Origin of the sequence: Streptomyces sp. NPDC085944 (assembly GCF_040686295.1) — a bacterium.
Classification (GTDB): domain Bacteria; phylum Actinomycetota; class Actinomycetes; order Streptomycetales; family Streptomycetaceae; genus Streptomyces; species Streptomyces salinarius.
On the sequence record NZ_JBFBJX010000006.1, the window covers coordinates 349,741 to 405,565 of the forward strand.

General features: G+C 67.7%; 56 protein-coding genes, 1 tRNA gene and 7 pseudogenes (2 of these 64 running past the window's edge). 12 read left to right on the plus strand and 52 right to left on the minus strand.

Going from position 1 to position 55,825, the window contains the following annotated elements:
- The 3 genes and pseudogenes from AB0P07_RS14765 to AB0P07_RS14775 all read right to left on the minus strand — a co-directional run.
- Positions 1-208, minus strand: partial view of a D-2-hydroxyacid dehydrogenase family protein gene (locus AB0P07_RS14765; protein ID WP_365550010.1) — the beginning only. It extends 779 nt beyond the left edge of the window; the window shows 208 of its 987 coding nt (coding positions 1-208); it begins with the start codon at positions 206-208; its stop codon lies off the left edge, out of view.
- A 73-nt stretch (positions 209-281) separates the two neighbouring features.
- Positions 282-719, minus strand: a complete 438-nt coding sequence (locus AB0P07_RS14770; protein WP_365550013.1) for a GNAT family N-acetyltransferase — start codon at positions 717-719, stop codon at positions 282-284.
- A 40-nt stretch (positions 720-759) separates the two neighbouring features.
- Positions 760-1,092, minus strand: a pseudogene (locus AB0P07_RS14775) (LysR family transcriptional regulator); the annotation flags it as partial.
- Positions 1,093-1,100: 8 nt separating this feature from the next.
- Between AB0P07_RS14775 and AB0P07_RS14780 the strand changes: the two are divergent.
- Positions 1,101-1,331 (plus strand): annotated as a pseudogene (locus AB0P07_RS14780) (disulfide bond formation protein DsbA); the annotation flags it as partial.
- 154 nt (positions 1,332-1,485) lie between these two features.
- Here the strand turns inward: AB0P07_RS14780 and AB0P07_RS14785 are convergent.
- Positions 1,486-1,561, minus strand: a tRNA-Arg gene (locus tag AB0P07_RS14785).
- Positions 1,562-1,769: 208 nt separating this feature from the next.
- Here AB0P07_RS14785 and AB0P07_RS14790 point away from each other — a divergent pair.
- From AB0P07_RS14790 to AB0P07_RS14800, 3 genes and pseudogenes are all read left to right on the plus strand, one after another.
- A pseudogene (locus tag AB0P07_RS14790) lies at positions 1,770-2,033 on the plus strand (transporter); the annotation flags it as partial.
- A gap of 160 nt (positions 2,034-2,193) precedes the next feature.
- Positions 2,194-2,727: a hypothetical protein gene (locus tag AB0P07_RS14795; RefSeq protein ID WP_365550016.1), complete on the plus strand. Its 534-nt coding sequence runs from the start codon at positions 2,194-2,196 to the stop codon at positions 2,725-2,727.
- Between the two features lie 228 nt (positions 2,728-2,955).
- A complete protein-coding gene (locus AB0P07_RS14800; protein WP_365550018.1) occupies positions 2,956-3,486 on the plus strand; it encodes a hypothetical protein in 531 nt (176 codons plus the stop codon).
- A 57-nt stretch (positions 3,487-3,543) separates the two neighbouring features.
- Here AB0P07_RS14800 and AB0P07_RS14805 read toward each other — a convergent pair whose 3' ends face one another.
- Both AB0P07_RS14805 and AB0P07_RS14810 read right to left on the minus strand, forming a co-directional pair.
- Positions 3,544-5,952, minus strand: coding sequence for a site-specific integrase (locus AB0P07_RS14805; RefSeq protein ID WP_365550021.1), 2,409 nt, complete (start codon positions 5,950-5,952; stop codon positions 3,544-3,546).
- A 71-nt stretch (positions 5,953-6,023) separates the two neighbouring features.
- Positions 6,024-7,175 (minus strand): tyrosine-type recombinase/integrase, encoded by a 1,152-nt coding sequence (locus AB0P07_RS14810; protein WP_365550024.1) that lies wholly within the window; start codon positions 7,173-7,175, stop codon positions 6,024-6,026.
- 131 nt (positions 7,176-7,306) lie between these two features.
- Here AB0P07_RS14810 and AB0P07_RS14815 point away from each other — a divergent pair.
- Positions 7,307-7,951: pseudogene (locus tag AB0P07_RS14815) on the plus strand (DUF5655 domain-containing protein); the annotation flags it as partial.
- A 447-nt stretch (positions 7,952-8,398) separates the two neighbouring features.
- Here the strand turns inward: AB0P07_RS14815 and AB0P07_RS14820 are convergent.
- The 6 genes from AB0P07_RS14820 to AB0P07_RS14845 all read right to left on the minus strand — a co-directional run bounded on the left by AB0P07_RS14820 (position 8,399) and on the right by AB0P07_RS14845 (position 13,031).
- Positions 8,399-9,136, minus strand: a complete 738-nt coding sequence (locus AB0P07_RS14820; protein WP_365550026.1) for a methyltransferase domain-containing protein — start codon at positions 9,134-9,136, stop codon at positions 8,399-8,401.
- 61 nt (positions 9,137-9,197) lie between these two features.
- A complete protein-coding gene (locus AB0P07_RS14825; protein ID WP_365550029.1) occupies positions 9,198-10,592 on the minus strand; it encodes a hypothetical protein in 1,395 nt (464 codons plus the stop codon).
- Between the two features lie 2 nt (positions 10,593-10,594).
- Positions 10,595-11,359, minus strand: coding sequence for a hypothetical protein (locus AB0P07_RS14830; protein ID WP_365550032.1), 765 nt, complete (start codon positions 11,357-11,359; stop codon positions 10,595-10,597).
- A 39-nt stretch (positions 11,360-11,398) separates the two neighbouring features.
- A complete protein-coding gene (locus tag AB0P07_RS14835) occupies positions 11,399-11,983 on the minus strand; it encodes a hypothetical protein (RefSeq protein WP_365550035.1) in 585 nt (194 codons plus the stop codon).
- Positions 11,984-12,140: 157 nt separating this feature from the next.
- Positions 12,141-12,440 (minus strand): hypothetical protein, encoded by a 300-nt coding sequence (locus AB0P07_RS14840; RefSeq protein ID WP_365550038.1) that lies wholly within the window; start codon positions 12,438-12,440, stop codon positions 12,141-12,143.
- A gap of 81 nt (positions 12,441-12,521) precedes the next feature.
- Positions 12,522-13,031 (minus strand): nucleoside-diphosphate kinase, encoded by a 510-nt coding sequence (locus AB0P07_RS14845; RefSeq protein ID WP_365550041.1) that lies wholly within the window; start codon positions 13,029-13,031, stop codon positions 12,522-12,524.
- A 406-nt stretch (positions 13,032-13,437) separates the two neighbouring features.
- Between AB0P07_RS14845 and AB0P07_RS14850 the strand changes: the two genes are divergently transcribed.
- The 3 genes and pseudogenes from AB0P07_RS14850 to AB0P07_RS14860 all read left to right on the plus strand — a co-directional run.
- Entirely contained in the window at positions 13,438-14,097 is a 660-nt protein-coding gene (locus tag AB0P07_RS14850) for an NUDIX hydrolase (protein WP_365550044.1), read from the plus strand.
- Positions 14,094-14,507, plus strand: a complete 414-nt coding sequence (locus AB0P07_RS14855) for an NUDIX hydrolase (protein ID WP_365550046.1) — start codon at positions 14,094-14,096, stop codon at positions 14,505-14,507. Before AB0P07_RS14850 ends, AB0P07_RS14855 begins: the two co-directional genes overlap by 4 nt.
- A 96-nt stretch (positions 14,508-14,603) precedes the next feature.
- Positions 14,604-14,711: pseudogene (locus tag AB0P07_RS14860) on the plus strand (transporter); the annotation flags it as partial.
- A 216-nt stretch (positions 14,712-14,927) separates the two neighbouring features.
- Here AB0P07_RS14860 and AB0P07_RS14865 read toward each other — a convergent pair.
- The 6 genes and pseudogenes from AB0P07_RS14865 to AB0P07_RS14890 form a co-directional block, all read right to left on the minus strand.
- Positions 14,928-15,089: pseudogene (locus tag AB0P07_RS14865) on the minus strand (IS66 family transposase); the annotation flags it as partial.
- A 32-nt stretch (positions 15,090-15,121) separates the two neighbouring features.
- Positions 15,122-15,319 (minus strand): annotated as a pseudogene (locus AB0P07_RS14870) (DUF6444 domain-containing protein); the annotation flags it as partial.
- 131 nt (positions 15,320-15,450) lie between these two features.
- Complete coding sequence (locus AB0P07_RS14875; RefSeq protein ID WP_365550049.1) at positions 15,451-18,558, minus strand: type I restriction endonuclease subunit R; 3,108 nt, start codon at positions 18,556-18,558, stop codon at positions 15,451-15,453.
- Positions 18,555-19,790: a restriction endonuclease subunit S gene (locus AB0P07_RS14880; protein ID WP_365550052.1), complete on the minus strand. Its 1,236-nt coding sequence runs from the start codon at positions 19,788-19,790 to the stop codon at positions 18,555-18,557. The genes AB0P07_RS14875 and AB0P07_RS14880 overlap by 4 nt, the downstream gene beginning before the upstream one ends.
- A complete protein-coding gene (locus tag AB0P07_RS14885; protein WP_365550055.1) occupies positions 19,787-20,560 on the minus strand; it encodes a hypothetical protein in 774 nt (257 codons plus the stop codon). The genes AB0P07_RS14880 and AB0P07_RS14885 overlap by 4 nt, the downstream gene beginning before the upstream one ends.
- 22 nt (positions 20,561-20,582) lie before the next feature.
- Entirely contained in the window at positions 20,583-22,163 is a 1,581-nt protein-coding gene (locus tag AB0P07_RS14890) for a type I restriction-modification system subunit M (RefSeq protein ID WP_365550057.1), read from the minus strand.
- 351 nt (positions 22,164-22,514) lie between these two features.
- Here AB0P07_RS14890 and AB0P07_RS14895 point away from each other — a divergent pair, with 351 nt between their 5' ends.
- Entirely contained in the window at positions 22,515-23,558 is a 1,044-nt protein-coding gene (locus AB0P07_RS14895; protein WP_365550061.1) for a hypothetical protein, read from the plus strand.
- 116 nt (positions 23,559-23,674) lie between these two features.
- On the opposite strand, the gene AB0P07_RS14900 is transcribed toward AB0P07_RS14895, so the two are convergent.
- Positions 23,675-24,535: a nucleotidyltransferase domain-containing protein gene (locus tag AB0P07_RS14900; protein WP_365550063.1), complete on the minus strand. Its 861-nt coding sequence runs from the start codon at positions 24,533-24,535 to the stop codon at positions 23,675-23,677.
- 162 nt (positions 24,536-24,697) lie between these two features.
- Here AB0P07_RS14900 and AB0P07_RS14905 point away from each other — a divergent pair, with 162 nt between their 5' ends.
- Positions 24,698-26,038 (plus strand): IS701 family transposase, encoded by a 1,341-nt coding sequence (locus AB0P07_RS14905; protein WP_365550066.1) that lies wholly within the window; start codon positions 24,698-24,700, stop codon positions 26,036-26,038.
- A gap of 202 nt (positions 26,039-26,240) precedes the next feature.
- On the opposite strand, the gene AB0P07_RS14910 is transcribed toward AB0P07_RS14905, so the two are convergent.
- From AB0P07_RS14910 to AB0P07_RS14940, 7 genes are all read right to left on the minus strand, one after another.
- Complete coding sequence (locus AB0P07_RS14910) at positions 26,241-26,834, minus strand: DUF317 domain-containing protein (protein WP_365550334.1); 594 nt, start codon at positions 26,832-26,834, stop codon at positions 26,241-26,243.
- Between the two features lie 326 nt (positions 26,835-27,160).
- Positions 27,161-27,457, minus strand: coding sequence for a hypothetical protein (locus tag AB0P07_RS14915; RefSeq protein ID WP_365550068.1), 297 nt, complete (start codon positions 27,455-27,457; stop codon positions 27,161-27,163).
- 35 nt (positions 27,458-27,492) lie between these two features.
- Positions 27,493-27,693, minus strand: a complete 201-nt coding sequence (locus tag AB0P07_RS14920; RefSeq protein WP_365550071.1) for a hypothetical protein — start codon at positions 27,691-27,693, stop codon at positions 27,493-27,495.
- A gap of 50 nt (positions 27,694-27,743) precedes the next feature.
- Positions 27,744-28,070 carry a hypothetical protein gene (locus tag AB0P07_RS14925; RefSeq protein ID WP_365550073.1) on the minus strand — a complete coding sequence of 109 codons (327 nt, stop codon included), beginning with the start codon at positions 28,068-28,070 and terminating at the stop codon, positions 27,744-27,746.
- A gap of 248 nt (positions 28,071-28,318) precedes the next feature.
- Positions 28,319-29,119 carry a hypothetical protein gene (locus AB0P07_RS14930; RefSeq protein WP_365550076.1) on the minus strand — a complete coding sequence of 267 codons (801 nt, stop codon included), beginning with the start codon at positions 29,117-29,119 and terminating at the stop codon, positions 28,319-28,321.
- Positions 29,103-29,459 carry a hypothetical protein gene (locus AB0P07_RS14935; protein ID WP_365550079.1) on the minus strand — a complete coding sequence of 119 codons (357 nt, stop codon included), beginning with the start codon at positions 29,457-29,459 and terminating at the stop codon, positions 29,103-29,105. Before AB0P07_RS14935 ends, AB0P07_RS14930 begins: the two co-directional genes overlap by 17 nt.
- A complete protein-coding gene (locus AB0P07_RS14940; RefSeq protein WP_365550081.1) occupies positions 29,456-29,812 on the minus strand; it encodes a hypothetical protein in 357 nt (118 codons plus the stop codon). The genes AB0P07_RS14935 and AB0P07_RS14940 overlap by 4 nt, the downstream gene beginning before the upstream one ends.
- A gap of 537 nt (positions 29,813-30,349) precedes the next feature.
- Between AB0P07_RS14940 and AB0P07_RS14945 the strand changes: the two genes are divergently transcribed.
- Together AB0P07_RS14945 and AB0P07_RS14950 are read left to right on the plus strand one after the other, a co-directional pair.
- A complete protein-coding gene (locus AB0P07_RS14945) occupies positions 30,350-30,478 on the plus strand; it encodes a hypothetical protein (protein ID WP_365550083.1) in 129 nt (42 codons plus the stop codon).
- Positions 30,479-30,718: 240 nt separating this feature from the next.
- Positions 30,719-31,021: a hypothetical protein gene (locus AB0P07_RS14950; protein ID WP_365550086.1), complete on the plus strand. Its 303-nt coding sequence runs from the start codon at positions 30,719-30,721 to the stop codon at positions 31,019-31,021.
- 333 nt (positions 31,022-31,354) lie between these two features.
- Here AB0P07_RS14950 and AB0P07_RS14955 read toward each other — a convergent pair whose 3' ends face one another.
- From AB0P07_RS14955 to AB0P07_RS15080, 26 genes are all read right to left on the minus strand, one after another.
- Positions 31,355-31,771: a hypothetical protein gene (locus AB0P07_RS14955; protein ID WP_365550089.1), complete on the minus strand. Its 417-nt coding sequence runs from the start codon at positions 31,769-31,771 to the stop codon at positions 31,355-31,357.
- A complete protein-coding gene (locus AB0P07_RS14960; RefSeq protein ID WP_365550092.1) occupies positions 31,768-33,867 on the minus strand; it encodes an integrase in 2,100 nt (699 codons plus the stop codon). Before AB0P07_RS14960 ends, AB0P07_RS14955 begins: the two co-directional genes overlap by 4 nt.
- A complete protein-coding gene (locus AB0P07_RS14965) occupies positions 33,864-35,606 on the minus strand; it encodes a hypothetical protein (protein WP_365550094.1) in 1,743 nt (580 codons plus the stop codon). Before AB0P07_RS14965 ends, AB0P07_RS14960 begins: the two co-directional genes overlap by 4 nt.
- Positions 35,603-37,075 (minus strand): integrase, encoded by a 1,473-nt coding sequence (locus AB0P07_RS14970; RefSeq protein WP_365550097.1) that lies wholly within the window; start codon positions 37,073-37,075, stop codon positions 35,603-35,605. The genes AB0P07_RS14965 and AB0P07_RS14970 overlap by 4 nt, the downstream gene beginning before the upstream one ends.
- 87 nt (positions 37,076-37,162) lie before the next feature.
- Positions 37,163-37,939 (minus strand): hypothetical protein, encoded by a 777-nt coding sequence (locus AB0P07_RS14975; protein WP_365550100.1) that lies wholly within the window; start codon positions 37,937-37,939, stop codon positions 37,163-37,165.
- A gap of 54 nt (positions 37,940-37,993) precedes the next feature.
- Positions 37,994-39,106, minus strand: coding sequence for a DnaB-like helicase N-terminal domain-containing protein (locus tag AB0P07_RS14980; RefSeq protein ID WP_365550102.1), 1,113 nt, complete (start codon positions 39,104-39,106; stop codon positions 37,994-37,996).
- Positions 39,106-40,377, minus strand: coding sequence for a DNA cytosine methyltransferase (locus AB0P07_RS14985; RefSeq protein ID WP_365550105.1), 1,272 nt, complete (start codon positions 40,375-40,377; stop codon positions 39,106-39,108). Before AB0P07_RS14985 ends, AB0P07_RS14980 begins: the two co-directional genes overlap by 1 nt.
- Entirely contained in the window at positions 40,374-41,231 is an 858-nt protein-coding gene (locus AB0P07_RS14990) for a hypothetical protein (RefSeq protein WP_365550337.1), read from the minus strand. Before AB0P07_RS14990 ends, AB0P07_RS14985 begins: the two co-directional genes overlap by 4 nt.
- Positions 41,232-41,380: 149 nt before the next feature.
- The gene (locus AB0P07_RS14995) at positions 41,381-42,910 is read right to left on the minus strand and encodes a hypothetical protein (protein WP_365550107.1); all 1,530 of its coding nucleotides are present in this window, start codon (positions 42,908-42,910) and stop codon (positions 41,381-41,383) included.
- Positions 42,907-43,227, minus strand: coding sequence for a helix-turn-helix transcriptional regulator (locus tag AB0P07_RS15000; RefSeq protein WP_365550110.1), 321 nt, complete (start codon positions 43,225-43,227; stop codon positions 42,907-42,909). Before AB0P07_RS15000 ends, AB0P07_RS14995 begins: the two co-directional genes overlap by 4 nt.
- Entirely contained in the window at positions 43,224-44,300 is a 1,077-nt protein-coding gene (locus tag AB0P07_RS15005; RefSeq protein WP_365550113.1) for a tyrosine-type recombinase/integrase, read from the minus strand. The genes AB0P07_RS15000 and AB0P07_RS15005 overlap by 4 nt, the downstream gene beginning before the upstream one ends.
- A 333-nt stretch (positions 44,301-44,633) precedes the next feature.
- Complete coding sequence (locus AB0P07_RS15010) at positions 44,634-45,086, minus strand: hypothetical protein (RefSeq protein ID WP_365550116.1); 453 nt, start codon at positions 45,084-45,086, stop codon at positions 44,634-44,636.
- The gene (gene trpA / locus AB0P07_RS15015) at positions 45,079-45,825 is read right to left on the minus strand and encodes a tryptophan synthase subunit alpha (RefSeq protein WP_365550118.1); all 747 of its coding nucleotides are present in this window, start codon (positions 45,823-45,825) and stop codon (positions 45,079-45,081) included. Before trpA ends, AB0P07_RS15010 begins: the two co-directional genes overlap by 8 nt.
- 84 nt (positions 45,826-45,909) lie before the next feature.
- A complete protein-coding gene (locus AB0P07_RS15020; protein ID WP_365550120.1) occupies positions 45,910-46,446 on the minus strand; it encodes a hypothetical protein in 537 nt (178 codons plus the stop codon).
- A gap of 49 nt (positions 46,447-46,495) precedes the next feature.
- On the minus strand, positions 46,496-47,116 hold the full coding sequence (locus AB0P07_RS15025; protein WP_365550122.1) for a hypothetical protein: 621 nt from the start codon (positions 47,114-47,116) through the stop codon (positions 46,496-46,498).
- A 223-nt stretch (positions 47,117-47,339) separates the two neighbouring features.
- Positions 47,340-48,056 (minus strand): DUF317 domain-containing protein, encoded by a 717-nt coding sequence (locus tag AB0P07_RS15030; RefSeq protein ID WP_365550124.1) that lies wholly within the window; start codon positions 48,054-48,056, stop codon positions 47,340-47,342.
- Positions 48,053-48,865 carry a hypothetical protein gene (locus AB0P07_RS15035; protein WP_365550127.1) on the minus strand — a complete coding sequence of 271 codons (813 nt, stop codon included), beginning with the start codon at positions 48,863-48,865 and terminating at the stop codon, positions 48,053-48,055. Before AB0P07_RS15035 ends, AB0P07_RS15030 begins: the two co-directional genes overlap by 4 nt.
- 68 nt (positions 48,866-48,933) lie before the next feature.
- Positions 48,934-49,689: a hypothetical protein gene (locus tag AB0P07_RS15040; protein ID WP_365550129.1), complete on the minus strand. Its 756-nt coding sequence runs from the start codon at positions 49,687-49,689 to the stop codon at positions 48,934-48,936.
- The gene (locus tag AB0P07_RS15045) at positions 49,686-49,961 is read right to left on the minus strand and encodes a hypothetical protein (protein ID WP_365550132.1); all 276 of its coding nucleotides are present in this window, start codon (positions 49,959-49,961) and stop codon (positions 49,686-49,688) included. Before AB0P07_RS15045 ends, AB0P07_RS15040 begins: the two co-directional genes overlap by 4 nt.
- A gap of 71 nt (positions 49,962-50,032) precedes the next feature.
- Positions 50,033-51,820 (minus strand): TraM recognition domain-containing protein, encoded by a 1,788-nt coding sequence (locus tag AB0P07_RS15050; RefSeq protein ID WP_365550135.1) that lies wholly within the window; start codon positions 51,818-51,820, stop codon positions 50,033-50,035.
- Positions 51,821-51,869: 49 nt separating this feature from the next.
- Positions 51,870-52,622, minus strand: coding sequence for a DUF317 domain-containing protein (locus AB0P07_RS15055; protein WP_365550137.1), 753 nt, complete (start codon positions 52,620-52,622; stop codon positions 51,870-51,872).
- Between the two features lie 14 nt (positions 52,623-52,636).
- Positions 52,637-53,236, minus strand: a complete 600-nt coding sequence (locus AB0P07_RS15060; RefSeq protein ID WP_365550139.1) for a hypothetical protein — start codon at positions 53,234-53,236, stop codon at positions 52,637-52,639.
- A 67-nt stretch (positions 53,237-53,303) separates the two neighbouring features.
- The gene (locus AB0P07_RS15065; RefSeq protein WP_365550142.1) at positions 53,304-54,122 is read right to left on the minus strand and encodes a DUF317 domain-containing protein; all 819 of its coding nucleotides are present in this window, start codon (positions 54,120-54,122) and stop codon (positions 53,304-53,306) included.
- Positions 54,119-54,466: a hypothetical protein gene (locus tag AB0P07_RS15070; protein WP_365550144.1), complete on the minus strand. Its 348-nt coding sequence runs from the start codon at positions 54,464-54,466 to the stop codon at positions 54,119-54,121. The genes AB0P07_RS15065 and AB0P07_RS15070 overlap by 4 nt, the downstream gene beginning before the upstream one ends.
- Positions 54,467-54,510: 44 nt before the next feature.
- Positions 54,511-55,344, minus strand: a complete 834-nt coding sequence (locus AB0P07_RS15075; RefSeq protein WP_365550146.1) for a DUF317 domain-containing protein — start codon at positions 55,342-55,344, stop codon at positions 54,511-54,513.
- Positions 55,341-55,825: the 3' portion of a DUF317 domain-containing protein gene (locus tag AB0P07_RS15080; RefSeq protein WP_365550149.1), read on the minus strand. The gene runs 325 nt beyond the window's last position; 485 of the gene's 810 nt are visible here — the last part of the coding sequence; its start codon lies beyond the right edge, outside the window; its stop codon occupies positions 55,341-55,343. The genes AB0P07_RS15075 and AB0P07_RS15080 overlap by 4 nt, the downstream gene beginning before the upstream one ends.

The following is a 55,825-nucleotide window of genomic DNA, read 5'->3' on the forward strand; positions in this document are numbered from 1 at the left end:
GCCGGGCGATCAACGAGCCGGGAAACGGTACGCGTTCGCGAAGGGTGACCACGATGTCGGCGTCCGCCAGAGCCGCGGCGAGGGAGTCCTCGTCCGGGAAGTGGGTGTCGTACGGGACGACGTCCACCGAGTCGGCCACCGGCGACCAGTCGGCGACCTCGGTCGCCACCCGCTGGTAGTCGTCCAGTACGGCACAGCGCAGTCGCACGGTCGTCGGTCCCTCTCGCCGAAGGAGCAGTGGCGGGCGCCGAGTCTACCGACGTCCGTGGTCCCGGCGGCCGTCAGGGCTCCCGGCGCAGCAGACCGACGTCGACCGCGCGGTCCGGGTCGGCCCAGACCGCCATGGCGGTGTTCATCGGCAGGAAGCCGAGCCTGCGGTAGAAGGGTTCGGTGCCGGGACTGGCGTAGAGGAGGATCTTCTTGTGGTCCCGCGCCAGCTCCAGCAGCCTGCGGATGATGTCGGACCCGAGGCCCTGTCCCTGGTGGTCCGGGTGGACGGCGACATCGGCGATGTAGGCGCAGTCGGCGCCGTCGGCCAGCGCCCGCCCGGCGCCGACGAGCGTGTCACCGGCGCGGACGAAGCAGGTGAGGCGGCTGTTGCCGAACACCGTGGCAAGCCGCTCGGGGGGTTTGTCGCCCAGCGGTGCGATCCGGTAGAGGTGCGACAGCTCCTCCAGGTCCACGTCCTCGAGGCGGTGACTCCACGCGTAGTTCCCCAACGTCCTGCCGTCCCTTCCCGTTTCGTGCCTTCGGCTCTTATCGCCGGCGGAAGTCCCGCAGGGCGCCCGGGATGTCGACCGCCGCGACGGTGGGGATCAGCCCGACCGCGAGCCGGCCCCGCACCTCGCCGACGGCGGCGGCGACGTTGACGCTCGCGCGTTCGGCGGCCTCCAGGCACTGGCGCGCCGCGGTGAGGAACGCCTCGCCGGCCGGGGTGTTCCGTACCCGCCGGCTGGTGCGGTCGAACAGCCTCGCACCCAACTCGCGCTCCAGGCGGGCGATCTGATGGCTGAGCGCCGACTGGACGACCAGGCACTGTTCCGCGGCCCGGGTGAAGTTCCCCGTGTCGGCGACGGCGACGACGTAGCGCATACGACCAGTACGACCAGGCGCTGAGCAGAAGCCATCACGAGGGCATGGATCCGGTCGGCGAGGACGTGGGCACGCCCACGATCCACATCGACGGTGTGGCCTTCTTCGGCCCGGTGCTCCACTCGATCCCGCGGGGCGAGGAGGCCGCGCGGATCTTCGACGGCGCCCGCGCCCTGGCGTCCTACCCCGACTTCTTCGAGCTGAAGCGCACCCGTACGGGCTCGCTCCGCTTCGACTGAGACAGTCCGTCGGGCCGCCCCGCTCCGTTCGGCCGCCCGTCGGGTCGCGCACCGCCCCGACGGGCGGAAGGCGCAGCCGTCGACGCGGTCGACGGCTGCCCGGCGGACCCGGGCGCCGCTGTCGGAACGACGTGTGCCGCCGACTGCAGCACCGTGGCGCCCCCGGCAGGACTCGAACCTGCGGCCAAGCGCTTAGAAGGCACGTGCTCTATCCACTGAGCTACGGGGGCTGACCTGCATAAACGCAGCTTCCTTGCGCTGTCCCCCGGGGCCCAGGGGACACATGGGGGAATTGTAGATTCCCGGTAGCCGGGGGACGCATGCGTTCTCCGGTCGGGCCCTACGTAGGATCTCACATTACCTTCACGTCCCCACAGCCCGTCGCGGAAACAATCCCGCACCCCTCGGCGTTGGTGATCTCCGAGCCGAGGAGGGAAGGTGTCGGGCCTGAAGCTGTTTTGCACGGACACTACAAGAAGCGGCGTGACTGAGGTCATGCCGCGTCTTGCTGAGGTCGAGGCAGATGTACAGGGTCTCGTCGAGACCCACATGGAGACGCTGCTGGGCGTTCGGTTCCTGGCGAGCGAGCACAGCACCGGGCCGGTGCACGGGGGCCGGATCGATTCGCTCGGGCTGGACGAGAACGGCTCGCCGGTCATTGTCGAGTACAAGCGAGGCGTCGACGCCGGCGTCTTCTCTGAACTTGGTCCTTCTTACCGACCTTGCTGGGGGCACGGTGTTGGACCTCAGGTCCGCAGGCAGCTCATCTGCTGACTCGAAGCGGAACCCGGCATCGGGGAGCAGTCATCTTTGCCGAGTCACGGCAATGAGGTGGAGCGGCGCACGTGGCAGGCTCTGGGGTATGGAATGGAGTTTCAAGTTGCACGGGGGGATCGCGGCCGGGCTGAGTACCGTGCTGCTGTTGCTCGCCGCGCTCACGTGGCTGCCGGGGACCTTGCCGCTGGCGGGATTGAAATGGCCGATGGTGGCGATCGTGGTGCTTCTCTTCCCAATCTTTATAGCTGCCTTGGTGCGCATGTTCCTGAGTGGGGCAGACCGGCACTCGATGTGGCTCGCCTTTCGATGTCTACCTGGCAGGATACAGGGAGTCCTTGGGGCCCTGGTCATCTCGGGCGTCGTGCTGATGCTTTTCAGCACAGTTGGCGCGGGGAACTGGCAGGCCCCAGAGGTCAAGGACGGCCGGTACTTCGTTTTCGACACGACTCCCCACGCGCGCGGCACGATTGAGGTCTCGCACAGCCAGTACGAGGCCGTCCTCGAGAGCGATCAGCGGTCCATACTCGCGATCCCAGGCATACTCTTCGCTGGAGCCGCATATTTCGTCTTTGCGGCAGGGGAGTTGCGCCGGGCGGATGTTCGGTACAGATCTCCGTAGCCGGTGCAGGTCTGAAGATTCCAGGTTGTAGCTGATTGCTTGTCACTGGTGCCGGCATCGACAGTCACGCTTGGAGGCCCTCCATAGTGGCAACGGGGAATCGGCGCGGTTGGTCGCAGTGCTTGTGGGGGTGGCGATAATGCGTTGCTGCCGGTCCTCGGCCGCCGTTGGCGGCCTCGGCCCCCGCCGTCGCCAGCGGAAAGGATCGGCTGTAGGAGGGCGGTTGGGATGCAGACCAGAGTGCTTCGTCGGCCGGTGTACGTGTGGTTTCCTGTAGCCGCGGCGATTACGTCCTACGTTTGTGCGGTTTTGATCGCAGGTCCGTGGGACGAGGAGCCGGCGGCGGCGTTCGCGGTCGCCGGAGCTTCGATTTTCTTCTGGGCGCTTGGATGGGACTCGGCCATCCGAAGTACTGACAATCACGTGTCCTTCACGAACTTTCTCGTGACCGCAACCGTTGCCTGGACCGATATCGAGGAGGTGGATGTGCATGATGGCCTGACCATTGTCTTGAGAGACGGGCGCGAGATGGGCTCGGTCGCCTTCGGCAGTTCACTGCTGGGTTCCTTGACCGGCTACAGGACGCATCAACGGGCCTTTCATCTGCTTCGAGAAGCCCAACTCAAAGCGTCCGGGACGCAGGGTGGCATCAGTAAGGGGCAGGTCCGGCGGTACTGGTCCTTTGAATGGAGACGGCTCCTCTGCGCCCTCGCGGTTGCCTACGGCCCACTCGCGGTGGTCCTCGTCCTGTCGCGGTAAGCGGAAGTGCCGGGCCTGAACTTGCTGACGCGGCCATATATTGATGGAGCCCAAGGGTTACGTTCTCTCCTCCGGCCGGTGTCGGCGGGGAACGCTGGGAGCGGTGATCACGGGAACGCCGAGGTCGACGACGACGCGGGATGGGCGCCGGCCGAGTTGTATGAGCTTCTCCTCTGCTCCGGCAAGGCTCACCTGCAGCCCTTCCATCTCGCCGAGCCATCCTTCGCGTTCGGCCTCGGCGATGCGGGCGAGGAGGTTGTCGCGGATCTCGACGAGACGGTCACGCTGGGCGGGGTCGGGCCAGAGCACCGGGCAGCGAACACAGGCGTGTTCGTGGATGCAGGGGGTGCCGAACGCGCGGCCGCATGCTCCGATGGAGACTTTGCGCCGCTCGAAGTGGCCGAGGAACTCCTGCCATTCCTCGTCGGTGGGGACACGGTATTCCTCGCTCGGGCGAAGGGACCTGCGGCGGGCGAGGAAGGCCATGTGCGCCTGGATCGCCTCTTCGGGGTAGACGGCCTTGTAACCGAGAGTCACGTTGATGTCCTGGTGGCCAGCGATCACCTGGGCGATGTGCGGCGGCAACCCGTTGAGGATGGCATCGGTGATGAACAGCCGTCGGAAGTCGTGCGGTGTGTAGCGAAGCGAGGCACCCGTAACGTCGGTCAGGCCCGTGTCGGTGAGGGCCTCGTCGAGCATGGTACGAACGGTTTCATCGGTGAACGCGCAGTCCTCACCGCGGATGCGTCGTTGGAACAGCAGCGGGGCCGGCTCCTGCCACGCACATTCGCGGCGGTCGTAGGAGCGGACCAGAGGAACGGCGCCGGTGGCCTCCCGGGCTCGGCAGATGATCGCGCTCAGGACATCGGTGAGCTCGGGGCTGACCAGCAGCAGCCGCTCGGTATCCGTCTTGGACGGGACGATCTGCAGGAGGGGGACAAGTTCACCGGTGGTGGGCAGCCGGTATTGGACCAGGCTGTGGTGGCTGAGTTCCAGCAGTTCCTCGATGCGGATGCCGGTGGCCCGCAGGACCTCGACCACGGCCCAGGCCCAGAAGGCTCTCTCGTCCTCGAGTCCCAGATCGCGGCGTTTCCCGGTCGGAGGGTCCTCGGCCCAGATCCTGCCGGCCGTTCCATGCGGAACCACGGCACGTACGAGTTGCTGACCGGCAGCGGTAAACACCTCGCCGGGGCCGGCATGCCGAGCGGCTTCCAGTAGCGCGGCAGCGTCCTTGCGCCGCTGGTCGACTGTGCGGACGAGGATCGGCAAAACCGGCAGGCGCTCGCGGGTGCGGGCGTCCATCCTCGCCTTGCGCCGCCGTTGTACTTTGCGGTTCTCCAGCTCGTCAGCCCTTACCGGGCTCGGTACCACCCACGGGCCCCAGCGACCGGGATCTTCCAATGCCCACTGGGCGATGTCGAGGTAGAAGGCCCGCACCTGGGTGAGCGTGTCCCGGTGGTTGAGCCTCTCGACCTTCGTGCTCGTGCGTCGGCCGTCGGGTCCGGTAACGGTCTTGTCCTTGGTGCGCATCCTCTGCTTCCACTGCCCGAGGACGTCCGGGGCAAGGCAGAGACTGTCGGCGTCGGGATGATGGTGCTCGATGTCCTGCCAGAAGCGCTTGCCGAGGTGGTAGGAGAGAGACTTCAAACTGTTGTAGTCCAGAGCGGCCTGGCGTTCACGGAGATAGTCCACCAGCAGGTCACGGACAGGACGGCAGCGCAGTCCGTAGCGGTCGACCAGTTCCTCAGGGGTCCGCTGTCCTCGGTTGCGGACCTCGCGCAGATTGTGCGGGGCATCCTCTCCCAGGGCTCCGAGCTGATACAGCAGCCGGTAGAACACTTCCGTCCCCGCAGTCATCCGCTTGAGGACCGTGGCCTGGGCCTCGAAGAGCTCCAGGACGTCGCCGACGGTGATCCCGGTCAGCATGCCGCCCTTGGCCGCGAGGATGAGGGCGCTGCGGCAGAGAGCCGCGCTGACGGCACCCGCCCGTACGTCCTCGACGGACTCGCCCAGCTCCCGCAAACGCTCGAACCCGCGTGGGTCGCGACTGCGGGCCATGGAGCGGACCAGGACCCCTTGGCGGCTGGCCCCCGCGGCCAGCCAGTCCACCGACGGTCGCAGAAGATCAGCACTGATCACTGTCGTCAGCGCACGGCCCACCACCGGCATGCGCCAGGCTGCCTTGAGACCGCGCTCGTGCAGCCACTGCTTGATCACCAGCCGCCAGGCGGAGCCGGCTTGCTCGATGCCGCTGGCCAGCCACCGCTCCTGCCAGGTCTGTCCCGGCTGGTCTTCCAGCCAGTCCAGCACCATGACGATGCCGTGCTTGTGGTGCAGCTCGCTGCCGGCGTTCTCCAGCGTGAACGGCGGACGGGACAGCAGCCGGGCCACCTCAGAGCGGGAGCGCTCGGTGCCCGGCCAGATATCCGGAACGGCCCGGGCGGGGAAGCGCTGCTGGGCTGCCATGGAACGGGTGAGTTGAGGCTCCAATCCAGCGGCCGGTGCGCGGGAGCCAGCACGCGCCAACGAAGTGGCGGTCACCGGGCACCGGCTCCGAACAGCACATTGAGACTTTCCGGCCGGTAGTTGGCTGCCGGAGGCGGGGCGACGCGGCTGGCTGCCTGACGCGTCTGCTCGGCGTGGTGGGCCAGCAGGCGCCGGATCACCGTCTCCTTGCGAGGCGTGAGGTAAAGCTGCGTCGTGGTCAACTGAGCGTGGCCAAGGACGAATTGGACATCTGTGAGAGGGAGACTGAGGTCCTCGGCCATCCGATAGCCGGCAGTGTGCCGCAGCGCGTGCAGCGTCGCGGAAGTTCCTGCCTTGGCGTTCGCCCGTTCGAACATGCGGTGAACTGCGTGGTAGGTCAACGGCCTCGACGGCGAGCGCAGGGTCCACCACAGGGGGAGACGCCGCCCGCGCGGGATCGCATCGTCCATCTCCAGCTGGTAGAGCCGCAGCCAGACGAACGCATCGGTCGAGGCAGGAAGTTCCTGGACCTCGCCGGTGCCCTTGCGGACCACAGAGATCAGCTGGCGTCCCGGATCAACGCCGGCCTGCCATGTGCTGAGCAGTTCGCTGGCCCGTGCACCGGTGGAGACGTAGAAGGCAACCAGGGCCCGGTCCCGGTGTGACGGAAGCCCGGCGAAGATCTCGTTGAACTGCTCGTCAGGGACGCTGCGTGGCACTCTGGTGGGCACTCTCGGCCGGTAGAGCCCGGCGCGTTCGTTACGGGCCGGGTCCATCGGGTTGCGATGGGCGTGAGTCCGCCGGCCGCGACGTGCTCGGTCCAGCGGGAACGGGTTGAGGACCGGCCCTGTGCCGATGTCGCGGTGGAAGTCGTAGAAATTCCGCAGCACTGTCTCGCTGTGTGCCCGCACCGACGGTGCGTACGGCTTGCCCCCTGCGGCCCACCGGCCCGCTTCGCTCGGGCGTCGCCAGTGCGGACGCCTCGGCTGTCCTGCGACTTGAAGCCAGCGGGAGAAGTCCCTCGCCTCGATCCGGCTCGCTCGGTCCCACGGCACCTCGACAGCCCAGAGGAAGCGGAACCAGCGCAGCATGTCTATCCCGTAGGAACGGGCCGTCGCTGCCGAACGGCCGCCTCCCTGCAGGTCCCGCAGGAAGGCGCGAACCCCTTCGACCGGTTCTCCGGACGGATCGATCAGCCGGTAGGGCTCCCACGGATCATCCATGGTCACCAGTTCCCCGACCAGAGGGATGGACAGGGCCGTTAGGTCTCGAGACATCTCCATGGCCGACTCAACGACGCCCGCTCCACAATGTCACTGACCTGCGGAATCTCCGCCTTTAGTTCAGTCAACAGGTCATCAACCAGGGGCTGTTCTACCTGGCGTGGCTGATGGACCACCGCGCCGAGTTCGAGCACCTGGTCCGCGACCGGCTCGGGGTGACGGCCGCGTCCCAGGTCCTGTGGAGCGCGCCACGCCTGATCTGCATCGCCGGCGACTTTACCCGCTACGACGTGCATGCCGTGCGCGAGCACCGGCGGTCGATCGACCTGGTCCGCTACCGCCTCTTCGGCAGCGACCTGCTCGGCCTTGAGACCCTTGCGTCCGTGAGTGGCGGCATGCAGCTAGCACGCCGGGCGCGCCGCCACGCGGTTGCACGGGCGGCGGCCGACGTCCAGGGCGCGTCGATGATGGAGCTGGCGAGTGCGGTCGACGAGGCACTGCTCGGGCTCGGGGACGGTGTGAACCGTGTTGAGCGCAAGCAGTACCGGGCGTATCAGCGGCTGCGGAACTTCGCCTGCCTTTGCCCGCCGCAGCGCAGCAAGCTGCTGGTCTACCTGAAGGTCGACCCGAAGGACGTCGACCTCGTTCCGGGCTTCACCCGTGACGTGTCCGGTCTCGGTCACCACGGGACAGGTGATCTGGAGGTGCAGTTGCGTAAGCCGAAGGACGTGGAGCGGGCACACGATCTGTTTCGGGCCAGCTACGCGGCGGCGTGATCGCCTGCCGGCCTCTGGCTGCTCTGTGGTGGGCGGTGCCTTTCGACGTGCGGGCAGGGCGTGGCGGTGGATTACCAATGATGCGCGGGATCGCCGGTTTGGCTAACCGGCGATCCCGCGCTATGTTGCGCGCCGACTCCATGGCCGCGCGATGCGCTGAGTGGGATGGCTACACCAGCATCACTCGTAAGTCTGGTGAGCCTGAGTAACCGTGTCGTGGGTCTGGCGGTGGCGCGGGCGTCGGAGGGGCCTCTTCGGACAGGGGCATTACGGTGGGACACGAGGGCCTATCTGGTCGGTGTTGATGTCGCAATCCACACCGAACCCGGAAGGCTCTCACCCGTTCAAGATCCCTCAGCCGAGACCTACATCACCGTCCACAACCTCCCAGGACAGAAGAGCTAGTGCGGGGTGTCCCAGTCTTCGCCGACTGCCGTGTGGGGGGTGCTACTTCGTCGCGATGACGTAGACGCTGCCCCACCGGCGCTTCGGGTTGGCCGTGGCGGGGTCGAACGTCCAGGGTTCGACGGTGGTGAAGTTGGCCTCGGTGAAGAGTTGGACGAGCTTGTCGTGGTCGTAGGCCCACAGGTGCGGGGTGTACTTGGGGTTGTCGTCCTGGTCTCGGAATACGAGGTTGACGAGATCGAGCCGTGTGTTGATGTCATTGCGGCAGTCGCGCTTGGCGTACCAACGGTCGATCATTTCGTCCGAGGCGGACAGCGGGCTGGGGTACTGGTTCAGGGCGAAGGCGGCGTCGGGGACGCCAGTGATGATTCGGCCGCCTGGCACGAGGACGCGGTACGCCTCTCGGGCGTAGTGCTTGGCGGAGCGTGGGTAGTCGATGTGCTCCAGGAAGTGCTCGGAGAAGATCTCGTTGGCGCTGTCGTCCTGGAGGGGGATGCCTTCGCGGATGTCCCAGAGGAGGTCGGCCGGCGGGACGGCGTCGATGTTGAAGTAGCCGTCGATGCGGTGGGCTCCGCCGCCGATCTGCACCTTGGCGGGCTTGGCGTCAATGCGGCCACTGGGCCAGGCGCGTCGGCTGGCGTGGTGGTAGTGGTGTAGTTCGATCTCCTTGGCGGCGGCTCGGAGGGTGCGGGCGAGGCCGTGGGTGGTGGCGGGGTCGGCGAGGACGGTGTTGATCTGCTCGCCAAGGCGGCCGACGGAGGGCATGCCGGAGGGACTCATCACGGATCTCCTGCGTGTGAGGTTGCACGGTGTGGAGTGGGCCGCTGATGGCGGCGGTGTATCAGGCGACGCTCGGCGCAGGGGCGGTCCACTGGTTGTTGCGCATCAGGGTGTACTTGATGTCCACCAGCCGCGGGGCGATGGTCAGCGAGAGTTCCTCGGCTGGCTGAAGGTGGCCGGCATCGTCCTGCTCGGCGCGCCATACGCGGTAGTCGAGGTTGGGGTAGGCCGGGTTGATGCCGATCTCGCCCTTGGGCATCGTGCCGTTGAACGGGGCGACGATGTCCATGTGGTTCCAGTAGTTCCAGGCTTGTAGCGCCTTGTGCTGGTCGAAGTAGAAGTAGAAGTCGGGGTAGCGGCCGAAGGTGCGCAGTTCCCGGTGGATCAGGTGGCCGAGCAGGGGTCCGAGCTGAGTGGAGAGGGAATCGAACTCCCAGCGCGTGTGGTGCCAGGCTTCGGGGACGTCGCCGGGCGCGAAGAGGCGGGCTGCGGCCAGGTAGCTGATCCGTTCGACCAGGTACGCGCTGGCGTGGGTGGTATCGATGGTCGGGTCGACTCGGTGGATGAGCGCGGACAGCTGCTTCGGGCGGGGTCGGAACCTCGCGAGGTCGAACTTGCCGGCCATGGTGGGGAAGGAGGCGAACAACATCTCCTTGTAAAGCCAGTTGTTCAGCTCGCCGAGCTCAGCCAGGCGTCGGGTGTGGTGCGAGGTCGAGTGGAGCATCAGGTACTCGGCGACGGCTTCGAAGTATAGGTAGCCGAGGATCGGCAGGCGGGGGATCGTCTCGTCGAGCAGCTTGAGGAACGGATCGGCGTCGACCTTGGTGCCCTGGTAGGCGACGGCGGCAGCGGTGGCGAGGAACGCGGCCGAGTTCTTGACCCGGCTGACGACGGTCTCGCGCAGTTGGTGTCGTTCGTTCTTGCTCAGCAGGTATTCGAGGTGGCTGTAGATCTGCAGGTGGATGAGGCCCAGCCGCAGGTAGTCCACGCCGGCGAGCCCGCGGTACGCCTGAGGCGGGGTGTCGATCTCGAAGATCAGCGGGGTGGGGACGCGGTCGGTGACGCCGAGCTTGGACAGGAAGGCCGGCGCTTCCTTGGCCAGGACGTAGGCGCCCAGGTTATGCATGCGAAAGCCCTGGTCGGTCGCGGTGAGCGGCGCGCAGTAGATGCTTCCGACGAGGCAGCCGCCCGACGGGTAGAGCACGCCCTGCCGGCTGATCTCCTCCAGGGCGTGGGTGACGTGCAGCAGGTGCAGCTTGTCGTTGCCGCTCAGGGCATCGAAGAGGGCGTTCTGCCGTAGCAGGTGGCCGTTCGGAGTGTCCTCGGTGAGCCGTCTGTCCCAGGCCGCGGCCCGGGTGGCAAGCGGGTCGGTGTGGTCGGCGGGGCTGGGGATGAGGTTGGAGTCGAAGAAGGCGTGGGCGTCGGCCCACAGGTGGTAGGCGTCGAGGAAGTCCATGGTCAGAGCAGGCCCTTCTCGGCGAGCGCGTAGCGTACGGCCGCGGTGCCGCTGGCGCCGGCGAGGTGGGCCCGCTCGGAGACGAGGACCAGGTCGAAGGCGAGGCCGCGTAGCTGGTCGAAGGCGGCCTCGCGGACGTACCGGGCGTCCGGCCACCACTTCAGCTTCGGCAGACGGTAGCGGTCCAGGGCATCAGCGGCCTTGACCACGTCGGTGATGCGCTCGGCCCGGGCGTGGTCGGCCTTGTCGTCCGCGGTGAACGCTTCGTACGGGATGTCGTGCAGGCGGATGGCGGTGGCCGCCTGCACGATCCGCCGGGGTGTCGCGGTGAGGCCGAAGTGGCTCCAGACGGTGTCGGCGTTCGCAGCAAGCCAGATGGCCGCGCGGGCGCCATGTCCGCGGTCGTCCTGGTCGTGGCGCCGCTGGCAGTCATGGATGGCGGCGGCGAGGATCGCGGTGGCGGCGTCGGCGTCGTCGAGGCCGTTCGCGTCGGCGAGGAGGGCGGCGAGCGCCGCCGTCCTCATGGCATGCCGGACTCCGTGGAGCGAGGTGTATAGGCGCGGGTCTGCCCACCATCGGGTGGACAGACCGCCGTGGGCGAGCAGCTCCTTCGACTGCGGGCGCAAGGCTGGCTGTGGCGCCGACGGGAGGTCGGGCCTGTGGTCGCTGATCCACGCGACGGTGGCGTGATCCATGTGCTGGTGGAGCGGGAGCTGCCCTTGGGCGGCCAGGTCGATCAGGCTTGCGGTCAACGGGGTCGTGCTCATTCGTGCCCACCCCCTTGGTGGTCTCCGCGGTGATGTTCCCTACCGGATCGGCGCGGCCTGCTGCTCGCGCTCCTTGCGCTCCTTCTCGGCGGCCTCGAAGGCTGCGGTGAAGTCGGCCAGCTCCTGCTCCGTCATCAAGGTCACGCCGAGCGCCGCGGCGACGTCTGTGATCTTGGCCTCCGCCTCGGCGCGGGCGGCGTCCGAGGCGCCGTCCTCCAACAGGACCTCGAACTCGGCGTGGTAACCCCATGCCTCACTCCACTTGACAGCGATTTCGACGCCGTCGAAGCGGAAGTTGTGACGGAAGTTGAACGCCTCGTGCATCGCCGTCTCGAACCCCAGGGCGTTAAACACCTTCACTGCGGCGGGAACGTCGGTGGGGGCGATGGCGAACTCGGTCTCAGCGAAGGCCGCGCCCTGCCCGATCTTGCTCCCCTTGAGGGTGATCTTGGCGGTGCCAGCAGCGGTGTTGTCGGTGACCTTCAGGAGCTGGTCGGGGAGCACGTAGAAATAGATGTGCTTGTCGTCGGGGCCCAAGTCCTCCCCGTCCGCTTTCAGGCGGGCGACGAGCTGGTCGTGGAACTCCTTGGTGAAGCGGGCTCGCATCTCGATCTCAACGGCCACGGGACTGCTGCCTCCTCGTTTCAGGCATGGCGAAGCCAGCCGGACCCTGCGGTGTGGGGGCCTGTCCGGACGGGCGATCGCTTGGGGTTGGTGGTCGAACGCGGGGTGATGCGGCCGATGCGGGCCCGGCCGCATCACCCCTGTGGATCGGTGCGTGTCAGCCGAGGGCGCCGAAGCGCTCCTGGACGACACCTGAGTGCAGGTAGGTCGGCAGCTGGACGCCTCCCACCGACGTGCGGCCGGTGGCGACTTGCTCCTCCGTCTCGCTGGGGAAGCCCTCCAGCAGACGGAGGCACTGCTCGGCCCACTCACGCGACGCGGGCCAGTTGCCCAGGTCGCGGTGGCGCACTGCCAGGGCGTACGCGGTTTCGGTAGCCGCCCACAGGTCGCTCGCCAGCTCACGCTGGAAGATCGACTCCAGCTCGTCGGTGGAGGCCAGGCGGGTCTGGTTGGTCATGGTGCCCTCTCGGTTCAGACGGGTTGTGCCCCAGTGGTGATCAACGCAGCGGCGTCCCCGCAGTGACGCCGTGACCCGCCGCTAGTACGTGTAGATCTCGGCCAGCGTCTTGTAGTCCTGCAGCTCGCCTTTGTCGAACCACAGCTCCACCTCCTGCTCAGCCTCCTCCGCGTTGCCGGAGGCGTGCACGAGGTTCGCGACCGCCTTGCCAGAGGCGATGCTGGCCGCGGCGCTGTAGTGCGAGAAGTCGCCCCGCACCGTGCCGGCCGGAGCCTGGTTCGGGTAGGTGCTGCCGACGATCTTGCGGACGGTGGCAATGGCGTCGAAGCCCTCCAGCACCAGGGCGATGACCGGGCCCTGCTGCATGAACGTCGACGTGACGTTGTAGACCTCCGAGCCCAGCCGTTCCTCAAGGTCGAAGTAGTGCCGGCGGGTGAACTCCTCGTCCATCCACCTCATCTTGGTGCCGACGATCTTCAGAGCGGCGTCCTCGAACCGCGTGATGATCCTTCCTGCCAGGCCACGCGCCAGCGCATCGGGCTTGAGCAGGACGAGCGTGCGCTCGACAGTGTGTGCCTGAACCTCGGGCATTGACTCCCTTTCGCCTTGCCAGCAAACGAACATGACGGACGATCAGCCGTCACCTTCTGAGGTTACCGGCGCTGGCAGGGCGGTTCGGGCCTGCGTGCGATGCCAAGGACGGGCGAACGCCGGCAATGGTGTCGACGCTCAGTTGACCAAGAGGCTCCGATCCAGCCAACTTCCCTGCCTCTGCTTTGTGATGGGGGTACGCACCTAGAATCTCCCTGTGGTCGGCCGGCGCTCGCGCGCCTCTCGCGTGCCTTCCAGCGACTGAGCCTTCAGCGAATGGAATTTGGCCCCTGGTGACTCCGATTCTCCCGGGGCCCTTCTCGCGCGACCATGCAGTGCCAGTGCAGTGGGAGTGCATTTTCGGCGTGCGGGTTTCTGCACCGGAGCGGCGACGAGGGGCAGTCTTGTGGACGTGATAGAGCGCTGGAGCGGCCGCTACGCCTGCCTGCTGCAGTCCGCCCTTAGGCTCGGAAACGAGCAGTTCGCCGCGCATCTGGGGATCGCCGTGAGGACTGTGGCCGCCTGGCACTCCGATGCGTCTGTCGTGCCTCGCAGGGAGATGCAGCAACTTCTCGACACGGCCTATGAGCGGGCTCCTACGGCTGCGCGACAGCGCTTCGCGCTCCTGCTGGCGAAGGAACGGGCCCCCGCGGACTCGACGCCGCCGGGCGCGCAGGCACTGCGGGTGGCCATAGCGGTGGTGGTCCGCGACAGCGATGTCCTGCTTGTGTGCCGGCGGGACGACGACGTTGCCGGGATCACGTGGCAGTTCCCAGCCGGGGTCATCAAGCCGGGAGGCAAGGCGGAGACCACCACCGTGCGGGAGACCTTGGACGAGACCGGTGTCCACTGCGCAGTCCGCCAGCACCTCGGTAATCGGCTTCACCCTGTGACCGGCGTGCTGTGCGAGTACTTCCTCTGTGAGTACCTGACGGGCGAGGCCACCAACAGCGACGCCGTCGAGAACATCGACGTCATGTGGGTCCCGAGAAAGTCGGTGCCCCGGTTCATCCCCATCGATACGATCTTCCCACCCATTCTGGCTGTCCTGGAGGAGCAGACGTGACGCAGCAGAACGCGGAGGAACGACCGGGCATCGCCGCGGCCATCGTCGTCCACGAGGGGCGTGTGCTCATGGTCCGCCGCCGGGTCAGCGAGGGGCAGCTCTCCTGGCAGTTCCCGGCCGGTGAGGTCGAGCCCGGCGAGACGCGTGAGGACGCCGCCGTGCGGGAGACCCAGGAGGAGACCGGCCTGGACGTGGCCGCTGTGAAGCTGCTCGGCGAGCGGGTCCATCCGAAGACGCTTCGGCTGATGTCGTACACGGCCTGCGAGGTGATGGGCGGCACCGCCCACGTAGCCGACACCGAGGAGTTGGCCGAGCTCGCTTGGGTCGCCCATGGCGAGATCCCGCAGTACGTGCCGTACGGGTTGTTCGAGCCGGTGCAGGAATACCTCGACGCAGCCCTGGCTACCTGAGCACTCCCGTCTCAAGGTGGCGGACTCGTGATCCTGAGCGCGCTGTCGTCGTCGGGGCGGAGCGCCGGCACTGACGACCGTCGTCTTTCTCTCCGCCGGGAAGTGTCTGGTCTCGGTCACCACGGGACATGTGATCTGGAAGTGCGGCTCCGTACGCCGAGGGACGTGGCGCGGGCGCGGATCAGGTTCAGGGAGTCGGCGGCCAGGCCGGCGGGCTCGGGCAGCAGCGAGGCCACCCAGCCGGTGGAGACCTCCGCCCCGGTCACGTCCCCCAGCAGGATCGCGGTCCGTTCGACGGGAAATGTGCTGGAAGACCAGCAGGTAGACGGCCAAAGCGCGCAAGTTGGGACCGTAGGAGGAGGGCGATCCAGCAACCTCGCCAGGCATCGGCTCGGCGGTGACCGTGCCGCACGCGCACCGGCAGCGGTGGGCCCGGTGCTCGGTGACCGTCACCGAACTAAGGGGAATGTCGCGGACCTGACGGCGCTCGAAGCCGACGCTGTCACCGGGTCCCAGACCGCTCCCGCAGTCGGTACAGGATGCCGGGAGGTGCTCTTCGACAACGTCGGGATCGGCGACCATCGACAGTCCCGAAGGGCTCGAGCCGGCTGACGACCCCGCTTGCGTCCGCTCTGCGGTGCCGTCTTCTTCTCCGGCCGGTCGAAGGTGTCGCTGGACGGCGGCAACGAGGAGTTGCCCGAGTTCCGGCCCAGCCGACGCTCCAGCTCCGCGACCCGAACGGTCAACCGCTCATTCGCCGCCGCAAGTTCGGCAGCCTGTGCCTCCGCAGCCTCGACCTGCCGCTGGAGCAGGCCGATCACCGCGAGGAGATCCTCACGCGATGCGGACTCGAAGACGGACGACACGACCACGCACCCTGCCGCACCCACCCACCACCTGTCACATAGTCAGGCAACGGACCCGATCACGACCTTCTGAATGCTTACGTTCCGCCAGCGCCCAGCCCGAAGAACCGCTCGAAGAATTGTGTCAATGTTTCGATCACACGCTTCTTCTTGTCGCTGTGGCCGCCATCGCGACTGAAACGAGAGACGGGGGGCAGGATCTTCGTAATCTCCGTACCAGTCGTACGGATCTGCCCGTCACGGAACGCGGCCGTGATGAACGCCCGGGTCTGCTCGGGCTTGAGTTTTTGCTCCTCGACGATCGCCGCGAGTTCAGCATCTCGCTTCGCCTCCACGTACGCCTGCCACTGTTCATCGACAGCGCCGTGCACAGACAGCGAGTTCACGAAGTCTTCAACAAGGTCGCGCTTACTCCGCAGGCTTGGGCTAGCGTCCACCGCACGCGAGATCTGGGCACGAATCTCCTTGTCCTCACCGTCCCCACGCTCGACTCGCATCTTCTCAACGAGCAACAAGATGTAGTCGACGCCGATCTCGACCTGCTTGACCAGCTCAATCTCGAAGACGACATCCTCGTTGATGCGTTCCTTCTCCGCAGCGGTCTCCGCACGGAACTCGGCGTGCAAGTTCAGGTAGACACTGCGGTAGTCCTGGTGCTGGCGCTCTGTCAACAGGTCCTGGCCGACGAAGTCATCGAACTCAGTCAAGATGTTGTGCAGCCGCAGTACGGCACCAAAAAGGTTGATGAAGTCCTTCTGGGCCTGCTCCCCGCTGATAGGGGTGCCAAGCGGGAAGGTCTGTAGCAGCTCGGTTACCTTCTCGACGTAATCGCTGTAGTACTCGCTGTAGGACGGCACGAGGACGATGCCCTTGGCGTCCCTGTTCCCGAACAGCTCGAGCGCTGCGTTCGTCTCCTCTTCAAGGTCACGGAAGACAACGATATTCCCATGGCGTTTGACGGAGTTGAGGATCCGATTGGTACGCGAGTATGCCTGAATCAAACCATGCATCTTCAGGTTCTTGTCGACGAACAGCGTGTTGAGCGTGGTCGCGTCGAAGCCGGTGAGGAACATGTTCACCACGATGACCAAGTCGATCTCGCGGTTCTTCACTCGCTGCGACAGGTCCTTGTAATAGTTCTGGAACTTGTCGGCGCTGGTGTCGTAGCTGGTGGCGAACATCGCGTTGTAGTCCCGGATCGCATCTTCCAGGAACGTGCGCGCGTCTCCACTTAGTGCGTCGGTGTCAAACGCCTCGTCGTCAAGGATCCCGTCATCGGCGGCCTCGTTCGCGCCGTAGGAGAAAATGATGCCCACCTTCAGCCGCTGATCCGGGGTGAGCGCCTCCTGCTGATGCTTGAACTGCAAGTAGTAGCGCTGCGCTGCCTCGATTGAGGCAGTGGCGAGCAGGGCGTTGAAGCCGCGGACTCGCTTCTTCTCACGAAGCGCCTCTACTTGACGCCTTGTCCGGGTCGATTCCGTAACATTGGCAACAACCGCGTGCTCATAGCTCGTCTGCCGCTTCGTCTTCTGATCGAAGTGCTCCAGGATGTACGTCGTGATCTCGCGGAGTCGGCGCACATCCAACAGAGCGCGCTCCCGATCGATCGCCGAGACCTGCTTATCGTCTGGGTTGCCGACCTTGATCGTGTTGATGTAGTCAATTCGGAACGGCAGGACATTCCTGTCCGTGATCGCGTCTATGATCGTGTACGTGTGCAGCTTGTCACCGAAAGCTTGCTCAGTGGTCTTCAGCAGCGGGTTCCCGCCGCTCGAGGAGTTGACCGGGAAGATCGGGGTACCGGTGAAGCCGAACAGGTTGTACCGCTTGAAGGCTCTCGTAATGTCGGTATGCATGTCGCCGAACTGCGACCGGTGACACTCGTCGAAGATGATCACGGAGTGGCCCGAGAACACCTCGTGTCCCCGGTTCGCCTTGATGAACGTCGACAGCTTCTGGATCGTCGTGATGATGATGCTTGCGTTCGGATCCTCGAGCTGCTTCTTCAAGATCGCTGTGGACACGTTCGAGTTGGCGGCGCCTTTCTCGAAGCGGTCGTACTCGCGCATCGTCTGGTAGTCGAGGTCCTTGCGGTCGACGACGAACAACACTTTCGCGACATCGGGTAGCTTTGATGCCAGCTGCGCGGCCTTGAACGACGTCAGCGTCTTGCCCGACCCGGTCGTATGCCAGACGTACCCGCCCGCCTCAGCGGTGCCAAGCGTCCTGCGGTTCGTCGAGCACTCGATCTTCCGCAAGATCCGCTCCGTCGCCACGATCTGGTACGGCCGCATCACTAGCAGGTCACGGTCGGCTGTCAGCACGCAGTACTTCGTCAGCACGTTCAACAGCGAGTGCTTGGCGAAAAACGTCTTGACGAACGCGGGCAGCTCCGCGATCGGCTTGTTCTGCGCGTCCGCCCACCACGACGTGAACTCGAACGAGTTGCTTGACTTCTTCCCCTTGCCCGCGCCGGCAGCTTTCTGGTTGTCCTTCAAGTGCTTCGAGCGGGTGCTGTTGGAGTAGTACTTCGTCAGCGTGCCGTTGCTTATCACGAACAACTGCACATACTCGAACAACCCAGAGCCTGCCCAGAAGCTATCGCGCTGGTACCGGTTGATCTGGTTGAACGCCTCACGGATGTCCACCCCACGACGCTTGAGCTCGATATGCACCATCGGTAGACCGTTGACTAGCACCGTCACGTCGTACCGATTCGCGAAGCTCGCACCGCCCTCGCCCCGGTCAACCTCGTACTGGTTGATGACCTGCAGACGATTGTTGTGGACGTTCTTCTTGTCGATGAGAGTGATGTTCTTCGTCGAACCATCGTCACGCTTCAGAAGCTGAACGTGGTCATCCTGGACCCGTAGTGTCTTCTCCACGATGCCCTCGTTCTGTCCGGCGATTTTGGTGGAGAAGAACGACTCCCACTCAGAATCCGAGAACGACACGTGGTTTAGCGCCTCAAGCTGGATCCGCAGGTTCGCGATCAGCTGCGCCTCCGATGTGATCGGGAGGTACTCATACGCCTGCGCCTCCAGCATACGGATCATCTCCCGCTCAAGCGCCGCCTCCGATTGGTATGCCGCGGCTCCAGAGGCATCGGGGATGTACTCAGCAACGACGGTACTTTCAGCCGAGACGGCGATCGGGTCGTACTTGCGCGCCTGCGCTTCCCTCATGCCGCAGCCTCCTTGAACGTCAAGAGCCGATCGCGGTAGTGCTCATACTGCTTGCGGCGAAATGAGATTTCAGCAGGTAGCCTGAAAATGATGTCATTGACGAGAGCATCAAAATTGTCGAGCGTCTCGACGATCCTCTCCTGAACAGTCAGATTCGGGACTGGGATCTTGATATCGGCGAGCCCAGCCGCTGAGAGCCTCTTCACCTTGGCCCGCGACACATGGCGTTCCTTCTGGCGATGAAAATCCTTTGTCTGCACCGCATAAGCGACATACTTAGGGTTCAGTGAGGAGGTAAACACAAATGTATCGTCGTGCGTCGCCACTGGTTCGTTTCCGAGCCACGCGACGGCTTTACCTACGTCTTCAACCGTCTCGCCAACGCCGGCGAATACTACGCTCCCGGGTTCCGCATACCGGAGTTGATCGTGAAGCTCAACGCGAACGTGCCTAACGGCCTCGTCAGCGGAGGTGCCGTATTCGGTGTAAATTTCACCATAGTGGATACTCGGAATTCCAGAATCAACCACGTCGTTCTTGGTAAAACGACGTCCACGCACAAAATCACCAACGTCACCTAGACGAAGATACTCTGCCCCAACAGCCTCGCTCACCAGCTTGTCTCGGTAGAAAACGTACTGGCGATGGCGTGCCTTCAGCTCCGCCTTCAGCTCCGCCTTCAGCTCCGCCTCCAGCTTAGCGAACTGGTCCAACACCTTCACGATCTCCCGCTGCACCTCAAGAGGCGGGACCGGAATTTTCACCGTTGCGAGCTTATTTGCGGACACGTCGATAACCTTGGTGCCGGTAGCGCGACGCTTTTTCTCATAATGGAATGCCGGGGATTGGAACCAGTAGGAAAGATACTTGGAGTCGATAGACGGCTTAATGACAGTTGCATGCCCGCCCGTTACAATGGCCTCGCTACCGAGCCACGCAACAGCTTTACCCACGTCATCGAGATTCTCGCTGGTGTTAGTGATGATGAGATCGCCAGGATTCACCTTTGCCAGTCTTGCAGCCTTCTCCTCGTGTACGTGCGAAATTACTTCAGTGGCCCAGGTGCCGTAATGCGTATAGATCTGACCATAGTGAATGCAGCCGACCCCTTCATCCGTGAAGTCCGATTTCGGCATCCCATTACCGCGAACCAGTTCTGCAATCGTGCCAAGCTCCTTGAACTTCACCCCGTCCGGGCATAGTTCCTGAAGCATTTCATCGATACTGCTCACGTGACGCTTCCTCCTGCGATTTCACTAATGCTTTTGATGTCCCAGCCCAACTCTTCGATCGCTCGCGCGTATTCGTTGTCGCGACTTACTTCGTCAACGACACCTAGGACCAGCTGGAGGCAGGGCTTGTATTTCTGGAGCGCCTCCTCTTCGCTTGACTCGCCATGGATAATATTGCTGAGCTCACGAAATAGCTGATATCCATCACTTGAGAAGCGCCGCGGAATGATATTGCGAACTTCATTCACTTTCTCTAGCACCACAGCAAAGGGGAAATTTTTCCCGTTATTCTTCTTTGTCTCGATCTCGGCAATCTCGGCCACTTCGAATGTAACGAGCTCGAAGATCTTGCGAAGGTAGATGATCGATCCGGCACCAAGTTGGTTCTCATACGCGAGCTGCGCTCGTTTGACCAGATCCGAGAACGGCCCGCGATGACTGTCAATCCGGTCAGCGCGGTCGCGAAGGTTCTCTGTGTAGCGCTCGATACGCACTTCTGGTGCGACGCCAGAAATGTCACCATTGCTGCTGATGAGGAACCATATCTCCACGGATGACCGGCATTCGATACATTGTAGTGTGGCGTCGATACTGATTTGATTGTCACCGAGACCCAAACACGACAGCTCATCTCCAGACACGAAAGTTCGCTGAGTGTCACAGATGCGGCAATGAAAATTGCGGAGGACCTTCCCTACTTTGACCCGCTTGTGCTTGCCCCACTTCAATGCGTGCCCGTCGAGAAAACCATCCACTTGCATGGTTGCCACAACGGGAGCGTCGGAGAGGAGTTTAGACAGGCGCATTTCCCCCCGCTTCCAGCTCGGAAATGATCGCGTCGATCGACGTGCGCAGCTCCGCCTGCCGCGCAACGATGCGGGCGATCTCGGCGTTCAAGTCGACGATGTCGACCTCCGTGCGCGTGTCCTCCGACTCCACATAAGAGGACACAGCGATGTTGTAGTCGTTCGTCGCGATGTCCTCAATGCTGACGAGCGTGGTGAAGTGATCTTCCGGCTCACGCGTGGTGAACGCATTGAGGATCCTCGCCTGGTGCTCCTCGAGCAGCTTGTTCTTGTTGCCGACACGCTTGTACTCGGCTGAGGCGTCGATAAAGAGCACATCACTGGAGTTTTTCGACTTCTTCAGCACGAGGATGCACGTGGCGATCGTGGTTCCGAAGAACAGGTCGGCAGGCAACTGGATGACCGTGTCGACGTAGTTGTTGTCGATCAGGTACTTACGGATCTTCTTTTCCGCACCCCCGCGGTATAGCACCCCAGGGAACTCGACGATCGCGGCCGTGCCGTTGACGGCGAGCCAGCTGAGCATGTGCATCGTGAAGGCCAGGTCGGCCTTCGACTTCGGCGCCAGCACGCCAGCCGGCGCAAACCGCTCATCGTTGATCAGCAGCGGGTTCGCGTCACCTTCCCACCTGGTCGAGTACGGCGGGTTGGAGACGATCGCCTCGAACGGTTCATCATCCCAGTGCGACGGGTCGATGAGAGTGTCGCCGTGTGCGAGGTTGAAGTCGGAGTAGTTCACGTCGTGTAGGAACATATTGATCCGGGCAAGGTTGTACGTGGTCAGGTTGATCTCTTGACCGTAGAAACCCCGGCGGACATTGTTCTTGCCGAGCACCTTGTCGAATTTCAGCAGCAGCGAGCCCGACCCAACCGCCGGGTCATAGACCTTGTTAACCTGCTTCTTGCCGACGACTGTGATGCGCGCCAGCAGTTCCGAGACCTCCTGCGGCGTGTAGTACTCGCCACCGGACTTGCCCGCGTTGGCCGCGTACATCTGCATCAAGTATTCGTAGGCATCGCCGAACAGGTCGATCGAGTTGTCCTCAAACCGCCCCAGCGGCAGATCGCCGATGGCGTTGAGCAACTTCACGAGCTTCTGGTTGCGCTTGGCGACCGTTCCTCCGAGCTTGTTGCTGTTGACGTCAAGATCGTCAAACAGCCCCTTCAGATCGTCCTCGCTGTCGGTTCCCACCGCCGAGCCCTCGATGTTCTTGAAGACCCGAGCGAGCGTTTCGTTGAGGTTCTCGTCCCGCGCGGCGCGCTCGCGGACATTGGCGAACAGTTCCGACGGCAGAATGTAGAAGCCCTTCTCTGCCACCACCTCGTCACGAGCGAACTCGGCCTGCGCGTCGGGAAGCACCTTGTAGTCGAACGACTCATCTCCAGCTTCATGTTCGCCGCGGTTGATGTACGCCGTTAGGTTCTCGGAGATGAAGCGGTAGAAGAGCATGCCCAGCACGTAGGTCTTGAAATCCCAGCCGTCGACGCTGCCGCGCAGGTCGTTCGCGATACGCCAGATCGTCTTGTGCAGCTCTGTCCGCTGGCCTTCTTTGGTGGTCGGTGCCATGTTGCAGTTGTTCTCCTCCGCGCCACGGCGCGATCACGTTGCTTCGAAGTGTGCAGCCAGGGTACCGGCGGCGGCCCACGGTGGCTGTGTTCCGATCATGATGCGCTCTGGCGTCGGTGACCTTGCTGGTGGTAGGTGGTGGTGTCCAAGGCCCCAGTGTTTTCCTGAATCGCCCAGGTCTGGACCCAATGCCGCTAAGTTGGTGGCCGCTCGCGGTGGGGGTGGGCGGTAGAGTCCGGGCCGTGGCGCGTGCGGGACAGGTAGTGCCAGACGATCACCCGCCCGAACCGCACCTGGGTATCCCCGACCGGGTTTGTGAAGACCACCGGCGTGGCGGTGGATTACATCAGCTTGACCGGAGAGGTCCAGCGGGCCGTCGTCGACCCCACCTCGGAGGGATCCGCCGGCAAGGGCGACGGGTTCGTCACCGACCTGACCGAACTGGTCGCCGAGTTCCGCACCACCTTCGCCCGCATCGAAGACCTCCTCGCAGACGTGGACGGGCTGGATCTCACGGTCTACGGCTACGAGTCCGTGCGAACCATCAATGCCTTCCTGGACACCAACCCGGATGCCGCCGAGGTGTTCGCCAAGGACTACCGGCTCTTGGCCCGGCTGTACTCGCTCATCAACGCCGACAAGCGGGTCGCCAAGTATCAGGACGGCTTCGGGCTGTTCGGGTCCGTGTACACGACCCTGTTCAAGAAGTCTTCGGACGAGGAGAGGAAGGAACGGCTGGGCGAGTTGGGGCCGATGGTCCTGGAGATCATCAATGCCCACGTCCGCTCTTTCTCGGTGGCCGCCTCCCAGGAGGAAGCCCTCGTTCTGGACGCCCAGGGCATCGCCATCCTCAAGGAGCTGCTGGCCCTCGTCCGTCCCAAGCCCGGCAAGGACGACGGCGAGGACATGAGGCGGCCGTCTGCCGCGGAGATCCTGGACCACATCAAGGCCGCCCTTGAGGAGGGCGTTGAACCGAGGTCCGAGAAGTACACCGCCCTGGCAGAGCGGATCAGGCAGCTGCGGGACCGGATCACAGAACGCCCAGGACACCCTGGAGTTCCTGGCCGAAGCACTCCGGGTTGCCCGTGCCATCGTGAACGCCGAGAAGCACCCGGACGAAGCCGTCGTGCTGGACGACGACTACGTGGGTGTCCTGTCACGGATCATCCACGCCACGCGCCGCCCGGCCTCACCGTCACGGAGCAAAATCTGGCCGAGGAGATCGACCAGGTGGTCAAGCGCACCCTCGCCCAGTCGTGGGACAACGCTGAGGCCCTCAACCGCGGCGTCCGCCGCGCCACGGCCGCAGTATTCCGCCGGTACATGCTGAAGCCGGTGGGCGAACCGTACGGCTCCACCGTCGCCTACGTCGAAGCCCACTACCTCGTTGACTGACGAGTGCGTGGAGGCCCGGCAACCTGTGACGGTTGCCGGGCCTCGTCGCGCAGCTCGGGCCCGAGCTGTCCCCTGAGCGACGCCAATTTTCGTCGTCGTTCCGGCTGGCGGGGATGCTACGACGGGGGCAGGGCTGCGATGTTGCGCACGGTGATGTGGAGGGCGTGAAGCGGCTGCGTCCGTGTGGGGCGCACGACCTCCAGACTTTGTGCGCCCTCACGAAGCCGAAAGACGAGTTGGTCGAAGTGGTACCAGCCGAGGTTGATCCACAGGGCGTCGGCGCCGTACTGGTCGCGGCGGTGGTCGAGTGGCTGTCCCTGCACCCATACGGACGGCGGGGACATGCCGGAGTCCTCCGTATAGCGCACGGCGGCAGCGGCTGCGCGATGCAGTGGGCTGTCCGTCTTCCATCGGCGTCCCAGGGCGGCTACGGCGGCCGGGTCGGTGGGGTCGGCGGCCGTGAGGGCGATGCGGCTGATCTCGATCGCGCCGGTGTCGAGCAGTTCCACTAGCCGGACGCGTATGGGGAGGGGGATCCACCGGTCGAGTCCGTCGAACTGCTCGATCATGGCGTCGCGGGGCGCTCGGCCGGCGGCCGGGTCCGCCTTCATCGCCTGCAGCCGTTCTTCTGCGGTGGCGCGGGCGTCGCCGCGTTTCCACAGCAGTTGTGGCTCGGAGCCTTCGGGGAGGCGGTCGTTCTGGTTGAACTGGAATTGGAAGCCGCGCTTGCTGCCTTTGAGCGCGCGCTTCATGCCCGCCATGGGATCCCGCCCGTACATGAGGGCGCCGACGACGTGTTCGGTGAATTCGGTGTCGGTCCGGTGGACCACCGCCACGTCGAGGTCGCCTGGCTGCAGCGCGCCTCGGGCGTAGGAACCGAATACATAGACCTCGTCTACGAGATCGAGGGGGCGACTGCCTACGTCCAGATTGTCGAGCATCTCGTGGAGCATCTCCGTTGCCCGTTCACGTTTCACTTGGACTCCCTTGCCGCCCACGAGCACTGCTTGGACCTTAGGGGCCACAAGCTAAGGCGAGAGCGCTCTGCCACGGCAGTTGTAGTTCCGGCATCTGCGCCGGTCAGCAGCTTACGGGGCCCGGTGTGGGTATGGGTGCGGCCACCGTGATCATGAACGTTTGTGAGGACGTATCAAGACCAGGTGGCCGCGGAGGCCACGATAGCCCGGGCCGCGTGGGGCAGGCTGTTCGGGGCGGCGATGGACGCTATCGGGGGCTGCTTCGCCCGGCGTGAGACCCGTGCCACGGCGGCGGAGATGGTTGCCGGGCTGCTGGCGGAGGTGGACACGCGCAACTGCTGGACGCTGGCTGAGGCGCTGGGGCATCCAGGCCCGCACCGGCTGCAGCACCTCCTGTCACGGGCGAGGTTCGACCACGACCGGGCCCGGGAGGAGACCGTCCGCCTGATCGTGCGTGAACTCGCAGGTCAGGACGTCGTACTGGTCGCGGACGAGACCGGGGATGCGAAGTCCTCGACCGGCTGTGTCGGTGCCGGACGCCAGTACTCCGGCGCGATCAGGGGTGTCGGGCTGTGCCAGGTCGCCGTGCACCTGGCCGCGGTCACCGCGTCGGTGCGGGTGGTGATCGACCGGGCCCTGTATCTGCCGAAGGACTGGGCCGCGGACGAGGAACGCCGCGAAGTGGCCGGTGTCCCGGAGGAGATCATGTTCGCGACGAAGCTGCAGCAGACCGCCGCCATGGTCGCAGGCGCGCTTGAACTGGGTGTCCAGGCACGCTGGTTCGCCGGCGACGAGGTGTACTGCGGCCGCGAACTGCGCAGGGATCTGCGGGAACTCGGTCTCGGCTACGCGGTCGGCGTGTCCCACACCTACACCGTCACCGACGGAGCCGGCCGCAGGTGGAAGGCCCACCAGATGATCAACAAGGTGCTGCCGCACCAGTGGATGCGCATGCGGACCGGACACGGCACCAAGGGCACCCGCGAGTACGACTGGGCCTGGCTCGGCATCCGCGCGGACGACACCCCCGACGGACACGCGGACCACGGCACCAGCGTCCTGGTCGCCCGCCGGCACCGGTACACCGGCGAGATCTCCTTCTTCCGCTGCTGGTCGCCCGCACCTGTCACCCTCGCCCAGCTGGTGGAAGTGATCTGCCGACGGTGGCGGATCGAGGAGACCTTCCAACTCGGCAAGAGCTTCACCGGCCTGGACGAAGGTCAGGTGACCTGCTGGAACTCCTGGATGCGCTGGTCGCTGTTCTGCCTTGTCGCATCCGCCGTCCTCGCCCTGACCACCGCCGCCGCGACCACGACAGAGCCTGCCGGCCCAGCCCGGCTCGTCCGGCTGACCTGCCCCGAACTCGTGCGGGTCCTACGGGCGTTCGTCCTGAAACCACCAGTCCGGGACGCGGAACACCTCCTGCACTGGATGGCCTGGCGCCGCCACCACCAGGCCACCGCACAAGCCTGCCACCAGCGCCGACACACCCTCCAAGATTAGCCATGACCAGAACTACAGCTGCCGTGTCTGCAGAGTGAATCCACGAGCCCCCTCGCGCTGGGTTGCCGAGGGCGGGGCCTCATCGGCATTCAGCGAGTGTAGGCCCCCGTGAAAGGGACAGACGCGGTACGGTGCGAGTGTGGCCCTGCGGCATCCCCCGTCCGCAGGGCCACACTGCTGTTCGCGTGCGTGAGTGTGCTGGTCAGCGGCTTCGGCTCGCCTGAGGTCTGGCGACGGTCGTCGCGATGGCCGGTGCGGTAGCGGTGGGACGCGGAGGCTGCCGCTGGACGCTGGGGCTGAACCGCCGCGTGCCGGTGCCGTGCGCGAGTTCCTCGGCCAGGTCGGCGATCATGGGGGCGGGCGCGTAGGGGGAGGCGTGGATCGTCCAGGTGGGCTGGTCAATGGTGGGGCCGGCCCAGATGGTCCAGGTGACGAGGCTGCTGTTCGGTTGCTGGGCGGCGAAGGCGTCGAACTGGACACCGGCATCTTGGGAGGCGTTCGTCCAGCGGAGCCAGCGTCCGTCCACGGTGTGTTTCCATCCGGCGTCAGCGAGGGGTTTCGTGGCGGCGGTGACGGTCTTCTCGTCAACGGGGCTCCCCAGGGCGGTGTCCCATCCGTCACCGTCGGCGAGGTGGTTCAGCAGAGCCTGGAGGATGGGGGCGGGGGCAGTGCCCGTGGTGGTCAGGTGCCACATGCGGTCGGAAACCGGCGTCTCGTACGCGGCCACGGTCCAGGCGGTCTCGCGGGGGTGGGCTTCGTGGACCCGCTCGATGCGCAGGGTCTGCGATTCGTGGATGGCGTGGGTGGTCTCGTCTGACCAGGTGCGTTCCCTGTCAAGTTCAGCAAGTTGAAGTCGAGCGGATAATCTGACGTGCGAGTGGGCCGCCGGAGTGCAGGTGTCGCGAGGTCAGGAATGGTTGGCGGCTGCCCGGCGTTCGTGCCAGCGCCGGCGTAGCCAGTCTCCGGATTCTCCGACCGCGACCAGCAGTGCAGCCGAGGCGGCGCAGCGTGGGAGGCTGGTGGATTGGCCGGTGGCGTGGCTGAGCAGCCAGAGGATGAGCGTGAGCGCGGCCCACCAAAGGCTGACTGATCTGATCTCGCGTTGCCAGCGCGTTCCCCTCGTCATGACGCGGCGTTCGCAGTGCGGAGTGCCGCGATGGCCGCGACGGCGCACCCGGTCACGGCCACGGTGCCCGCGGTCGCGGTGGCGGCCAAGGTGGTTGCCGGTGAGGCTCCGGCCAGACGCGGGATCGCGTTGAGGGATGCGACAGCGTACAGGGCAAGGACGGGCCAGCCGCTGGTTCGCGTCGAAGTGAGCCAGGTTCGTAGGTGCTCCGGTGTGCGGCCGGTGATCATGGCAAGGCCGGCGGGGAGCAGGGTGAGGGAGAAGAGGGCGAGGCCGATCCAGTGCCAGGCCATGGCGGCGGGGGTCTCCTGCGTGGTGCGGGGTCGGGTCAGGTGCGGCGGGCGGCGACGGTCATGACAAGGCCGGTGACGAGCGCGGCAAGCCCAATGATCAGGACGGGGAATCCAGGGCCGGGCAGGACGTACATGAATGCGCCGGCCAGGGTGAGCGGGGCTCCGGCGGCGGCCAGGATGAGTCCGGTGCGGCGTTCCGACATTGTGTTCCTCATGGCGGGCTTGGTGGTGGTCATGGGCGGGGTGTGCGGTGGTGGATCGGGCGGGCGTTGAGTGCCCCGAGGTTCTACTGTCCGGATCGCTGCTCGTTACGACGCTGCCGACGACCAGCCGTGCGCTGGCCCACCGCGATCACGAGGATGCCGGCCACCATGAATACGCTGCCGACCAAAGTTCCCCACTGCCGGGTGCCGAGGTCCTTGGTCATCAGTCCGAAGGCCACCTGACAGCACAGTGAGACGGCAACGACCAACTGGCCCCAGCCGTATGGCTGCGGGCGACGGACGTGTTTCCGGTTCGTGGGAAGCACCCATCCGCGGGTGAGTGCCGCGATACCCGAAGCGGCAATGAGCAACGCCACCAGAATGGCGGGTATGCCGAGGTAGAGCCTCATGTTCCATCCTTACAAGCCGGACTCATGCCGGACATCCGCGTGATGATGACACCTCTTGGGGTGCCCGTCCATCGGCCTCTTTCCGAGCGGCGTGGACCGGGAGGGGCGCTGACGAGCGAGCTGCTGGGCTGCACCAACGCGAACCTGATCAAGATAATCACGCACCGGCCGAGTACGGCTGCAGGGGCGCCGCGGCGAGAGGGCGGGCCGCCGGGCTCGGGGGCAGGTGCTTTCACGGTGGGGACCCGTCAGGACGTGTGCAGGGGTGGCCGGGCATGCCGTCCGGTACGGCGTTGCTGTTGCCGTTGCACGATCCATCGGACGAGCGGCAGCAGGACCAGCCACACCACCAGCATGACCGGCACGCCCGTGAAGAGGCCCACACCCGCGGCCGGGAGTACACACAGGGCTGCTCCGGCCGCTTCCTTGCCCCTGGTCACGAGTCCAGCGGGCAGCTCTCGCACGACGTGACGCCGGGCCCGGACCAGGGCCATGGCTCCCGCGTACAGGCTGTAAGCGCCGCCGCAGATCACCGCCAGCGCGAGCGCGCACACGAAGACCGGCTCGCCCTCCGGGGTATCGGCGGTCTCCTGGAAGACCTTGCCCTGTCGTACTTCGGGCGCGTAGTCCCGCCACAGGGTGACCGTCACGTGGTCCCCTGGACGCAGGCGCTTGAGCAGTGGCTCGGAGTCGCCCATGTCGATGCTCCGGGGCACCTGCGCCGGGCCGTTCAGGTAGAGCGTGTACTCCGACGACTTGTTCTGTTCCTTGATCACCGTACGGGTCACGGTCGCCTCGAACGAGCGCAGGCAGTCGTCCTGGGGAGAGAACACGGCGGTGCAGGAGGTCGCGGTTTCGAACGCCTTCTCGTCCTCGACCAGGCTCGGCACGATGGCCAGCCCCGCGGCACCGGCGAGGAGCATCACGACACCGAGCAGCGCCGCGCACAGCCCCCACACGCGACGCCAGACAGTACGCCGCCGCACGGTTCCCGGCTCCGGAGGCAGGCTCATGCGGTGGCCCAGGAACGGGTCACCGTGCGGCGGCATGACGGTGCTCCCTCACCCGTCCCACCAGGGTGAGCACTGCTACGGAGACGGTCGTCGCTGCCCCTGTGGCCAGCGCGTCCGCAACGTACCGGCCCAGTTCGGGCCGCAAGCTGTCGACGAGCGCGAACAGCACGGTAGCCCCCACAATGCCGGCCGTGACCCCTGCCGGCCAGGAACGGTGACGCGCCCAGAACCACTGCACGAGCCCGGCGCCGATAAGCGGAGCAACAGACAGCCGCGGCTCGTCAAGGGCCGCGCTCGCGGCGTACCCCAGGACGCTGACCGCCCAGCAGATCGCGGCGACCAGCGCAGCCTCACTCCAGGAAACGGACTGTCTCACGCCCGCCGCCCGCCTTTCGCACTTCGGGCCCGGTGGCGCTGCCACCCCCGGGCGACAAGGGCCGTTACGATCGAGCCGACCACGAGCGGTCCGGCGACCCAGCGGATCACATCCGCCGGCCGGCCCGGCTTCCCGCCGGTCATCAAGGTGACCGTCTCGATGGCGAGGGAGATCCCCAGCAGGACAAAGCCGAGTCCCCAGGCCCGGACTCCCCACACGGGCCCCTGGATGGGCTCCGGTGGTCGGCGGGGCCGGAGCAGGGCCCGACATCCCAGCCACACGCAGCCCAGTCCCACGGCCACCACGAGCACGTCCATGGCCCTGTCGAACACCTCGGCCACGGTCCCGAGCATCTGCCCCTCCCTTCACCTGCCAGTTCCTGCGGGCCTCGGAACAGCAGGTCCGCCCCCGGCTTGTCATGATGGCTGACCTGACTCCGCCGCTCATCCACCGGGCACGGCAGACGACCTGCCTGGCTGCTTTCCGGTACCCGGCAATGTGCAAAGACGACTCTCGCCTCGTGCCCCTTCGGACAGCGTTGTCTTCCGGCCGCGGGAGCATCTGGGGATCGCGCTGCTCGTGGACGTCCGCGAACAGCATCTGCGCCGGCCAGTTGACGGCTGGCAGCTGATGATCCGGCCGAGGGCCGGAGCATCAGCTGCTATATCCTGCCGCAGCGGCGAGCTGACCTTCGCGAGCAGGGTCGTGTACGCCCGGGGACACCCCAGGGGCCTGGCCTTGCCGGTACAGGCTCTACTCCCCAAGGGGGCCCGACTTGGCCCCACATGCACCGTGCTTCAGCTGGAACCGCAGGAATCTTACGATCCGACCTCACAAGAAGGAGTAGACGAATGCCCGGAAGACGCTTTTGGGGACTCATCGTCCTGTCCGTGACTGTTGTCTTCTGCGCCATCGGCTACTACCTCAACGACTACAGCCCGAGCGGTTCATGGGGCCTCGCGGGCCTGGCCTGTGGCCTGATCACGGTCCTCGCGATCAATAGGCTCCAGAACAAGTAGGGAAACCGCCGTGCTGCCGCCCACAGTTCCCAGTTGGTTCGCGGCGCTGCCGGTCGGGACGGGCACGGTGCTGCTTCCCGAGGCGATCTTGAACCCCGGACGCACAAGCGGCAGCCAAGCACGGACACTGCCGGGCCGCGGCGATCGCGCACGGCGTCGGTGTCGGTGCCGAGGAGGATGGCGGCATCCGGGCAGTGGCCCGGCCGAGGGGCAGCTCATCAGCTGCCATATCCTTCCGCCGTGGCGAACTGGAAGCGTTCCTTTGTCGATGCGTTCTGGATCTGGGATCAGGTCCTGGGCGGGCAACGGCGTCCGACCCGGATCCAGAAGTGGGTGGCCCGGCGCCCCATCGGTGCCGGTCTCTGCGCGGGAGTGCCCTTTACGCTCCTCTGCTTGACGCTGTCGCGTGAGGAGGAGCCCGACGACCTCCTGTTCGCTGCGTTCGCGGGGTGTGCCATGGGAGTGATCTTCGGTCTCACGGCCGTCGCGGAACGGCTCCGGCAGCGCAGGCTCAAGCGCCTGGGCATATGGGACGGATCCTGAGCAGGGCCCGGCGCGGCCTGCTCGGAAGACGCGGGAGGGCAGAGGAGAGCAGGGCAGTGTCACGAAACCCCAGGGGCGAGTTCTTCGACGGCCCGGGCTGGATGTGCTTGAGCATCCTGTTCTACGGGTGGACGGCAGCCAGCAGCGGCACCGCGCCCTGGCTGAGGGTTATCGCCGCGCTGGGGTTCGCGGTCTGGGTGACGTTGCTCGCCAGGCACCTTCTGCGACGTGCCCGTGCCCGCACATCGTCTGAGCCGCCGGATGGGCCAGCGGCCCCGCCTTCAACCAGTTGAGCTGGCAGAACCTAGGTCCCAGGGGCTTCTGGCCCTGGAGTCACGTCCTGGGACGGGGCCGCATGGGCAAAATACGAACGCCTGGTCCAGGCGCGCTCAGTTGCTCGCGCAGCCGACGGTTGTCCACCTCGGACACATGGAGCGCCGCGATCAGGGCCTCGACATCGGCCCGTAGCTGCTTGATCTCCTCCGCGTCTGCCGCTCGAAGCTCCTTGAGCTTGACGATCTGCCTGCGGAGCCGCATTTCCCCTTCGGGGGTGCCTCCCCGAGCGCGGACCTTCGCGTAGAAGTCGTTCTTCAGATCGAGGTGCCGTTGTGTGAGGGCGTTGCGGGGCACTCCGGCTTCCGTGGCCAGGGCGACGATGGTGAGCGCTCCGTTCGATTGCTCTGGTGTCCCGGCGAGGATGCGGTCCATGGCGGCCCGGATGCGGTCGCGTTCGTCGGGTGCCGGGCTCATGCTGTGGTCTCCTCCTGGTCGGCGATGCGGGTGCCGTGGTGCTGAGCTGCGAGGCTGCGCAGGCTTTCGGCGCGCTGGCGAAGGCGGTCGGCGAGCGGGCCCGGGACCAGCTCGGAGGCTGACTGTTTCTCCAGGTCCTCGGCCCGGGCGGTGAGCTGGGCGGCGTGCTGGTCGGTGCGTGCGATGTTCGCGCAGGCGGGAACGCAGCGGTCCAAGGTGGGCGTGTCCCTGGTGTCGAGGCGGTGACAGAGGGCCTTGTCGCGGTTGTAGACGCACATCAGGAAGGCGTGCGGGTTGTCGTGGACGGCCAGGCTGGGGTTGCGCAGGATGGCCTTGGCCTGACGGGCACTGCGGATCGAGCCGGCGAACATCGGCGCCTGGGCGGCGGCGTGGATCGCCCGCCGGGCAGCCGGCCCGGAGATGCCGACGCCTGCGGAGAGATCCTCGTGGAGGGCGGCGAGAGTGTCGGCGGTGGCGCGGGCAGTCTCGATGTCGAGGAGGTCGTGGATGCCGTCGCGGCTTCGCGCCGCGTAGCCGGCGCTGACTGCGGTACGCATGTGGCCGTACTGGATGGCCAGGGCGACGAGCCCGCCGGGACGGCGGGCGATGTGCCAGGCCAGCGTGCGGCGGAACCGCTCGGTGCCGATGGCGCCGTGCGGGTCGTCGGGTACCACTTCGTGGGGGCGGCCCAGGCGGACTGCCAGTGCGGAGGCCCAGGAGATGAAGTCCTCGATCCGCCGGTTCATCGTGGGTCGGTTCAGCGCCGCGTGATAGGTGCGGTGGTGCGGGAAGTCGTGGGCGGTTGCGCCGAAGAGCAGGCTGTCAGCCGGCACCATCCGTTCCAGGACGCGGATGGCGCGCATGGCCGACGGGATGGCGACCCAGGGAACCTCACGCATCTGGCCGCGGGAGAGGTGATTGCCGTCCTCGTCCCGGGCAGTCTTGAAGACGTGCCCGTAGATCAGCGGACGTCCGGCGCCCGGATCGGGGCAACAGCCAGTTCGCAGGCTGAGCGTCTCCCCGGGACGCTGTCCGGTGAGGTAGGACAGGACGATGAAGCAGGCCGTGCCCAGATGGCGCATCAGGCTGCCGGCTTCGGTGAAGTCGATCGTTTCAGCCCAGGGGCGGCCGTCGATGCGGCCACATATCGGCGTGGGCAGAGACGCCGGGCCGGGGTTCCGGTCCCGGTAGCGGGCCCATTTCGGCTCCTGGATCCGGCGGGTGACCTGGGCCGGAGTGGCTCCGATGAGGCCGGAGATGTAGGTGCCGGCGGCGACCAGCCGGCCGGGCTGGCGGATCGTGGGCAGCGGAGCCCCGCGGGCGGCGAGATCGTTGAGGTAGGCGTCCAGCGCCGCCCGGCTCCTGGGCGAGGCACGGGTGTGCTGGGCCTGGGTGTGGAGGCGGCGGTTCTCCGCCCAGGCGGCGAGGATGTCGGGGGCGAAGTCCTCGACCATGCGCAGGGCCCAGATCAGCAGGGGCCCCATGGTGGCGGGGGTGATCGGTTCGGTGACGTTCTCTCCGCCGCTAGTTGCGGGCGGGAGATAGTCGTCGATGCCCTCGTGGCTCCAGGGTGGTTCGCAGATGCCGATGGGGTGGGCACTGCACGTGTCGAAGGCCCAGAGCCGGATCAGGGCGATGAGGTGGTACTGAACGCTGTTGCGGGTCAGGCCGCCTTCGCGTACCAGCTCACCTGCGTAGTCGCGGTACAACTCGGGGGTGCAGGCCGCCAGCGTCGGGACGGACCGGTCGGTCAGCCAACGGGAGAATCCGGCCCAGATGCGGCAAGTCATGTAAATGGCTCCGGGGCTCTGGCGGGTGCGCCAGGCCGGGTGCCGTCCGATGAGGAGCTTCTCCGGCAGCTCCGTGTTGATCATCTGGTAGGTGATGAACCGCAGCTCGGGCTGCATGACCTGGGGAAAGGAATCCCAGTGGATGCGGCGGCGGGGGGCGCTGGGGTTGGCGATCAGCGGGTCCAGCGGCCAGACGGGCGCGTCGTATCGGGCGATGGGGCCGGTGTACTCGGCGACGACGCGGTCGGGCTGGATGACCGGCGTCTGCGAGGACGGCGCGAGAGGGATGGTCAGGGGGAGGGTCACAGGTCGTAATGTCCGTTCAGCAGTTGCTCGATGGCCTCGCGGTCGGCGTGCGTGACCCGGGCAAGGGCCTCGCGCCAGACGGGCGGACCGAGCCGGTTCTTCAGGTCCTCCAGGCGTGCGTGGGCGTCGCCCCAGTCGGCTGACCAGACCTCGGGTGCCAGGACGGCCCGCAGATTCTCGATGCCCTGGTGGAGGTGGGCGAGACGGGGGTGGTGGGCCGGAGTGACACGCGCGTTCGGGCAGGCAGTACAGAGCAGGAACGAGGCCCGACAGCCGGTGGCGCTGCCCGTGAAGGGGCTGTGGTGGTAGTCGGTGCAGGCCGCGGTGATGGTCTCACGGTCCCTGGGCCCGGCCGTATCGCTGAGCCGGGCCCGCAGCGTGCGGTGAGCCTGGTCGACGGCGTCGGTGATGCCGTCAGCGATCACCTCCGCGGCGGCCTGCTGGGCCTGGGGCTCGAGCAGCACGTAGACGCTGTCGTGGGTGTCCTGGGTGTTCTGCCCGGGCTCGCGCCGGTGCAGGACGTTCACCGTCTTCCGAAGGCGCCGCATGGGCGATCCGGACAACCCGACCTGCTGTCCCCAGAGGTGCGGGGCGGTGTGGTGCAGACCGACTCCGATCACGCCGACCCGGACTTCGTCGTCACGCCTGCCCTGATAGGGCCTGTTCGTGCGCCAGAGCAGCAGCCGGTCCAGCTCCGGAGCCTGTTCGGCCACCAGAGCGCGGGCATGGGCGGTGGCCTCCAAAGCCAGGGTGACCAGGCGTCCAGGTGAGTCGGCGCCGAAGTCGGTGATGTTCCTGGTCTCGAAGTGCCGGCCGGTGCCTCGACGGCGCTTTTCCAGCTCGATACGGTAGACTGGGAAGCCGCCCTCGCCCGAGTCGGGGGTGGCGCGAGGAACAGGCAGCTCAGACACGGTGGTGGCGTTCAACCCGTGATCGGCCACCAACAAGACGGCCAGAGCGACCGCCTCCATGCGGTTCAGGAAGAGCCGTTCCCAGGTGGCTGCGGCGTTGTCACCGCCCATCGCGCGCAGATAGCGCGAAACGATCCTGGTGCGGCTTCCGTCGGATCCGACGTACCGAGGAACCTCGCCAGTCCGGGCCAGGCAGTCCAGAGCCTCCCCGACGAGCCACTGCTCCGTGCCCGGCTCCAGGGCGCCAGCCCGCCAGCGGTGCAGCAGCTCCGTGTTCTCACGAATACGCAGGCAAGCGGCGCGAAACATCCGCTGTGCAGCGAGGCGGAGCTGCCGATATTCATCCGGAGAGAAGGCGGCTTCGGCCTTGCTCACTTGGAACACTCGCTTGGCCATCGCCTCCCGGACGTCCTGGGGCAGGCGCGGATCCGGCCGTAAGAACGCGGCCATCGTCAAGATCTGCCTCCTGCCAGAGGAAGTTCGAGGACGGCTGATCCGCCAGGCGTTCCAGACCGCCACCGTCAGCTCATCGACGTCCTGGGGCGGCTCATCCCGCCCGGCGAGGAACCGGGCAAAGACCCTCAGTTCCTTCCACGTCGACCGGCTTGAGGTAAGGGAGTTCCAGCCGCCACCGGGTGCGCAACGGGCCGCGAACAGAGCGGCCCAGGAATACTGCATCGCCGGCGCCACGGGCAGAGCAGTGAAGTCGTAGTCGGCCACCGCGCCCTTCGCGCTGCGGTGACGGACGACGAGGCTGCCCGGCTCGCGGACCACAGGGCGGTGGTGCGGCGCATCGGGCAGCGCGGCCGAGCGTCCCCGCCGGCTCACGCGACCTCCATCCGCTCGTCCAGATCCTGAATGCCCTCGCTCTCACGGGCAATCCGTGCGAACACCGAGGTCATCCTCTCCTGCGACAACCCGGCGACGCCGGCCAGATCCCCACTTGGCTCGGCGAGCAGCGAGCGCAGCTGCAGATCCGCGACAGGCGCGAGATAGATCCGCCGTGTGGTCTCCAGGTCCGCGTGTCCGAGCAGGTCCTGCACCATCCGCCACGGATCTCCGTAGAGCAGCCGGAAGTCCCGACGCTCCTCTGCGGTCAGCCCCATCCGCTGGTCGATCAGGTAGTTGAGGACCACCAGCATGTAGAGCGCGAAGCTGTGCCGGGCCATGTGCGGCGTCGCGAACGGCGGCTCGGCCATGACGTCCGCCAGCACCGTCTCGCACCGATGCGAGGCCGTGCGGAAGACGTTCTCCCACGACGCCGGACGAAACGGCAGCCCGGACTCGTTCAGCCACAGCCACAACGGCTCAGGCCCCTGGGGCCCTTCCGTGAAGTACGTCATCCGCTCGGCGACCGTTGCCTCGCCCAGCGGGGTCTGACCCACGACACCGTCCTGGTCGCGCCAGTGCAGCACCCTTCGTAGCTGGCCGCTCTGGTGCGTCACCAGCCGCCACTCGGAAAGCCGCTCGTAGCGGCCCCGGGCCTGAGCACGGCGTACCACATCCGCCCGCGTCGACTCCACGTAGCCTTCAACTTCGCCCAGCGCCACCGCCGAGGCGTAGAACGTGCGGGCCTTCTTCGTCTTGGTCACCGCCCGCGCGAGCCGGCCACCGTAGTAGCGGCCTCCTTCCAGCCGTGTGCGGGGCACCTCGAACAACAGCAGCGAGGCCGCCTCGGTCAGGCGCATCCCCGATGACAGCAGCAGCCCCGCATAGGCGGCGTTGCGGTCTTCAAGGCGCCCCACCCACCCGGGATCCGGCCTGCCATCGGCGGTGTGGCCGCGCAGGCCGACGTCCAACCACAGCCGGAAGGCCCGAGGCGTCAGCCAGCGGACGTTACTGGCCCTCGCGTGCTTCGCACGAGCAGCTGGCACCGCCACGGCCTCGCCGTTGCGACCGATCACCGACCGCGTCTCGACCGGGTTCACCGCGATGTACCCGCGGTCCACGACCCACCCATAGAGCCTGCTTAGCGCGGCCAGACCACGGTTCCACCGGGCGCCGCCTACCTTGCGAGGGTTGCGTGGAGATCGAGTCCGCCAGTCTTCAAAGTCCCACAAGTCATCAGCGGTCGCTTCGTTCCAGTTCTTGCCCCGGCCCCACAGGAAATCGAAGAACATGCAGTAGTCGCCGGTGTAATTCCGCTTCGACTCGTGTTCAAGACGTGAGAAGGACGATCGGCACAGGTACAGGCTCAGAACCCCGTCGACCCGGTAGTCCGGCGACAGCAGAATCGGATCCCCAGGGTGAATGCCGAACCGCTCTTCCCGCTCGGCCAGGTCATCCCAGCCTGTCAAGATCGGTATTCGATCCGTCACCACCCGGGTCTTGGGCACCCAGTACGTACGCCAGCCTGGCACAGAACCACCCCTGTTGGATCAGCTTCAACACGCCGATTCAACAGGGAAGCTGCTCCACTTCTCCCAGGCTCCGTGCGACTCGAGGAAGTCGTTCAGAAGGGCCTCGTGGCCCTCGGCCCCGGCCGCTTCGGTCTCAGCAGGCCCCGCCGTGGTCGTGGGCGGCTGGACGTTGGCCTCGGGTTCGGGATCCGGCGGGGTGCGTGCCTGCTCCGCCTCGCGTTCGGTGTCTGTGGCGGGGGCGGGGCCGGGGCGTACGGCGTCGCCGTAGAGGCGTTCGAACTCGGCGATGGCAGCGAGGGGGCCGCCGTACTGGCCGGCTTCCACACGGAGGTGGTTCTCGCCGTGGAGGTGGACGCTCGGTCCGTCGCGGTAGGTGCCCACGGCGACGGTGGTCCAGCCGTCGTGGGCGTGCGCGTGGATGATCAGGCGGCCGGACCGTATGTCGTCGTAGATCTTCTGGGCGTCACCTGAGACCTCGCGGATCTCTTCGCGCGTGCACCAGTGCATGGGGTAGTTGGCCCAGGTCCACTCGGTGGTGATCTCTTCACGTAGCCGGGGCGTGATGTCCACGGCGACGCCTTCGGCGCGCAGGGCGTGTGCGGCTTGGTCGGCGTAGTGCGGTTCCTCGCGGTCGATGCGGGCCATGACCATCGTGGTGTCGTCGAGGGGCTCGAACCCGTGGAGGGCGAGCAGCGCCCGCACGGTGTGGGTGGCAGTGCCCGTAACGGTGGCGCTGACGGCGCTGGGGCGGCCGTCGAGCAGGTCGAGCCGGATGTGCGGGTCTGCTTCGGGGTGCGGCAATCGGTTCTCGTTTCACGGCTGTGGCCGGTGCGGGGGCCGGCCGGAGCGGATGGGTCAGCGGAGTGTGCGGGCGCTGGATGCGGTGGCGCGTGGCGGGCCGGCCCGTGGGGCGGCCGGGCTGCGCGGTGCGCGCGTAGTGGGTGGCGCGGGGCTGGTGCTGCGATGCCAGCGGGTGCGCAGGGCGGTGAGGTCGGCCAAGGCGCGGCGACTGCCGGTGATCAGCTGGTGTGGGGTGTTGACCGGGTCCTGTGCGTAGACGGTGATGCGCGTTCCGACGTCGAAGGCGCGAGCGAGCAGAGCGCGTTGAAGCACTCGCTCACCCCAGTATTCGGGCGAGCCGACGGGCACGGAGACCAGGTCGATGAGATCACGGGGCTCGAGCCCGTCTGCGAGGAGTCCGCGGTGCTGGGCCTCCCACAGCACCGTCACGGAGTCCACGGGCTGTCCGTTGTGGACCAGGGTGGTCAGGCACTGCCAGAGGGCGGCGTGCAGGGGCAGCGTGAAGTCGTCGGGCTGCAGCCAACGCATGTCCTTCAGCTCCGCGGGGTGCGCCGTGGCGGTGGACAGCAGGAGGCGTTCCTCGTCGACCGCGTCCTCGCCGTGGTGTCCCGCCCGGGGAGCCGGTGTCACGGTGCGCGGCAGGGAGCCGGGGTGTGAGGCGAACTGTCCGGCGAGCCTTTCGAGGAACTGGCCGAGCGTGTCGGCCTGGGTCAGGGTGGCGGCCACCGGGTTGGGCAGGGTGCTGTCGGTCGCGGTCTGGGCGAGGCGTTCGGCGTGCATGAGCAACGTGCGTCGAGCGTGATCGGCTCGGACTATCCGTGCGTACGCCGGCGCGTGCTCCGGCCATGGGCAGACCTGGATGAGGGTGTGGAGATAGGAGGCGGTGAGGCCGGGAGCGTGGGGGCGTGCCGCTTCGAGTACGGCGTTCAGCCAGGCAGGGCTGGAGCGGTGCGTGTCCGGTTCGGGCGGCGGCAGCTCGCGCATGGCCTTCCAGAGAGCACCGTGGCCATGGTTGCTGAAGTGGGCGGAGTCCAGGGCTTCGATGTCGTCGAGTCGGTCGGGTTCCAGGAGGAGGGCGCCGAGCAGGGACTGCTCGGCGTAGTGCACAGGCTGCGGCGTTTGCACGATGTCGAGGTCGTCCTCGTACGGGACGGGTCGGTGGGGCATCAGGCGGCCAGGGTGAAGTCGTCGGGGTGAAGGGTCTTGCCCAGGTGCGGGGCCAGAAGGTGGGCGGCGAGCCGGGGCGGGACGGCGTTACCGATCTGGCCGAAGACCTGGCCCTTGTTGCCGGCCCAGGGGTAGTCGGCGGGGAACGTCTGCAAAACCCCGGCCTCTTCGGCCGTGATCCGGATGGACCCCGGTGCAGGCTGCTCCTCGCGCGTGTCGGTGATGTCGCCGGAGGGCGCGGCAACCCAGACGCATTCGTTCGCGCGGTGACCGAAGAAGAGGGTGCCAGCGGGCTCCTGGACGGAGCGGACGGTCGCGTTGGACTGGTTGTTACTGCGCAACGACCACGACCACCGGTGCGCCTCCCCGGTGAACGTCGGCGCGGGAGCGTGGGCCGGCCGGTCCTCTCTCGCGCCGTGGCGCTTCGTCCAGCCCGCTCCTTCGCGGCGGGACTGCAGGATCACGCCGGTCTGAGGCTTCCAGGTGCCGCGCTCGCGTGCGTCGCTGAGCGTCTTGCGCGATCCGGAGGGGAAGGGTTCGGGTCCGCCTCCCGGCCCGCCGCCGGCACACACGGTCGGCACGGGGCGGTCGGTGGCGCCCCAGCCGAGGGCCTCGGCCATGGACACCCACTTCTGCCGGCCCGGCCCGAACAGCGACTCCGGCTCGGCGACCTTGGCGTGGGTGGGCGCGGGGGGCTCGGCGGTGCGCGTGCGTGAGGCGAGCAGGATCGCCCGCCTCCTGGTCTGCGGCACCCCGTAGTCGGCGGCGTTCAGGATGCCGGTCCACACCGAGAAGCCCCAGCTGCGCAGGATCGCGGCGTACTGGCGCCACAGCGGCAGGACGTCGGGGACCTCTTCCATCGCGATCCACTCGGGCTGGCCGTGCTGGTTGAGGGCGTGGAGGTAGCGCATGGGTTCGGCGGCCAGCAGGGAGCGCTCGTCCTGGCAGGCGGCCAGCAGCTGTGTGCGAGTGTCGCGGCCGTCGGCGAGGTCGGCGACGGCCTGGTGGACCAGGGGCTGGTCGAGGAGCCCGAGGCGTTTGCCGGCCATCGACCACGCCTGGCAGGGCGGGCTGGCGATGAGGCCGGTCGTCTTCCCGAGGAAGGGCCGCACCGGGTACATCGCCACGTCGGTGCGGATGGTCAACTGCCCCGCCGCGGCACGGGTCTTGCACGCCCAATCGTCCCATTCCAGGCCGATGTCGCGGACGCCGAGGACGGTCAGGGCGTGGCTCCAGCCGCCGGGCCCGGCGAACAGGTCGAGCACGATCACGTGGCCAGCCCGAAGTCGTCGCGGGAGGGGGCGTCGGCGTCGCCCCGGCAGGCCCAGGGCGAGCATCCGTCGGTGACCCCGTCCTCCAGCTCGGTGGCGTCCTCGGCACTGCCCAGTTCTTGCTGCAGAGCGGCCCACTCGGCCGCGGTGACGTGATCGATGGGCGCCTCGGACAGGGGCACGCGGGAGCGGTGCAGGAAGGCTTGGCCGAGCAGGCGGTTGCCGCTGGCGTTGGCACGCGCGTTGCCCTGGCGGATGGCGGCATCGAAGGCGACGACGTCCGCCCATTCCTCGGGCGAGTTGTCGCGGATCTGGCGCCACTGCGCGTTGCCGTGGAACGGGCATCCCAAGCAGCTGCTCTTGGGGGTGTCGGCGAGGCCCAGCGACGACAGGTAGCGGACGCAGTCGGCGCGCGACCAGCCCATGTCGATGAGCGGGTGCCGGTTGCGCATGTACTTCACGTCCGCGTCCTTGGCGCGGTGGAACTCGTCGGTGGAGATGCCGACCCACTGCTCGACGAACACCTCCCGCGGGATGCGTGCGGGGTAGGGGTAGCCGAGGAGTGCTCTGACCTGCTTCTTTATCGGTTTGATCTTGTACTCGCCGGTGCACTGCCGACGGGTCATCCCGGCCTTGCCGTCCTGGTTGAGTATGTATAGCGGCATGGAGGCGAACCGGTGATCCGGGTCGAGGGCGTCGTCGCGGATGTTGCCGGTGGACACGCGCAGGACGGGGATGCCGGCTGGGGCGGCGATCTCGCGTTCCAGCCGGTCGAGGTGCGCGTACACCGAGCGGGGTTCCCACCCGGTGTCGGCGACTCCGCCGAAAGTTCGCGATTTCTGAAGGTGCTTCATGGCGAACTTGCGGGTGGGGTTGCCGGAGATCCGGGAGTGGGGGCGCGAGTTCGTGGGATTGAGGGCAGGGGGGTGCATGTGTGGGGCCTGTCGATCGGGGTAAGGGAGGCGGACGTCTGTCGACTGGTGGGTGTCGGCGGAGATCCGGGTTACTGGTTCTGTTCGAGTGCGGACTCGAGGAACGCCTTGGCGGCGTTGGCGTAGCGGATGGCAGCGCGTTCGCTGATGCCGAAGACGGCGGCCAGGTGGAGGGCGTCGGGGCCACGGGTGAGGGCCTCTTCGAGCTGGCGGTCCATCCGGATCCGGTTGAGCGTCACGCCGGTCTCGCGGAATTGATCACTGAGCCAGTGGAAGCTGACGGGCTTCTCGTTCTGGGCGGTGTGCTCGGAGATGATCAGGTGGGGGTTGATGGTGTGGGGCCATCGCCGGTGCCGGTGGAGCAGGTACTGGGTGATGACCTGCGCGGTTAGCTCGTCGAGCCGACGAGGGTGGCCGCCGATGGTGATCCTGCGGTCGGCCAATCCGGCTTCGTCGATGAGCAGTTCGCGCAAGGCCGTGGGGCGGGCGGCATGGACGGCGGTGAGCGCGAGGATGACCCGGCGCAACGGGGTGGTGGCGTGGCTGACGAGGGCTTCGAGCTGTTCCGGGCGGAGCGGTGTCGGCAGGCCGACGGCGACTCGCCCGGTATTGATGCGGGTGGTGGGGTCATGGAAGAGGCGCCCGGCGCGCTTGTGGAACTGGAAGATCGATCGGAGCGCGACGAGGGCTCGCTTGCGTTTCAGGCCGGTCAGCCCGGCGGCGACGTCCTTGATGTCCTGGCGGGTGACCTCGCGCAGGTGCTGGTAGCGCGTGGACCAGTCGATCAGGGTCGGGAGGGCGGCGTCGAGATAGTTGCGGATGGTGTCGGTGGATCGCTGCTGGGTGCGGGCGCCGCCGTCGCGCAGAGTGGTGGCCCAGAGCTCGATCTCCTCGGCGAGGATGGGGGTGAGGAGGGCGAGTTTGCGCTGGAGCCAGGCATCGAAGGTGGGGACGCGGTCGTCGTGGAGGATGCCGAGCAGGTCGAGGACCTCGGCGGTGTGCGCGACGTTGTGGCCGAGCTGGTCGATCGGGACGATGTCGGAGTAGGCGATGGTGTCGCCGGGCGCGTGTCCGGAGAGCAGGACCAGGAGACCGTCGTTGATCTCGCGGACGATCCACCATGCCCAGCCGCGGGCCTCGGCGAGCCGGTGGGCGGTGTCTCGGGCCTCGATCAGTGTGGGGTTGTCCGGGTTCGCGTGCCGGTCCCGGCTGAAACGGAGGTAGTCGGGACGGGCAGGGAAGAGAGCGAGTTGTCCCGGCATCTGCCAGGTCACCGGGGCCGGTCGAAGGACGGGCGGTTTGCGGGGCCGTCCGCGGGCGCGACGCGGGCCGAGCGGGAAGACGAGGAACAGCTGCCAGGCGACCAGATCGACGTCGGGCATGGCCGAGCGGATCACCATGCGCCCGAGCTGTCGCAGGGCTTGGCGGTGGCAGAGTCGGCAGTGGCCGTGCTTGAGCGGAACCGTGCGGTGGCATCCGGCGCACTTCTCGCGGTCCCAGACCCGCCAGCCGACGCACTCAGGACACATTCGGCTGAAGGCGAGCACGCCCCAGGCCAGGCAGTAGCGGCATCTGTCCACGGAGCCGGGCGGGGTGGTCATGCGGGCGGCAGGGACCGGCCTCGTGGCGCCCGCGGTGTGACACGTTGGCTCTCCCCGACGGCCCGCTGCGGCTCTTCCTCCGACGCCGGTGCCGTGACGGCGTCCGGCTCAGGGATCAGCAGCTCGTCGATGCCGCAGCCGAGCACGGCGCAGATCACGTCCAGGTCCGCGAGCTTGACGCTGATCGGCTGTCCGGACCAGAGCCCGGACATCTTGCCGGCCGAGATCACCAGGCCCCGTTCGGCGAGCATCCGCTGAAGCTCGCTGGCCTTCCAGATCCCGCGGTTGGCTGCGGCCAGCCGGAGATTCCACCTCATCGTGCGAGTCCCTTCAGACGGGCGGCGGCCCGGTCCTGACCTGCGATCCACGCGTCCTCGACGTGAGTGTGCAGCACGTGGACGTACCGCATCGTGGTGGCCACCCACCAGTGGCCGAGCAGCTCCTGGATGGCCAGCAGGTCCATGCCGTGCCGGTAGAGCTGAGAAGCGCAGAAGTGCCGCAGGACATGCGGGGTGAGCCGGCCTGACCAGGAGGGCAGGTGACAGCCGCCGGCCTCGGCCAGGCCGCGGCGCAGGGAGTCGGCGCCGACACGGGTGGCGGAGCCGTCGGCATGGTGACGTTCGGTGGCGAACAGCGGTGCACCGGGACGGGTGTGGTCCGCGTCGAAGTAACCCCACACATCCTCGATGTACCAGCGCAGCAGCCGGTCCGCTCCGTTGATCAGCGGGACCACCCGCTGGCGCGGGCCGGAGCCCTGGGCGCCCTTGCCGAAGCGGACGTGGAGCTTGCCGAAGTGGCCCAGCTCCCAGCGGACATCATCCAGGTCCAGACGGCGGACCTCGTTGATGCGCAGGCCCACCAGTGAGATCAGCTTCGCAGCGGTGTAGTTGCGTGCCGCCGGGGCGAATTTCCGGCAGGCCGCAAGGTCGTCGCGCCAGCCCGTGAAGAGCATCTCGACTTCGGGACCGGTGGGTGGGATGCGCAGGCCGATCTCCCCGCGTCCGCGCGGGCGGTTCATCTCGTCGAGCGGACATGTGATCACCGTGCCGGTCATCGCATGCAGCTCGGCGCGGAAACGCAGCTCCAGGAAGTCGAAGAACGTCGACAGGGACTGGGCGTATGCCAGCCGGGTGCCCTGCGAGGCGGACCGCACCGTGCCACCGAAGTACGTGTCCGCGTCGGCGGGCTGCATCTCCCAGAGCGGGCGCCCGAACCAGCTGCGGATCTGTTCCAGGTGGGACATGTCGCCGCGGATCGTGCCGTCGGTCAACCCGGCGGAGGCCCGCGCCAGGACGAAGCCCGCGAGCACGTCGGTCTCGAACGCCTCCAGCTCCTCCGGGCTCGCTGGACGCCGTGCCGTGCTGAGGTCCCGTACGACTGCCAGCGCCACGCTTCCTCCCCGCACGCTCAGCCAATGCGAATAAACGGAGGCTAGAACGATGGGAGTTCAAGAATCCCGATAACTCGTCAGGTTCACTCGTGAGGGTGGAGAACACGCTGGCGCCCCTGGTCAGGCACGACTGAGCCTGCAGGAGGAGCAGCGGGGCGGCGGGGAACATGCGAGGTATCCCACAAGATCGCGTAATCGACCTTGGGGAGGATGCCCTCGGCGGACAGGGCGAGCAGGGTGCTGGACTGGACTCCGGCGCCCAGGGACAGGGCGCGGAACTGGGGCTGTTCGGTGATGGTCGGTCCTGAAGGGTGAGAGGTCTAGGGGGCTGCTTCAGCGCGCCGGCGGCACGGGCGCGTCGGTGGGCCGGGGCTGTTCTGGGGGAGCGGGCAGGAGCCCGTCGAGCAGGTCGGCGGCGGAGGCGGCGAACTGCTGTGGTGTGGGGCGCAGGAGCACGGGCGGCGACGTCGTGGCGTCGCGTCGGCGGCGCTCGTTCTCGACGGCGCGCGCCAGAGCTGCGGTCAGTTCCGCGCTCGCGTCCTGGGCGGCCTTGGCCGTGCGTGCCAGATGGTCGAGGCGAAGCAGGTGCGCCTGGTCGCGTGGCTGCTCCCGCTCCAGATCGAGGAAGAGCCGGAGCGCGGCGGCGGCGAGCGCCTGTGCCTCGGTGATCCGGGCTATCAGCACCTGTACGCCGTCGACAGGGGTGCGGCGCAGGCGCTGCTGAAGCGCGGTTGCGTCGGCCGCGAGTTGGTCGAGTGCCGCGTGGAGGCTCGCGGACTCAGGCATGGTGGGCCGTGCCGATCCGGGGCTTCAGGGCCTGGGCGAACGCGGCGGTCACGGCGGCGGCCGGAACGGGATCCGGCAGTAGGGCCCGGACGATCGGGGTGCCGATGACGACGGCGTCGACCAGGGGCGCCACGCGGGCGGCGAGGTCGGGGCTGGAGATGCCCACCCCCGAGACCACGGGCAGCGCACTCGCCGCGCGCAGTCGCTCGGTGAAGGCTTCGAGGGCTGTCAGGTCGAGGGGGCCCTGAAAGCCGGTGACGCCGCTGCTCGCGGGTGCGTAGAGCCAGCCGGACGCACTCTCGACCGCGGCGGGAAGGTCGGTGTCCGCAGTGGCGCGCGGGACGAGGTGCGGTGCGCTCAGGCCGGCGTGGTGGGCAGCGCGATGCCAGCGGAGCGCTTCTTCGAGGGGCAGGTCGACGACCATGATCCCCGCAGCGCCCGCGTCGGCCATGAGGCGAGCCAGACGCTCTGGGCCGTGGCGGCGTACGGCGTCCCAGTACGTCATGACTACCGTCGGCCGCAGCGACGCGGCGTGCGCGACGGCGCGGGCGGTGCGGTCCAGGACGTTGCCCTTGGCCAGGGTGCGCTGGTAGGCGGACCGGATGAGGCGTCCGTCGAGGACCGGGTTCGCACAGGGCAGGCCGATCTCGAACAGGTCGGCCCCGGCCTGGGCGAGGTGGTCGAGCTGGCGGCGCTGGACGTCCGGCTCATGGACACCACCCGGGATGAACACCCCCAATGCACAGGAGGGTTGGGTCAGGCGGGTATGGAGGTGAGTGGAGGTTGCCAGGGCGGGTCCTTCGCAGAGTGGGGGTTGGGCCTGTCATCGGCGACGGCCGGCCGGTGAGGTGGCTGGTGCGGCGACGGTGCTCGGCACGGCCCGGGGAGCAGTCGGCTTCGGCGGCGACGTGCGGGTCGGCGCATCGTCGGCAAAGGCGGGATGGACGGCGTCAAGGCCGTCGGCGAGGTCACGGGTACGGTCGGTGGCGTCGCGCAGCCACTGCCATGCGGAGTCGGGGAGGCGGCGCCAGTGGGCGTGGTTGCGCGCCCATTCGAGGATCTCGGCGGCGTTGCGCAGTTGTTCGGCAAGCTGCTGCAGCACCGCGGCCTGCTGTTCGGGATCAGCGGTGGTGTGCGCGGCTTGCAGCAGTGCGCCGAGGTCGGCAGGCAGCGGCTCGTCGTCCATGGGCAGCCCATAGAGCTGTGCGTGCAGGGCCTGGGCGTAGACGGTCACGGGGCCGCCGCGGGAGCGGTAGCCGTGCTGGGCTGCGGCCTGGCGCCGGACGGCGAAGTTGACGGTCACGTCGCGGGGTGCGGCGCCGGGGATCTGGTCGGCGAGGGCACGGGCGAAATCGTGCACGGTGGGGGTGTCGGAGGACGTGGCGCTCTCCTCGAAGGACGGGGTCGGGTCAGCGGGCGCGGGCGGCGACAGCTGCGGGCCGGGGAGCGGCGGGAGACGTCGTACGCAGGGCGGCGGGCCGGGGGTGTGCGAAGGAGGTTGCGAGGCCACGGCGTCCGGCAGGGCTCAGGTGCACGCGCTCGTCCACGAGCCACAGTTGGCAGTCCTCGCGCGTGATCAGGTCGCGGTTCTCCAGAGCGCGGATGGTGCTGATGCTGAAGCGGACGCCCTCGCGGCGGTGGTAGGGCCTGCCGTCGCTGATGGTCACGTCCCCGCGGGCGATGGCGTGCAGGGTGCCGTGCTGGGTGCGAGACAGCGCAGGCGGCTGGTGCTCGGGCAGGTAGCCGTAGTGGCGGCGTTCGGCAACGTATTGCTCGGCGGACGCGACGGCGTCGAAGGCTCCCAGGGCGGTGAGTTCGGAGACGAGGGTGAAGCGCCGTCCGATCTCTCCGCGCGCGTCCTGCAAGCTGGGGACGGCCAGGAAGCCGTCGCCGAGCTCCATGGGCAGTCCTGCCTGGGCGTGGATGAGGATGTCCTCGGCGTCGATGAGGTGGTCGGCAGCGTCCGTGGCCAGATGGGCGAGCTGACGGATCCGGGCGTACACGGCGCGGATGACGGGGCTGTGGTACATCGACTCCTTGTTGAGCGCGGTGACGATGTCGAGGGCCGAGTTGGCCAGGGCTTGGGCGCTGGCCGTCTGGGTGTTCAGGATGTCGGCGGGCCGGTTCCCGTTGACCGCATGTCGCAGGTGCAGGTCGTGGAAGCGTGTGAAGTCGGCAGCCAGACAGAGGAGTTGCTCGGCCGGTTCAAGGGGAATGGTCTTCTCGGGCAGGGGTGGCTCCGGGGCAGGGGGTTCAGCGGCGGCGCGGCCGGGTGCTGCCGAGCTGCGCGAGGGCGTGATCGACGTGAGGGTTGATCGCGGCTCCGCGGACCGGGGTGATCAGGTTGCTGTGCTCGGAGCGGGTGCTGAGCGGCACGTCGGCGAAGGCGCGTTCCACCGCCGTGGGTGTGGCCAGGTGGGCGAAGAAGTTCCGCACGAGTGCGTCGGGGGCGTCGCGGGTGAAGGTGGCCAGCGGCTGCTTCTCGAAGAAGGCGTGCCAGGCCCGCCAGGTGATGTCCTCATCGGGCGTGTGCAGGAGCTGGCAGCACCAGTCGGGTGAGGTCAGGGCGCTGGCTTCGGCGGACCAGTCGTTGTGCGCCGCGAGCTGTTCCAGGGGCATCTCTGTGATCGGGATGCGCTCGGCGTGACGGGTGTCGCCGAGCAGCTGGGGCAGAGTCTGGGTGACGGCGGCGACGGCCTCCAGAGGCGTCTGCCGGCTGAACTGCACTTCCCAGTACGGTTCGTGGTGCGTGATTGTCCACCACTGTCCCAGGGGGTGGATGGGGTCGAAATCGACGAACATGCTGCCGTCAGGGCTGTCGATCTTGACGTGTCCGGTGGCGGGGTCGTGCTGCGGGGTCCAGCCGAAGAGATGGATCAGCGGGCCGATCGCGTCGGCGAGCCGGTCACCGGCGCCGGCCATATACCGCGGGGAGACCATGACCCGGTCATCGGGCCCGTACGCGCTCACCGGCGGGCTCCGTGGGCGACCGCGGTCTTGGGCGGGGTGGCGGCTGCGGTACGCAGTGCCGCTCGGGGGCGTGGCCGGGTCAGCGCCTGCCGACCTTGCTCGGTGACGGAGATCTTCTGCCCTCCCGCCCACAGGGAGGTGCTGGTGTCAGGGCTGACGAGTCCGCGCTTTTCCAGGGCCCGATAGGTGGCGATGGAGACGCGGGTGCCGTCGTTGGTGGCGACGCGGGTTACGCCCAGTCCGCGAGTGGCGCTCTCGTACAGGTGACCTCCGCCGTTCAGGGCGGTGAGGGCGTCGTGCTGGGCCGCTGTCAGCTCGGGGTCCGTCGTCTGCTGTTGCTGTGCGGCTGCCACCTTGTTCTCGTGCGTGGTGGTCAGGTCCTCGGTGATGCCGTGGGCGAGGTAGTGGCAGCCGATGGCGCACAGGTCGAGCTGGTGGACGGCATCGTCGAGGTGGCCGTTCATCTTCGGGATGGCCTCCGCGTGACGGACGGTGCGCACGGCCTCGTCGTCGGCCGGGTAGCCGGCGAACTGGGCGCCCTCGTAGGGGTTGGCGAGCACCACGTGGGCCAGGTCGGTGCCGGCGAGCGATGAGGAGGACACGACCGAGGCCATCAGCTCCAGGCCGGCCCGGCTGCCGGCGACGGATGTGTACGTGCTGTTGTCGAGCGCGGTCAGGCGCACCAGGGCGGTGGCCGTGAGGTCCTGCGCCCGCAGGAGCAGGGGGCGGACGTGGCGCAGCGCGTCCGTGCCGGGTGTGTAGGAGATGTCGCGTACGCGGCCCTTGAGGGATTCGAAGTCATCTGCCAACTGCCGTAGCTGGACAACTTGTTCGTTCAGGTCGGGTGGAGGCGCAGGGATGGGGAGGCTCCTGTGGTTCAGCGGCTTCGGGCGGTGGTCTGCGTGGCGGCGGGCAGCGGGCGGGGCGCGGTGCCGGGCGCGGTGCGCGGCCCAGCGGAGGGCGCGTCGATGGCGGAGGCGAGGGCGGTGATGCCGGCCGAGGTGAGGCGTACGCGGTCCAGGGGCGGGCCGCCGACGTAGGCGGCGCGTGCCGTGCCCGGTGTCCTCTCGGCCAGTGCTTTCGACTCCAGGGCGCGCAGGGTGCTCATCAGTACTTTGGGCTCGCGGGAGCGGGTGAACTCGCGCCCCAGGGAGTTGCTGGCCGTGACGTGTCCGCGGGCGATCTCGGCCAGGGCGGTGCGGTGCGCGGCGCTGAGCTGACCGCCGGGTGCTGGCGAGCGCCGCCGTCTGGTCTCGCAGGCCAGTGTCACGGCGCTGGTGACGGCGGCTTCCGGAGCCAGCGCGGTCAGTTCCCGGGCGGCGCGGGTGTTCAGGTCGATCGAGGCGTCGGCGAGGACGATGAGCTGCCTCAGCCGCGCGATGACCTCGATCAAATCGTCGCTCTCGTAGAGCCGTTCGCTTTGGATGACCTTGATGGCGGCCCCGGTGGCGGAGACCAGACGGTGCGCCGAGGTGGCGTAGGTGTCCGGCAGCGGTGCGCTTGCGGCAGGCAGGAGCAGGTCGAGTGCGTCGTTGTGCTGGGTGTACTGGTCGGCCAGCTGGAGCAGCCGCTCGACGGGTGTCGGCGGGGGCGCCACCTCGAACAGCAGGGCCTCAGCGGGCGAATCGATCATGCGCGAGACCTGTGGGCGGGAGCGGGGACGGAGGATGACGCCGGCGTGACGCCGGGCTTCGAGACCTGAGCGGACGGGGCCTGCGGGGCCGGTGCGTTGGATTCGAGGACCGCGGCGACGTCGGCGATGTGCCGGGTGCAGGCAAGCGCCTGCTGGTTGCTCGCCTGGTGGGTGATGGCCCGCAGGGTGACGTCAGGGTCGCTGTTGCCGCATTCGAGGCAGCAGCGATGGTCGGGGTTCCAGTCGTCGGGAACGTCGTAGATCAGTGGCATAGAGGGGTCCAGGGGGCTCGGACGGTGAGCGGAGGGAGGCGGAGCGGGGCCGGCTCGGGCGGGAGGCGGCTTTACGCTGCGGGACCGAAGTCGGACTGCTTTGGGGTGGCCTTGGCGATGGCGCGGGCGGTGATGCCCTTGGAGGCGCGGGCGGAGGCGGCGGAGAGTTCGGCGGCCCCGGGCTCGAGATACCAGGGGCGCAGGTCGAGCATGGCGGCGCGCATGCCGGTGGCGAATGCGAGCGCGGTGCCCTTGGGCAGTGCACGGATGGCATCGGCGGCCAGGATGCGTTCCTGGCGCATGGACACGGAGGTGGACTTGCCGGACTCCGAGCTGGAGGTGGAGGTCGTCTCGACGTCGTGGTCGCCGATCAGGCGGGAGAGCTTGTCGGCGAAGTCGGGGTCGTCGATGCCCGAGCCGATGACCTTGATCGTGGAGGCGGACCACATGGCGTCCATGCCCGCGTCGCCCCAGACTTTCTGGCCCTGCCGGTAGGACTGGAGGATGGTGATCGGGATGATGCCGCGCGAGCCCAGGTGGGAGTACAGGTCGGGCAGGTCGCTGATCTTGCAGACGTTGGCGGCCTCGTCGAGGATCGCCAGCATCGGCGGGTCCAGGCGCCCGCCTGCCCGTTCGGCCTGCGCGGTCGCGGACCGCATCACCGAGTCCGCGCACGCGGCGATCAACGCGGAGGCACCGCCGCCGCCGTCCTTCGACAGCAGGTAGAGCGTGTCCTGCGAGGTGACGAACACGGACGGCTGGAATTCCGGTACGTCCTTCTGCGGGGTCACCCAGGCGGCGATCTCAGTGTTGAGCAGGGCGGCGGCGTACTGGCGGGCCGTCTCGTAGATGCCGTCGCGGGTTTCCGGCGGTCCCTCGACGGTGCCCTTGAGCTGGGCGGCGACCGCGGCGAACTTGTGGTCGCGCAAGATGTCGAGCGGGGTGCGGTCGGCGGGGAAGGCGAGCCACGCCATCACGTCGGTGATCGGCCGCTCGTCGAGGGCTGCGGCCAGGAACAGCTGCGACAGGATGTTGCTGCCGGCCTTCGACCAGAAGTCGCCCTGCTGTGAGGCGTCGACACTGGCGGCGAGGAAGTGGCCGGCGAGCCTTCCGGCGCCGTCGAGGGTCTTGGCGTCGGCCAGCGGGTTCCACCACATGCCTCGTTCGGCGTGGGCGATCTGCTGCGGGTCCATCGACCAGGTCCGGCCGACGGCCGCGCGTGCGTCGAGGGTCGCCGTGTAGGCGTCGCCCGCGGCTTTGTTGGAGGTGAGCAGGACCGGGCCGGGCGCGTTGAGGATCGAGGGGATCGCCAGACTGGTGGTCTTGCCGGAGCGGGGCGCCATGATCGCGACGGCGACGTCCTCGTACCCCATGCGTACTTCGTGCTTCGTGCCCTGGAGGTTGCCGAGGAGGATGCCGGTGTCCTTCGCCTCGATGTGCTTGGCGTCCTTCAGGCTCGGACGCAGGGAACGTGCCTTGTCGGTGATGGCCTTGGACATCAACGGCTCGATGTCCCTCTGTTTGGCCATGCCGGCGACGCGCTTCTTGCGCCCGCCGCCGCGGTGCCGCTGGTAGAGCACGGCGGCGGTGACGGCGAGGGCGACGAGCACGGTGCCGGGGAGGATGCGTGTGCCGAGCAGCAGGGACGTTTCGCCCAGGTCCGGCCATAGCTGGTCGGGGTGCAGCAGGGCCTGCACGGGCTGGTACGGGGCGCTGGCGCCGATGCCGGTGGCCCAGGACGTGAGGTTGCCGCCGAGCCAGGCGAGATTGGACAGAGGGACGGCGACGGCGAGGGCGCCACCCAGGATGCGGAAGGCTATGTCGTAGCCGTCGTTGGACGCGGAGTTGGACTGGGGCAAGGGCTGTTCCAGATACGAGAGAGGAAGGGGGCCGGCCGCGACGGGCCGGTCAGCGCGTGCGGCCTGGCGCAGGTCCGAGTGGCGGCGCAGCAACGCCGGTCACGCGGCGGTGCCGCTCGGCGAGGGCGCTGATGCGTCGCTCCAGTGCGAAGGCGACGTCCGTCGCGGGGACATGGCGGGTGTCGACGGTCATGCGGTCGCGGGCCCAGCCCGGGATGCGGCCAGGGTGGCGCCTGATGGGCGCGGGGTCGGAGAGTGCCTGCGTCACGGCGGCGATCAGGTGCAGGGGCGTGGTGCCGGTGAACACGGCCCGCCAGATCGTCGGGTCTCGGATGACGGCCGTCTCGATGTGCCACAGGTCGCTGCCGGGGTTTCCGACCCGCTCAACGCGCGTGATGCCGTCGGGGTCTGCGAGCCCACCGAAATGACGGGGCGGCTGCCATCCGGCGTCCTGCAACGCCGTAAAGGGATCGATCGCCGTCGGGGGCGGCCCGGACGGGTCGGTCAGTGCGTCGGTGAACGCGGCGATGATCTCAACGGGGGTGCGGCTCTGGAAGGTGGCCGCCCAGGCGGGATGATCTGCGGTACGCGCCTGGCGGATGGTCCACCAGTCCGGATCATCCGGATCGTCGGGAGCCAGATGCAGCTGCGTGAGCTGGTCCGGGCTGGTGAGCAGGACGCGAGGTGTGAGCGGTTCATGTCCGTGGCTCCAGCCGGCGACCCGGTGCAGCGGCTGGGTGATCCAGTCGGGATCGCCCATCCCCGCGAGGGAGCGCGGGGCGATGAACGCCTGCTCGACCATCTCGCTCACGGCCGTCACCGCCGGACCCTGGACGGTGTGGCGGCGGCCTTGTGCGCGGGTGCCGTCGTGGGCAGGGCCGTCGCGGCTGCGGTCGCCTGCCGCTGCGCGAGGGCGTTGACGGCGAAGATCACCTGGCCGTGGATGGCCCACTGGTCGAGGTGGGACCAGGCTTCCGCGTAGCTTTCGGCGAGCGGTTCCTCGTACGCCCTCGTACCGGGGCGTGCGCTCTCGGGCAGCGCGGCGCGTACCGCGAGCCAGTCGTCGTATACCGCGTAGAGGCGCTGTGTGGCCTCTCGCAGTTCTCGGACCTGCCAGGCGTAGCGCCGTGTCCGGTCGGTGGGCGACAGTCCGGCGAGCTGCCGTTCTGCGACATCGACGAGTTCGTCCGCGTGGTAGTACACCCGGCCGAACGCGGACAGGGTGTCGGCGTCGCGTTTCTGCTGGCGGCGGCCGTAGGCGTCCTCGTCGTGGGGCTGGAACGTCTCGGGGTCGGAGTGCCGGTCGGAGTAGTGGTCCCAGGCGGCGAGGATCTGCCGGCTGTGCCGCAGATAGATGGCGAGCTGACTGAGATAGAGCCGGTGGGCCGGGCTGGCCGGCCCGAGTGAAGTGGTCAAAGAGGGCCTTTGGACGTGCAGTTCTAAGGGAGGCGGGGTACGGAGCGGCCCAAGCCGCTCCGTACGGTCAGCGGCTGCGGGTCGCGGGCGTGGCCGACTCCGAGGCGGGGCCGTTCGGCGGCTGGGCGGTGGGCGCGGCGCTGCGGCGGGCCTTGCGGGCGGCGGCCCGGCTGGCCTTCAGCCGGGCTTCGTGGGCGGCGGCAAGCTGCTCACCCTGGGCGCCGCTTTCCACCTGGGCGACGAGGTGGGAGTGCGGGACGGCGTAGTGGCCGCGCGCGACGGGCGCGGGGTCGACGAGGGCGGTGGCGAATCCGGCGAGCAGGTGGCGCGGGGTGCGGTCGTCGAAGTGCGCGTGCCACAGCATGTGGTGGCCGCCCAGGCCAGTGGGCAGGGCGACTTCGGCCTTCCAGCTGAAGTAGTCACTGGTCAGCGTCGCTGACCGTTCCATGGTGGTGATGCCGTCCGGATGGCGGGCGTATTCGTTGCCGCGCTCGTCGCGCTCGTGCGTCCAGCCCGCCGCATGCAGCGTCGGCCAGATGTCCGGTTCTGCCTTGGGCGCGGTCCGCAGGAGCGCGTCGGTGAATCCGGCGAGGACCTCGGCGGGCGTGTTGCCGCCGAAGGACGCGTACCAGCGCTGCGACGAGATCCGCCACCAGGCGCCGCTGGTGTCCGGGGTCGGCTCGAGGACGAGCGTGTGCTGGAAGTCGGGACTGGCCAGCACGACGTGGGGAAGGTCAGGCTCACCGAAGTTCTTCCAGCCGCCGGCCCGCAATGCCTGGGTCACGTGACGCGGGTCACCGGGCCCGGCGAGGTGGCGAGGCGTGGTGTCGTACCAGATCGTCGACCAGGGTTCGTTGGCCTTGCTGACGATGTACGGGCGCGTCACGGCGCCGGCGCACCTGCGGGCCCGAACGCGTGGCTGTTCAGGCGCAGCACGTCCCAGTGCAGGACATGCCAGCCGGTGGCCTCCTGCGCGGCTTCCCGGAGCCCGGCGACGATCAGGCGGATCTCGTTGCTGTCGGCCTTCGTCACCTGGGCGACGAGGTGTGCGGCACTACGAAGAATGTCGCCGAGCAGGATGGGTACGCCGGTGTCCTGGTCGAGGAGGACGGCGAGCAGCGGCAGCACGTCGGCTACGGACGGATCGGTGTGCAGGTACTTCTGGACCTGGGCCAGGGCGGCGGTCGCCTGCGCGACGTCGTCGGCGCTGGGGGTGGAGGGGGTGGGCATCAGTGTCCTTGGACTAGGGAGAAGTGAGGTCTACGGGCGCCGGGTCAGCGGTGGCGCTTGTGGCGAGCCGGTCCGGGTGGTGGAGATGAGGGCGAGGGCGTGCCGGTGCCGGTGCGCTGCGCGGCTTCGAGGCGCCGCCGATGCTGCAGGCGGTGCTGTTCCGGCGTGACGGGGCTGCGCCGGGAATCGAGGAAGCCGAAGGTGTGCTGCGGCGTCTGCCCCTCCGAGCGCAGGAGCGGGGCGGGATCAGTGAGCGCGTTGATGAACCCGGCGAGGGCCGCGGGCGGGGCGGCTTCGTCGATGGAGGCGTTCCATATCCACCGGTGGCGCCCCTCGGCGAGCGGGACGGAGACCTGAACTGCCCAGCGCCATAGCGGTGTTTCGGCGAGCGAGGACTCGCGGGAGAGGTAGGCGGTCTCGTCCGGGGACAGCGCGGCACGCTCCCTGCCGACCAGCCGCATGGTCCACCCGCGGCTGGCCGCGAGGCGCCACAGCTCTGCCTCCTCGGGCCGGGGCCCGGTGCTGTTCAGCGCATCGGTGAAGCCCGCAATGATCTCCACCGGGGTGTGGAGGCCGAACTGGGCCGACCACGCGCGGCCCTGGGCCGCCGCCGGGTGGACGCGCCAGGACGCCCTGAACTCTTCCTCCTCGGGTTCCAGCGTCAGGTGCAACCGGCCGTCGGGGCTTTCCAGCAGGACATGCGGATAGCCCGCAACCGAGTGGTTGCTCCAGCCGGACGCGAGCAGGTGCTCGGTCACGTGGCGGGGGTCGCCCCCGCCGGCCAGGTGCCGCGGTGCCACCTCGTCCAGCCAGCGGACGGTGTTGACGCGGTGCAGGGTGGGGCCGTTGACCCGCGAGTAGAAGCGTTCGTGGCTCACCGCATCCGCCCGGCCTTGGCGTACGGGCGGGCTCCGGGCGCTTGAGGACGTGCCTTGTTGGTGGCGAAGGCATTCTTGCCCCAGGCGGCGGCGCGGGCCGCGGTGATCCGGGCCTGCTGCCAGGCGCTGAGCTGGTGGGGCAGCACGGACACGGAGGTGGTGCGGATTCGCTGCGAGGGCGGGACGCGACCGAGAGGCCGCATCACCGGCTGCGGATCGGCGAGCGCGGTGCTGAACGCCTGCACCAGGTGCATCGGCGTGGTCGGCGTGAGCGTCGCCTCCCACACCCGGCCGTGTTCGTTGCGGGCCCCGGCCCACCAGTGCGCCTGTCCGGGGGCGTCCTGGTGGAAGCGGACGACGGCGTCGCCGTCCGGGCTGCGCGCGGTGAAGTGCTGCTGTCCGCGTTCGGCCTCCCAGCCGTGCTGCTGCAGGGGCTCCCAGACGTTCGGGGCGTGTGCCAAGCGTGCGGTGAACAGGGCGT

Bases quoted from the DNA above. Each gene is read 5' to 3' on its own strand.
- AB0P07_RS14840 (WP_365550038.1), bottom strand. From the start codon at position 12,440: ATGACCAACCAGACCCGCCTGGCCTCCACCGACGAGCTGGAGTCGATC.
- AB0P07_RS14810 (WP_365550024.1), bottom strand. From the start codon at position 7,175: ATGGATGATCCGTGGGAGCCCTACCGGCTGATCGATCCGTCCGGAGAA.
- AB0P07_RS14940 (WP_365550081.1), bottom strand. From the start codon at position 29,812: ATGCTCGGGACCGTGGCCGAGGTGTTCGACAGGGCCATGGACGTGCTC.
- AB0P07_RS14930 (WP_365550076.1), bottom strand. From the start codon at position 29,119: ATGCCGCCGCACGGTGACCCGTTCCTGGGCCACCGCATGAGCCTGCCT.
- AB0P07_RS15010 (WP_365550116.1), bottom strand. From the start codon at position 45,086: ATGCCTGAGTCCGCGAGCCTCCACGCGGCACTCGACCAACTCGCGGCC.
- AB0P07_RS15055 (WP_365550137.1), bottom strand. From the start codon at position 52,622: ATGGTCGAGCAGGCGTTCATCGCCCCGCGCTCCCTCGCGGGGATGGGC.
- AB0P07_RS14795 (WP_365550016.1), top strand. From the start codon at position 2,194: ATGGAATGGAGTTTCAAGTTGCACGGGGGGATCGCGGCCGGGCTGAGT.
- AB0P07_RS15045 (WP_365550132.1), bottom strand. From the start codon at position 49,961: ATGCCACTGATCTACGACGTTCCCGACGACTGGAACCCCGACCATCGC.
- AB0P07_RS14920 (WP_365550071.1), bottom strand. From the start codon at position 27,693: ATGACCACCACCAAGCCCGCCATGAGGAACACAATGTCGGAACGCCGC.
- AB0P07_RS14825 (WP_365550029.1), bottom strand. From the start codon at position 10,592: ATGGACTTCCTCGACGCCTACCACCTGTGGGCCGACGCCCACGCCTTC.
- AB0P07_RS14955 (WP_365550089.1), bottom strand. From the start codon at position 31,771: ATGAGCCCGGCACCCGACGAACGCGACCGCATCCGGGCCGCCATGGAC.
- AB0P07_RS14845 (WP_365550041.1), bottom strand. From the start codon at position 13,031: ATGCCCGAGGTTCAGGCACACACTGTCGAGCGCACGCTCGTCCTGCTC.
- AB0P07_RS14830 (WP_365550032.1), bottom strand. From the start codon at position 11,359: ATGAGCACGACCCCGTTGACCGCAAGCCTGATCGACCTGGCCGCCCAA.
- AB0P07_RS15025 (WP_365550122.1), bottom strand. From the start codon at position 47,116: ATGTACCACAGCCCCGTCATCCGCGCCGTGTACGCCCGGATCCGTCAG.
- AB0P07_RS14820 (WP_365550026.1), bottom strand. From the start codon at position 9,136: ATGAGTCCCTCCGGCATGCCCTCCGTCGGCCGCCTTGGCGAGCAGATC.
- AB0P07_RS15070 (WP_365550144.1), bottom strand. From the start codon at position 54,466: ATGCCCACCCCCTCCACCCCCAGCGCCGACGACGTCGCGCAGGCGACC.
- AB0P07_RS14995 (WP_365550107.1), bottom strand. From the start codon at position 42,910: ATGACCACCCCGCCCGGCTCCGTGGACAGATGCCGCTACTGCCTGGCC.
- AB0P07_RS14980 (WP_365550102.1), bottom strand. From the start codon at position 39,106: ATGCCCCACCGACCCGTCCCGTACGAGGACGACCTCGACATCGTGCAA.
- AB0P07_RS14890 (WP_365550057.1), bottom strand. From the start codon at position 22,163: ATGGCACCGACCACCAAAGAAGGCCAGCGGACAGAGCTGCACAAGACG.
- AB0P07_RS14875 (WP_365550049.1), bottom strand. From the start codon at position 18,558: ATGAGGGAAGCGCAGGCGCGCAAGTACGACCCGATCGCCGTCTCGGCT.
- AB0P07_RS14915 (WP_365550068.1), bottom strand. From the start codon at position 27,457: ATGGCCTGGCACTGGATCGGCCTCGCCCTCTTCTCCCTCACCCTGCTC.
- AB0P07_RS14925 (WP_365550073.1), bottom strand. From the start codon at position 28,070: ATGAGGCTCTACCTCGGCATACCCGCCATTCTGGTGGCGTTGCTCATT.
- AB0P07_RS15040 (WP_365550129.1), bottom strand. From the start codon at position 49,689: ATGATCGATTCGCCCGCTGAGGCCCTGCTGTTCGAGGTGGCGCCCCCG.
- AB0P07_RS14800 (WP_365550018.1), top strand. From the start codon at position 2,956: ATGCAGACCAGAGTGCTTCGTCGGCCGGTGTACGTGTGGTTTCCTGTA.
- AB0P07_RS14805 (WP_365550021.1), bottom strand. From the start codon at position 5,952: ATGGCAGCCCAGCAGCGCTTCCCCGCCCGGGCCGTTCCGGATATCTGG.
- AB0P07_RS15000 (WP_365550110.1), bottom strand. From the start codon at position 43,227: ATGAGGTGGAATCTCCGGCTGGCCGCAGCCAACCGCGGGATCTGGAAG.
- AB0P07_RS14990 (WP_365550337.1), bottom strand. From the start codon at position 41,231: ATGAAGCACCTTCAGAAATCGCGAACTTTCGGCGGAGTCGCCGACACC.